Source organism: Nocardiopsis lambiniae (genome assembly GCF_031845465.1).
GTDB classification, from domain to species: Bacteria; Actinomycetota; Actinomycetes; order Streptosporangiales; family Streptosporangiaceae; genus Nocardiopsis; species Nocardiopsis lambiniae.
On sequence record NZ_JAVREP010000021.1, the window covers coordinates 1 to 57,671 of the forward strand.

At 70.1% G+C, this 57,671-nt stretch carries 51 protein-coding genes (1 of these 51 running past the window's edge); 23 read left to right on the forward strand and 28 right to left on the reverse strand.

Features of this window, described 5'->3' with window-relative positions; translation table 11 throughout:
* Nucleotides 1-126: 126 nt before the first annotated feature.
* The 10 genes from RM479_RS22835 to RM479_RS22880 all read right to left on the reverse strand — a co-directional run bounded on the left by RM479_RS22835 (nt 127) and on the right by RM479_RS22880 (nt 13,475).
* Nucleotides 127-330 (reverse strand): cold-shock protein, encoded by a 204-nt coding sequence (locus tag RM479_RS22835; RefSeq protein ID WP_274808520.1) that lies wholly within the window; start codon nt 328-330, stop codon nt 127-129.
* A gap of 298 nt (nt 331-628) precedes the next feature.
* Nucleotides 629-1,537: an ATP-binding cassette domain-containing protein gene (locus RM479_RS22840; protein ID WP_311513803.1), complete on the reverse strand. Its 909-nt coding sequence runs from the start codon at nt 1,535-1,537 to the stop codon at nt 629-631.
* A 7-nt stretch (nt 1,538-1,544) separates the two neighbouring features.
* Nucleotides 1,545-2,495 carry an ABC transporter ATP-binding protein gene (locus tag RM479_RS22845; protein WP_274808522.1) on the reverse strand — a complete coding sequence of 317 codons (951 nt, stop codon included), beginning with the start codon at nt 2,493-2,495 and terminating at the stop codon, nt 1,545-1,547.
* Entirely contained in the window at nt 2,495-3,406 is a 912-nt protein-coding gene (locus tag RM479_RS22850) for an ABC transporter permease (protein ID WP_274808523.1), read from the reverse strand. Before RM479_RS22850 ends, RM479_RS22845 begins: the two co-directional genes overlap by 1 nt.
* Entirely contained in the window at nt 3,403-4,398 is a 996-nt protein-coding gene (locus tag RM479_RS22855) for an ABC transporter permease (RefSeq protein ID WP_311513804.1), read from the reverse strand. Before RM479_RS22855 ends, RM479_RS22850 begins: the two co-directional genes overlap by 4 nt.
* Before the next feature lie 224 nt (nt 4,399-4,622).
* Complete coding sequence (locus RM479_RS22860) at nt 4,623-6,335, reverse strand: ABC transporter substrate-binding protein (protein WP_311513805.1); 1,713 nt, start codon at nt 6,333-6,335, stop codon at nt 4,623-4,625.
* 405 nt (nt 6,336-6,740) lie between these two features.
* Nucleotides 6,741-7,760, reverse strand: a complete 1,020-nt coding sequence (locus RM479_RS22865; protein WP_311513806.1) for a LacI family DNA-binding transcriptional regulator — start codon at nt 7,758-7,760, stop codon at nt 6,741-6,743.
* 83 nt (nt 7,761-7,843) lie between these two features.
* A complete protein-coding gene (locus RM479_RS22870; RefSeq protein ID WP_311513807.1) occupies nt 7,844-8,749 on the reverse strand; it encodes an Fpg/Nei family DNA glycosylase in 906 nt (301 codons plus the stop codon).
* 138 nt (nt 8,750-8,887) lie between these two features.
* A complete protein-coding gene (locus RM479_RS22875; protein ID WP_397222929.1) occupies nt 8,888-11,917 on the reverse strand; it encodes a DNA helicase in 3,030 nt (1,009 codons plus the stop codon).
* 112 nt (nt 11,918-12,029) lie between these two features.
* On the reverse strand, nt 12,030-13,475 hold the full coding sequence (locus RM479_RS22880) for a PucR family transcriptional regulator (RefSeq protein WP_311513808.1): 1,446 nt from the start codon (nt 13,473-13,475) through the stop codon (nt 12,030-12,032).
* Between the two features lie 175 nt (nt 13,476-13,650).
* Here RM479_RS22880 and gabT point away from each other — a divergent pair, with 175 nt between their 5' ends.
* Complete coding sequence (gabT, locus tag RM479_RS22885) at nt 13,651-14,985, forward strand: 4-aminobutyrate--2-oxoglutarate transaminase (RefSeq protein WP_311513809.1); 1,335 nt, start codon at nt 13,651-13,653, stop codon at nt 14,983-14,985.
* Nucleotides 14,986-15,058: 73 nt separating this feature from the next.
* Here the strand turns inward: gabT and RM479_RS22890 are convergent, their stop codons facing one another.
* Nucleotides 15,059-15,547, reverse strand: a complete 489-nt coding sequence (locus RM479_RS22890; protein ID WP_274808530.1) for an Lrp/AsnC family transcriptional regulator — start codon at nt 15,545-15,547, stop codon at nt 15,059-15,061.
* A 124-nt stretch (nt 15,548-15,671) separates the two neighbouring features.
* Nucleotides 15,672-17,279 carry a PucR family transcriptional regulator gene (locus tag RM479_RS22895; protein ID WP_311513810.1) on the reverse strand — a complete coding sequence of 536 codons (1,608 nt, stop codon included), beginning with the start codon at nt 17,277-17,279 and terminating at the stop codon, nt 15,672-15,674.
* Between the two features lie 193 nt (nt 17,280-17,472).
* Between RM479_RS22895 and RM479_RS22900 the strand changes: the two genes are divergently transcribed.
* On the forward strand, nt 17,473-18,759 hold the full coding sequence (locus RM479_RS22900; protein WP_311513811.1) for an aspartate aminotransferase family protein: 1,287 nt from the start codon (nt 17,473-17,475) through the stop codon (nt 18,757-18,759).
* Between the two features lie 22 nt (nt 18,760-18,781).
* Nucleotides 18,782-20,290: a CoA-acylating methylmalonate-semialdehyde dehydrogenase gene (locus RM479_RS22905; RefSeq protein WP_311513812.1), complete on the forward strand. Its 1,509-nt coding sequence runs from the start codon at nt 18,782-18,784 to the stop codon at nt 20,288-20,290.
* 257 nt (nt 20,291-20,547) lie between these two features.
* Here the strand turns inward: RM479_RS22905 and RM479_RS22910 are convergent, their stop codons facing one another.
* Together RM479_RS22910 and RM479_RS22915 are read right to left on the reverse strand one after the other, a co-directional pair.
* Entirely contained in the window at nt 20,548-20,793 is a 246-nt protein-coding gene (locus RM479_RS22910; protein WP_274808534.1) for a hypothetical protein, read from the reverse strand.
* A 238-nt stretch (nt 20,794-21,031) separates the two neighbouring features.
* On the reverse strand, nt 21,032-21,844 hold the full coding sequence (locus tag RM479_RS22915) for a carbon-nitrogen hydrolase family protein (RefSeq protein WP_311513813.1): 813 nt from the start codon (nt 21,842-21,844) through the stop codon (nt 21,032-21,034).
* Nucleotides 21,845-21,945: 101 nt separating this feature from the next.
* On the opposite strand from RM479_RS22915, the gene RM479_RS22920 reads away from it, so the two are divergent.
* From RM479_RS22920 to RM479_RS22930, 3 genes are read left to right on the forward strand one after another with little or no spacing between them, the layout of a single operon-like run.
* On the forward strand, nt 21,946-22,599 hold the full coding sequence (locus RM479_RS22920) for a TetR/AcrR family transcriptional regulator (protein WP_311513814.1): 654 nt from the start codon (nt 21,946-21,948) through the stop codon (nt 22,597-22,599).
* A gap of 52 nt (nt 22,600-22,651) precedes the next feature.
* Nucleotides 22,652-23,575, forward strand: a complete 924-nt coding sequence (locus RM479_RS22925; RefSeq protein ID WP_311513815.1) for an ABC transporter ATP-binding protein — start codon at nt 22,652-22,654, stop codon at nt 23,573-23,575.
* Nucleotides 23,572-25,170 carry an ABC transporter permease gene (locus RM479_RS22930; RefSeq protein ID WP_311513816.1) on the forward strand — a complete coding sequence of 533 codons (1,599 nt, stop codon included), beginning with the start codon at nt 23,572-23,574 and terminating at the stop codon, nt 25,168-25,170. The genes RM479_RS22925 and RM479_RS22930 overlap by 4 nt, the downstream gene beginning before the upstream one ends.
* A 42-nt stretch (nt 25,171-25,212) precedes the next feature.
* Here RM479_RS22930 and RM479_RS22935 read toward each other — a convergent pair whose 3' ends face one another.
* Together RM479_RS22935 and rlmN are read right to left on the reverse strand one after the other, a co-directional pair.
* Nucleotides 25,213-25,683, reverse strand: coding sequence for a hypothetical protein (locus RM479_RS22935; protein ID WP_311513817.1), 471 nt, complete (start codon nt 25,681-25,683; stop codon nt 25,213-25,215).
* Nucleotides 25,684-25,699: 16 nt separating this feature from the next.
* Complete coding sequence (rlmN, locus tag RM479_RS22940) at nt 25,700-26,797, reverse strand: 23S rRNA (adenine(2503)-C(2))-methyltransferase RlmN (protein WP_311513818.1); 1,098 nt, start codon at nt 26,795-26,797, stop codon at nt 25,700-25,702.
* A 186-nt stretch (nt 26,798-26,983) separates the two neighbouring features.
* On the opposite strand from rlmN, the gene RM479_RS22945 reads away from it, so the two are divergent.
* Together RM479_RS22945 and RM479_RS22950 are read left to right on the forward strand one after the other, a co-directional pair.
* Nucleotides 26,984-28,069, forward strand: coding sequence for a suppressor of fused domain protein (locus RM479_RS22945; RefSeq protein WP_274808541.1), 1,086 nt, complete (start codon nt 26,984-26,986; stop codon nt 28,067-28,069).
* A gap of 67 nt (nt 28,070-28,136) precedes the next feature.
* Nucleotides 28,137-29,372 (forward strand): MFS transporter, encoded by a 1,236-nt coding sequence (locus RM479_RS22950; RefSeq protein WP_311513819.1) that lies wholly within the window; start codon nt 28,137-28,139, stop codon nt 29,370-29,372.
* A 15-nt stretch (nt 29,373-29,387) separates the two neighbouring features.
* On the opposite strand, the gene RM479_RS22955 is transcribed toward RM479_RS22950, so the two are convergent.
* Complete coding sequence (locus RM479_RS22955; RefSeq protein WP_274808543.1) at nt 29,388-29,762, reverse strand: BlaI/MecI/CopY family transcriptional regulator; 375 nt, start codon at nt 29,760-29,762, stop codon at nt 29,388-29,390.
* A 667-nt stretch (nt 29,763-30,429) separates the two neighbouring features.
* On the opposite strand from RM479_RS22955, the gene RM479_RS22960 reads away from it, so the two are divergent.
* From RM479_RS22960 to RM479_RS22975, 4 genes are all read left to right on the forward strand, one after another.
* A complete protein-coding gene (locus RM479_RS22960; protein WP_311513820.1) occupies nt 30,430-34,080 on the forward strand; it encodes a multifunctional oxoglutarate decarboxylase/oxoglutarate dehydrogenase thiamine pyrophosphate-binding subunit/dihydrolipoyllysine-residue succinyltransferase subunit in 3,651 nt (1,216 codons plus the stop codon).
* Nucleotides 34,081-34,089: 9 nt separating this feature from the next.
* Nucleotides 34,090-34,269 carry a DUF6104 family protein gene (locus RM479_RS22965; protein ID WP_274808545.1) on the forward strand — a complete coding sequence of 60 codons (180 nt, stop codon included), beginning with the start codon at nt 34,090-34,092 and terminating at the stop codon, nt 34,267-34,269.
* 173 nt (nt 34,270-34,442) lie between these two features.
* Complete coding sequence (locus RM479_RS22970) at nt 34,443-35,294, forward strand: DUF4097 family beta strand repeat-containing protein (protein WP_311513821.1); 852 nt, start codon at nt 34,443-34,445, stop codon at nt 35,292-35,294.
* Nucleotides 35,295-36,362 carry a PadR family transcriptional regulator gene (locus RM479_RS22975; protein ID WP_311513822.1) on the forward strand — a complete coding sequence of 356 codons (1,068 nt, stop codon included), beginning with the start codon at nt 35,295-35,297 and terminating at the stop codon, nt 36,360-36,362.
* Between the two features lie 178 nt (nt 36,363-36,540).
* Here RM479_RS22975 and RM479_RS22980 read toward each other — a convergent pair whose 3' ends face one another.
* Nucleotides 36,541-37,734, reverse strand: a complete 1,194-nt coding sequence (locus RM479_RS22980; RefSeq protein ID WP_311513823.1) for an NAD(P)-dependent malic enzyme — start codon at nt 37,732-37,734, stop codon at nt 36,541-36,543.
* 382 nt (nt 37,735-38,116) lie between these two features.
* Here RM479_RS22980 and RM479_RS22985 point away from each other — a divergent pair, with 382 nt between their 5' ends.
* The 7 genes from RM479_RS22985 to RM479_RS23015 all read left to right on the forward strand — a co-directional run bounded on the left by RM479_RS22985 (nt 38,117) and on the right by RM479_RS23015 (nt 43,514).
* Nucleotides 38,117-39,040: an ABC transporter substrate-binding protein gene (locus RM479_RS22985; RefSeq protein ID WP_311513824.1), complete on the forward strand. Its 924-nt coding sequence runs from the start codon at nt 38,117-38,119 to the stop codon at nt 39,038-39,040.
* A gap of 42 nt (nt 39,041-39,082) precedes the next feature.
* Entirely contained in the window at nt 39,083-40,045 is a 963-nt protein-coding gene (locus tag RM479_RS22990; RefSeq protein ID WP_311513825.1) for an amino acid ABC transporter permease, read from the forward strand.
* Nucleotides 40,045-40,860, forward strand: coding sequence for an amino acid ABC transporter ATP-binding protein (locus RM479_RS22995; RefSeq protein WP_311513826.1), 816 nt, complete (start codon nt 40,045-40,047; stop codon nt 40,858-40,860). Before RM479_RS22990 ends, RM479_RS22995 begins: the two co-directional genes overlap by 1 nt.
* A gap of 147 nt (nt 40,861-41,007) precedes the next feature.
* Nucleotides 41,008-41,574 (forward strand): class I SAM-dependent methyltransferase, encoded by a 567-nt coding sequence (locus tag RM479_RS23000; protein WP_311513856.1) that lies wholly within the window; start codon nt 41,008-41,010, stop codon nt 41,572-41,574.
* 98 nt (nt 41,575-41,672) lie between these two features.
* Nucleotides 41,673-42,164 (forward strand): GNAT family N-acetyltransferase, encoded by a 492-nt coding sequence (locus RM479_RS23005; RefSeq protein ID WP_311513827.1) that lies wholly within the window; start codon nt 41,673-41,675, stop codon nt 42,162-42,164.
* A 124-nt stretch (nt 42,165-42,288) separates the two neighbouring features.
* Nucleotides 42,289-42,714, forward strand: a complete 426-nt coding sequence (locus RM479_RS23010; RefSeq protein WP_311513828.1) for an ATP-binding protein — start codon at nt 42,289-42,291, stop codon at nt 42,712-42,714.
* Between the two features lie 41 nt (nt 42,715-42,755).
* Nucleotides 42,756-43,514 carry an RNA polymerase sigma factor SigF gene (locus RM479_RS23015; RefSeq protein ID WP_274808784.1) on the forward strand — a complete coding sequence of 253 codons (759 nt, stop codon included), beginning with the start codon at nt 42,756-42,758 and terminating at the stop codon, nt 43,512-43,514.
* A gap of 21 nt (nt 43,515-43,535) precedes the next feature.
* Here RM479_RS23015 and RM479_RS23020 read toward each other — a convergent pair whose 3' ends face one another.
* Nucleotides 43,536-43,946: a hypothetical protein gene (locus RM479_RS23020; protein WP_311513829.1), complete on the reverse strand. Its 411-nt coding sequence runs from the start codon at nt 43,944-43,946 to the stop codon at nt 43,536-43,538.
* Nucleotides 43,947-44,035: 89 nt separating this feature from the next.
* On the opposite strand from RM479_RS23020, the gene RM479_RS23025 reads away from it, so the two are divergent.
* Both RM479_RS23025 and RM479_RS23030 read left to right on the forward strand, forming a co-directional pair.
* Nucleotides 44,036-44,968, forward strand: coding sequence for a diacylglycerol/lipid kinase family protein (locus RM479_RS23025; RefSeq protein WP_311513830.1), 933 nt, complete (start codon nt 44,036-44,038; stop codon nt 44,966-44,968).
* A 275-nt stretch (nt 44,969-45,243) separates the two neighbouring features.
* Nucleotides 45,244-45,501: a WhiB family transcriptional regulator gene (locus RM479_RS23030; protein ID WP_311513831.1), complete on the forward strand. Its 258-nt coding sequence runs from the start codon at nt 45,244-45,246 to the stop codon at nt 45,499-45,501.
* A 181-nt stretch (nt 45,502-45,682) separates the two neighbouring features.
* Here RM479_RS23030 and RM479_RS23035 read toward each other — a convergent pair whose 3' ends face one another.
* On the reverse strand, nt 45,683-47,233 hold the full coding sequence (locus RM479_RS23035; protein WP_274808558.1) for a sensor histidine kinase: 1,551 nt from the start codon (nt 47,231-47,233) through the stop codon (nt 45,683-45,685).
* Between the two features lie 99 nt (nt 47,234-47,332).
* On the opposite strand from RM479_RS23035, the gene RM479_RS23040 reads away from it, so the two are divergent.
* Nucleotides 47,333-48,073 carry a GntR family transcriptional regulator gene (locus RM479_RS23040; RefSeq protein WP_311513832.1) on the forward strand — a complete coding sequence of 247 codons (741 nt, stop codon included), beginning with the start codon at nt 47,333-47,335 and terminating at the stop codon, nt 48,071-48,073.
* Between the two features lie 59 nt (nt 48,074-48,132).
* Here RM479_RS23040 and RM479_RS23045 read toward each other — a convergent pair whose 3' ends face one another.
* From RM479_RS23045 to RM479_RS23060, 4 genes are all read right to left on the reverse strand, one after another.
* The gene (locus tag RM479_RS23045; protein WP_311513833.1) at nt 48,133-49,467 is read right to left on the reverse strand and encodes an HD-GYP domain-containing protein; all 1,335 of its coding nucleotides are present in this window, start codon (nt 49,465-49,467) and stop codon (nt 48,133-48,135) included.
* Nucleotides 49,467-50,831, reverse strand: a complete 1,365-nt coding sequence (locus RM479_RS23050; RefSeq protein WP_311513857.1) for an HD-GYP domain-containing protein — start codon at nt 50,829-50,831, stop codon at nt 49,467-49,469. The genes RM479_RS23045 and RM479_RS23050 overlap by 1 nt, the downstream gene beginning before the upstream one ends.
* Before the next feature lie 851 nt (nt 50,832-51,682).
* A complete protein-coding gene (gene rsrA, locus RM479_RS23055) occupies nt 51,683-51,988 on the reverse strand; it encodes a mycothiol system anti-sigma-R factor (protein WP_274808562.1) in 306 nt (101 codons plus the stop codon).
* Nucleotides 51,985-52,650: a sigma-70 family RNA polymerase sigma factor gene (locus RM479_RS23060; protein ID WP_274808563.1), complete on the reverse strand. Its 666-nt coding sequence runs from the start codon at nt 52,648-52,650 to the stop codon at nt 51,985-51,987. Before RM479_RS23060 ends, rsrA begins: the two co-directional genes overlap by 4 nt.
* 354 nt (nt 52,651-53,004) lie before the next feature.
* On the opposite strand from RM479_RS23060, the gene RM479_RS23065 reads away from it, so the two are divergent.
* Nucleotides 53,005-53,826, forward strand: coding sequence for a class I SAM-dependent methyltransferase (locus RM479_RS23065; protein ID WP_311513834.1), 822 nt, complete (start codon nt 53,005-53,007; stop codon nt 53,824-53,826).
* Nucleotides 53,827-53,844: 18 nt separating this feature from the next.
* On the opposite strand, the gene RM479_RS23070 is transcribed toward RM479_RS23065, so the two are convergent.
* The 4 genes from RM479_RS23070 to RM479_RS23085 form a co-directional block, all read right to left on the reverse strand.
* Nucleotides 53,845-54,384 carry a hypothetical protein gene (locus RM479_RS23070; protein ID WP_311513835.1) on the reverse strand — a complete coding sequence of 180 codons (540 nt, stop codon included), beginning with the start codon at nt 54,382-54,384 and terminating at the stop codon, nt 53,845-53,847.
* 234 nt (nt 54,385-54,618) lie between these two features.
* Nucleotides 54,619-56,301: a phosphomethylpyrimidine synthase ThiC gene (thiC, locus tag RM479_RS23075; RefSeq protein WP_311513836.1), complete on the reverse strand. Its 1,683-nt coding sequence runs from the start codon at nt 56,299-56,301 to the stop codon at nt 54,619-54,621.
* A 211-nt stretch (nt 56,302-56,512) separates the two neighbouring features.
* On the reverse strand, nt 56,513-57,367 hold the full coding sequence (locus RM479_RS23080) for an SOS response-associated peptidase (protein WP_311513837.1): 855 nt from the start codon (nt 57,365-57,367) through the stop codon (nt 56,513-56,515).
* A 10-nt stretch (nt 57,368-57,377) separates the two neighbouring features.
* Nucleotides 57,378-57,671: the end of a DUF3068 domain-containing protein gene (locus tag RM479_RS23085; protein WP_311513838.1), read on the reverse strand. 738 nt of this gene lie beyond the right edge of the window; the window shows 294 of its 1,032 coding nt (coding positions 739-1,032); its start codon lies off the right edge, out of view; its stop codon occupies nt 57,378-57,380.

The window sequence follows — 57,671 nt, forward strand, 5'->3', positions numbered from 1 at the left end:
GGATGGGCCCCGGCGCCCCCCCCCCCCCCGGGTCCGGTCCCGGACACGGAAAAGCCCCCGGAAGGCGTACCTTCCGGGGGCTCCGCGGTATGTGGTCCCACTCCGAGGAGCGGGAGGTCATACTACTTAGATCGCGACGACGTTCTCGGCCTGCGGGCCGCGGGTGCCGGTGACGATGTCGAACTCCACGCGCTGGTTCTCTTCCAGGTTACGGAAGCCGGAACCCTGGATCGCGCTGTAGTGAACGAAAGCGTCGGGGCCGCCGTCGTCGGGGGAGATGAAGCCGAAGCCCTTCTCGCCGTTGAACCACTTCACAGTTCCCTGAGCCATATTGTCTCCTTCAGCTCGGTGTACAACGGGCGCAGACTCACGCCCGAGAATTGCCGCGAGCCGACTTCCCAGGGAAACCGCCCGCCGGTCACAAACTCCGCGGGCAAGACACCAACTGCGAAATTCAACGACTAACAATCACCTCGAACGTACCACAGCCCCCTGGGATCGCGAGGGTTTTCGGTGTGGCAACACGCACGAACCTCGGGGGAATATCCGAGGTACGCCAGGGGAAGAAGCGCGACATCGCCCGTGGGCACGGGGATGCCGCGTCCCTCCCCCGGGACGGTCCTCGATCTCAGCCCTGGTCGATCCCGACGAAGTGACCCCGCTCCGCCTCCACCAGGGGCGCCGACTCGTCGTCGGGGGCCACCGGAAGCTCGAAGTGGTCCGGCGGGTTCGCCGCCAGCTCGGCGTCCACCTCCGCCCAGGTGCGGTGCAGCTGGGGCACGCACGAGAGCAGGTGGCGGCTGTAGGGGTGGAGCGGGTTCTCGAACACCCTGGCCGTGGGCCCCATCTCGGCGATGGCGCCCTTGCGCAGGATCACCGACCGGTCGCTGACGTAGTTGCCCAGCGACAGGTCGTGGGTGACGAACAGGATGCCCAGGCCCCGCTCCTTCAGGTCGGCGAGCAGGTTGAGCACGTCGATGCGGGTGGAGGCGTCCAGCATGCTGATCACCTCGTCGGCGACCAGCAGGTCCACGTCCAGCAGCAGCGCCCGCGCGATGAGCAGACGCTGCATCTGGCCGCCGCTGAGCTGGTGCGGGTACTTGCCCAGGACGTTGTCCGGGTCCAGACGCACCGTGCCGATCGCCTTGAGCACCCGCTCCCGCCAGTCGGCGTCCGAGACGCCGGGGAAGTAGGAGCTCCGGATCATGTCGAACACCCGGTCGGCCTTGAAGATCGGGTTGAAGGAGCTGAACGGGTCCTGGAAGACCCCCTGCACCCGCCGGTAGTAGGCCTTGCGGGCGGTGTGGCCCCGGATCGTGGTGATGTCGGTGCCGTCGAAGGTGATGCTCCCGGAGCTGGGCTTGAACAGCCCCAGCACCATCTTGCCGATGGTGCTCTTGCCGCTGCCGCTCTCCCCGATGAGGGAGACGACCTCGCCGGGCTCCACCTTCAGGCTGACATCCCGGACGGCGCGCAGTCGGCCGCCGCCGAACGCGCCCACCCGGTACACCTTGTGCACGTGGCTGAGTTCCAGCACGTCCGTCTCACCCCGTCTTCCAGCAGGCGGCCCAGTGGCCGGGTTCGATCTCGACCAGCGGAGGCCGCTCCGAGCACTTCGAGAACGCCAACGGGCAACGGTCCTTGAACCGGCACCCGGTCGGCGGGTTCAACAACCCGGGCGGTGTACCGGGGATGCCCTCCAACCGACCCTGGTCGGTGGTGGTCCCCACCTCGGGCAGGGCCGAGATGAGCATCTGCGTGTACGGGTGCCGGGGCGCGTTGACGATGGTGGACGCGGACGCCTTCTCCACGATGTGCCCCGCGTACATCACCATGATCGTGTCGGCCATCTGGTACACGAGCGAGATGTCGTGGGTCACGAACACCATGCTCTTGACGTACTCGCGGTCGCGGAACTCCACCAGGGACTCGGCGACCGCGCGCTGGGTGGACACGTCCAGGGCGGAGGTGACCTCGTCGGCGATGAGCAGCGACGGGTTGAGCAGGGTGGACATCACCATGACGACGCGCTGCTTCATGCCGCCCGACAGCTCGATCGGGAAGCGGTTCAGCACGTCGGGGTCCAGGCCCACCAGTTCGAGCCGGCGCCGGAGTTCGTCGGCGATGTCGACCGGGCGCACTCCCCGCGCCCGCAGCAGCTCGTTGATCATCCGCCCGATCTTGCGGGTCGGGTTGAGGGCGCTCATCGCGTACTGGGGGATGAGCGAGATCTCGTGGTACCGCAGGGGGACCATCGCCTTGTCGTCGGCGATGGGCACGTCCTTGCCGTCCAGCTCGATCGTGCCGCCGACGTGGCGCATGCGCGTGTCGAGGCGGATCAGGCTCTTGCCCAGGGTGGTCTTACCGCAGCCGGATTCGCCGGCCAGACCCATGATCTCGCCGTCGGCCAGGTCGAAGGTCACACCGTCGAGGGCGTGGACGTCCCCGCGCAGGGTCTGGTAGTAGACCTTGAGGTCATTGACTCGCAGAGTCATCACAGCTCCCGCAGCTTGGGGTTGAACACCTCGTCCAGCCCGACGTTCAGGATGTACAGCGAGCCCACGATCGTCGTGATGCCGAGGCCCGGCGGGATGAACCACCACCACATGCCCAGGTACAGGGAGCTCCACTTCATGGCGCTCTCCAGCATGAGACCGAGCGAGACGCCGTTGGAGGGCCCCAGGCCGATGAAGTCCAGGCCGGCGGCGATGAGGATGGAGCCGCCGAACAGCAGGATGAACGACATCACCAGGTAGGAGCTCATGTTGGGCGCGATCTCGGTGGTGATGATCCGCCAGGTACGGCGTCCGCTGAGCCGTGCCAGGTCGACGTAGTCGCGGGTGGACAGCGACAGCGCCTGGGAACGGACCGCGCGCGCGGCCCACGGCCAGGAGGTCAGGCCGATGAACACACCCTGGACGAAGATGCCGCGCACGTCCAGGTAGGCGGTGGCGACGATGAGGACGACCAGGGCGGGCAGCACCAGCACGACGTTGGTGAGCATGTTGAGGATCTCGTCGATGATCCCGCCCTTGTACCCGGCGACGAACCCGACCGTGGTACCGATGACGAACGCGACACCGCCGCCGAACGCGCCGATGAGGAAGGTCGAGCGCAGCCCGTAGACGAACTGGGCCCAGATGTCCTGTCCGAACGAGGTGGTGCCCAACCAGTACTCGCCGTTGGGCGGCTGGCTCTGGGGGCCGACGTACTCGTTGGGATCGTGGTCGATGAAGAACGGCCCGATGATCCCCGTCAGCAACAGGGTGAGCACGATGCCCAGGCCGATGAGCAGCTTGGGGTTGCGCACGGCGAAGTGCAGGACCTCGGAGGTCTTGCGCTCGGCCGTGGGTTCGGGCGCGTCCGCGGCGTCCGCGGTGCCCGGGGCTCCGGCGATCTCGCTCACGCCGCGCCTCCCGTCATCTGGACCCGGGTACGCGGGTCGACCAGCACGTAGACGATGTCGATGATGAAGTTGGCGATGAGCACGCCGACGACCACGAACAGGAAGGTCCCCTGCAACACGAAGAAGTCGCGGTTGTTGAGGGCCTGAAGGATCAGGGTGCCCAGGCCGGGGTAGTTGAACACGATCTCGGTGAGCAGCGCGCCGGAGAGCACGGTGCCGAGCTGCACGGCCAGGCCGGTGATCTGCGGCAGCATCGCGTTGCGGAACGCGTAGCGGCGGATCAGCCGGGTCGGGGCGCCCAGGGCCTGGAGGTAGTTGGAGTAGTCCGCCTCCAGCTCGTAGATGATCATGTTCCGCATGCCGATCGCCCAGCCGCCCAGCGCCACGATGAACATGGACAGGAAGGGCAGGATCCAGTGGGTGATCAGGCTGGAGATGAACAGCCAGCTGAACTCGGGCCGCAGCGTCGGCGAGTAGCCGCCCGAGGTCGGGAGGACTCCCGCGACGATGCCCAGGCTCCACGCCAGCAGCAGGGCGAGCCACATGTACGGCATGGCGGTGAGGATGTACCCGACCGGCAGGACCGTGTTGTCGAGCAGCTTCTTGCGGGCCGCGAAGGCGCCGATCCGGTTGCCGACGATCCAGCTCAGGATGATGGCGGGGAGGAGCAGTGCCAGCGTGTAGGGCACCGACCTCAGGATGATGTCCAGCACGGGCTGGGGGTACAGCATGACGCTGACGCCCAGGTCCCCGCGGAGCAGGCCGCCCCAGAAGGCGAGGTACTGCTCGTGCAGGGGGGTGTCGAACCCGAACACCCCGGTGTAGTAGTCGTTCATGCGCTGTAGGGCCTCGGGGTTGCCGACCGAGGCGCGGGAGAGCATGCTCCGGACGGGGTCGCCCGGCATGAAGCGCGGGATCATCCAGTTGATGGTGACCGCGATGACGAACGTAAGCAGGTAGACGAAGAGCTTACGGCCGATGTAGCGCCACACACGTTCCTCCAGGTGATGGTGGCGGACGGACGACGAGCCCCGACGGAGGGCGGGACCCGGCCCGGTCGTCCCGGATGTTCCGGGGTCCTCGGGTGTTCCGGTGTCCCGCCCGGCAAGGCGTCGGGGGCACCCCGGGCGGGCTTTCGCGCCGTGCCCGCCCGGGGTGGGGTCGGTGGGACTCGGGTGGGAGGGGAATGGCCCGTGCCCGCCGACCGGGGATGCGGCTACTCGCCGGCCGGCTCGATGGTGGCCAGAGTGTTGATCGCCCCGAGCTGCCACATGCCGTTCCAGAGGGTGGCGTAGCTCTTCGGAGCGCCTTCCGCGTCACTCGGCCAGTTCGTCCAGTACGTGTTGTTGGCCTGCGACCACATGCCGTTGTACCAGAGCGGGATGGCCGGGAGCTCCTCCAGCTGGATCTCCTGGATCTGCGAGGTGATCGCGGCGGCGGCCTCGACGTCGTCCGCGGGGACGGCCGCGAGCTGCTCGACGAGGTCCCACACCTCCTCGTTCTCGTAACGGTGGAAGTTCACCGTGGTCTGCTGGTCGTTGACCGGCAGCTGAAAGAGGTAGTCGTAGTACGTCCAGGGGGTGTTGCTGGCCCCGCGCTCGTTGTTGATGAGCAGGTCGAACTCACCGGAGTTGCGGTTGTCCACCAGCAGGTCGAACTCGGGGGTCTGCGCCTCGACGTTGATGCCGACGGCCTGGGCGTTGGCCGCGATGACGTTGGCGGACTCCATCCAGTCGGTCCAGCCGGCGGGGACCTCCAGGGTGAGGGTGATGGGCTCACCGTCGGGGGTCTCGACGAAGCCGTCGCCGTCCTCGTCCTGGTAGCCGGCCTCCTCCAGGAGACCCACCGCCTCGTCGGCGTTGTAGGAGAAGCCCTTCTCCTCGACCAGTTCCTGGTCGATGTAGTCGTCCCAGATCGGGAGCAGACCGGTGGGGCTGGCCGGCTCGACCAGGTTGGCGTAGGGGCCGGTGACGATCTGTTCCATGTTGATCGAGTGGGCCAGCGCCCGGCGGAACTCGGGGTCGTCCAGCGGGGCCTTGGTGGTGTTGGGCACCAGCCAGGCGGTGTTGGCGGCCTGCATGTAGGGCGGGCCGTCGTAGTAGCTGGTGATCGCCTCGTTGCCGTTGATGACCTGGTCGATGCCGGGCAGGAAGTTGTTCGACAGGTCGACCTGTCCCTGCTGGAGCATGCCCAGGGTGATGTCGTTGGAGGCGTTGACGAGGTCGACGATGTAGCGGGGCTTCATCTCCAGGTCGAGGAGACCGGTGCCCCACCAGTCGTCGTTGCGCTCCCAGACAAGACGGTCGTCGGTGTGCGACTCGTAGGAGTAAGGACCGGTGCCGACCGGATTCTCGTTGACATCGCTCATGACCTCTTCTTCGGTCTTACCGGACCAGATGTGCTCCGGGGCGATGGGGTGCGAGTAGACCCAGTTCATCCACTCCTGCGGGCGGCTCTCACCGAACGTGACGCGGACGGTCTGCCCGTCGACGGCCTCGACGCTCTCGATGAAGTTCCACAGGTTGCTGAAGGGCACCGAGCCGAACTGGCCGATCTCCAGTGTGGAGACCACGTCGGCGGAGTCGAAGGCCTCGCCGTCGGTCCAGGTGATGCCCTCGCGCAGAACGATCTCGTGGACGTTCTCCTCGGGCCAACTGTCGCTCTCGGCCAGCCAGGGAACGTACTCGTTCGTGTTCGGGTCGAAGAGGAAGAGCGGCTCGTAAGCCAACCCCACCGTGCCGACCGCGTACTGCCCCTGCATGTAGGGGTTCCAGTTCGCGGGCGGCCCCCAGGCCGTACCGGTGGTGTACAGGGTCTCGTTCCGGGGGTACTCCCCGGAACCTCCTTCGTTGCCGCCGCCGTCACCCGAGCACGCCGTGACCGCGAGGGCCAGTGCTGCGAGTGCCGCCGGAAGTCGAAGAGATCTCATGTCGACTCCTCCTTCTTCCACCCGGTCGGCCGCTCGTTGGGGGGGAGCCACCCCTCCGGGGATCGGAGAGGTGGGAGCGCTCCCAATCGGGGGCGCTGAAACGGCCGTTGCTGAACCGGGTAAGTGACGTTAACAACAACACGCCGACAGGAAGGGCGTCAATGGGCGTCACTCCGCTGTTATTCGCTTGTAACAGCACAGATGTGGGAAAGCCGCTTGCGCGGGTGTCGCTGAACCGGTTCCGCACGGGTCGTCGACTCCCCTCCGACGGGACGGTGAAGGGCACGTCGTGCGCGGTGGTCCTCCACGGCGCACGGCGTTTCGGTGGCGCTCTCACGGTAGCCCCGGCGGACGGGCGGAGCCCGCGTTCACATGGGGCGTGTCGGTGATCGGGAACGGGCGGGGCTACCCCGCCAGGGGCCCCGTGCTGCCGCGCGGCTGGAGCTCTCCCCGGGCCGTCTCGCGGCTGCGCACCGCCCGGCCGCCGATGGCCTCGGCGAGCATGCGCGCGGCCTCTCGACCACAGGCGGCGACGTCACGGGCGACCGCGGTCAACGGAGGGTGCACCAACCGGCACAGTGTCGAATCGTCCCAGGCCACGATGGACAACTGGCCGGGAACGTCCACGCCCATCTCGCGGGCCACGCCCAGCCCGGCCACCGCCATGACGTCGTTGTCGTAGACCAGGGCGGTGGGTCGTTCGGTGCGGGCCAACAGGCGGCGGGTGGCGCGGGCGCCCGCCTCCCCCGTGTAGTCGGCGTGGACGGTGACGGCGTCGGCCAGGCCCACCTCGGCGGAGGCCGCCTCGAAGGCCCGGGTCCGATCACGGGTGTGCACGAACCCGTCCGGGCCGGCGACCCGGACGATGCGCTGGTGACCCAGGGCGGCGAGGTAGTGCACGACCTCCCTGATGGAGGCGGCGTCATCGGTGTAGAGGCACGGCAGGGGGCCCGCGCCGTGCGGGCCGCCGAGGACCACGGCGGGCAGGGGCAGGGCCTCGGCCAAGGCGATCCGGGGGTCGTCGACCCGCAGGTCGACCATGATCACCCCGTCCACCCGACGTTCGGCGAACCAGCGCCGATAAGCCCCGATCTCCGCCTGGTGATCCTCCGTGACATGCAACAACAGGTCGCTTCCGGTGATCGCCAGCTCCATCTCGATCCCCGACACCAACTGCATGAAGAACGGTTCGACGCCCAGGGAGTGGGCGGGCCGATCGATGATCAGACCGATGGCGCCGACCCGGCCGCCGGGTGAGAGGGCGCGGGCCGTACTGCTGGGCGCCCACCCCAGATCACGGGCGATCCCCAGGATGCGCTTACGCGTCTCCTCCGAGACCCCGGGCCGACCGTTGAGGGCATAGGACACCGCCCCCTTGGACACCCCCGCGGCCTTGGCGATGTCCATGATGGTCGGGCGTCGCATCAAACCCCCCATTCGTCCCCCTGGCCTCAGTTGCTGAACCGGTTAAGCGGCGATGTGGGATTGTACTGTACGACGTTGGGCCGTCACCCTCCCGGACGGGTGGGGGCTCGACCGGACTGGCAGCCCGGGCAGTGGTAGAGGGTGCGTCCCGCCAGTTCGCCGGCGACGATCGGGGAGCCGCACACACGGCAGGGCTCACCGGTCCGGTAGCACACGTAGAGCGTGTCCGGCCGGGGCACCGGGCGGGCCTCGGGGTCGGGCCGGTGCTCGGGGCGGGTGGTGATGATGTACCCGTCGCGGACACCGTCCCGGAGCAGCCCGGTCAGGTCCGCCCAGAGGGCGTCCCACCGTTCCCGGGTGAGGTCGCGGCCGGGGGTCATGGGGTCCAGGCCCGCGCGGAACAGGGACTCGGCACGGTAGATGTTGCCGATCCCGGCGATGACCTCCTGCCGCATGAGCAGGGCGGCGATGCTCGTGCGGGAGCGCGAGACGACCCGCCAGGCGCGTTCGGGGTCGGCGTCGGAACGCAGCGGGTCCGGCCCCAGGCGCCCCTGGACCGCGAGTTTCTCCTCCTCGGTGATCACCTCGCAGGCGGAGGGGCCGCGCAGGTCGGCCCAGCCCGACGTGGTGATCAGGCGGACGCGCACGGCCCCCACCGGCGCGGGCGGCACGACGAACCCGTCCCCGTCGTGGGTCAGGGCGGTCCGGACGGCCCCCTCGGCCCGGGGCGCGCCCAGATGGCGTTCGCCGTCTGCGTCGCCGAAGCTCCAGGCGCCGTACAGGCCCAGGTGCACCCGCAGCCATTCCCCCGAGTCGAATCCGAGGAACAGGTGCTTGCCGTGCGCCTCGCCGGTGGTCAGGACGCGGCCGTCGATGCGGGCGGCGCCCTCGGCGAACCGTCCCTGCGGGCTGGAGGCCCGCACGGCACCGCCGCCGAAGGTCTTGTCGAAGTGCGCCGCCAACCGGTGCAGAGTGTGACCCTCGGGCACCCGTTCCCCCTCGTCTGAGCCGATACGCGCCGTTGCCGCACTCAGATTAGGGCCTGTCGCCGAACACTCCTCCGCGCCCTCGCACGGACCGGTGCGGCTCCGCCGTCGGCCGGTCCCGACCGGGACCGGCCGACGGGTTCAGTGGGCCGCGAGGATCTCCCGGACCAGCCGTTCCGGATCGGCCAGACAGCGCCAGGCCGGAACGACCACGACGGGGTCCCCGGTGAGTCGGTTGAGGGCGTCGCCGCGGGCCATCAGGCGGCGCAGCCGGCGCCCGTCCGGTTCCCGGTCCAAGAGGATGAGCAGGCGCCGGGCGCCGAAGCGGACCACCATGTCGGCGGTCCAGCCCTCCACCGCCTCCTGGAGCACGACCCGGGTGCCCGCCGCCCGCAGTCGGTCGACCAGGGCCCGGCAGGCCCGGCCCGGGTCGTTCTCGGGGGCCGCGAGCAACGCGGAGAGCGGACCGTCACCGGCCTCCCAGTGGGCCCGGTCGCCCACCACCACGAGACGCTGTCCGGTCCGGGTGAGCACCGATGACCACAGGTGGCCCATGCGACGGATCCGACGCTCCACGATGGCGGGGGCGCCCCGGGTGAGCAGGGGGGACAGCACGGTGATGTCGACGCGGCCGGGTGCGTCGAACAGTTCGGGGCCGCCGACCAGGACCCGGTGACGGAAGGTCCGCGATCCGAGCAGCCGACGCAGCAGGGCCACCTGTGGCCGGGTCGGGGCGACCACCGCGATGACGCGTCCGCGCGGCAGGTGCTCGTCGATCTCGTCGACGACCACCGCCACGCGGTAGGCCTCCTCCCGGTTGATGTAGGACATGCCGGGGGCGGCCTCGCAGACCCCGACGACGTCGCGCCACTCGAAGGCCGGTCCGCCGCCGGGGTCGGGGGCCGTGCGCACCGACACGCGTCCCTCGTAGCAGTGACGCGAGGCGGTCTCGGCGAGCAGGGGCGGCGCCCCGAGGTGCTCGTTCAGCCACAGTGTCCGCTCGGCCGCCCGTCGGGCGGCGTGCAGGGCCGATCCCGACCCGTGGCGCAGGCCCCGTTCGTCCAGGCGGTCCGCGGCGAGCCCGGCGAAGGCCAGCGCGCGGCGCTCCTCGTCGGTTTCGAGGACGCTCGCCGGGCCGGGGTACGCCGGGTCGCCGAGCACCAGGGCCCGTTCGGCGCGGTGAAGGGCGGGGAGCAGTTCGGCCACCCGGGTGCGTTCGGCGCCGATCACGATGACGAGGTCGAACAGGCCCGCCTGCGGCGGCAGGGCGCGGACCTGGTCGGTCCGGCAGGCCCAGGTGGGCAGCACCTCGATGAGGCCGGTCATGCCCGGCCAGCCGCCGCCGTGGTGCCAGTTGAGGGTCTCCAGCCGGTTCTCCAGGGCGGGCCGGCCGCGCCGCAGACGGGACTCGACGGCCGCGCCGAGGCGCTCGGCGCCGATCCGGCGGTGACCCTCCACGGCCTCGTCGAGGCGGGCGACCAGTGCGTCCAGGGGATCGTGCCGGACGCGGCGGTCCAGGGCAGCACGCCACCGGCTCTCCAGGCGGGCGACCGCGCACAGCCGGGCCAGGGTCTCGGGGTCGGTCTCCAGACCCAGTTCGCGGCGGATCGCGCCGCGGTGCTGGAAGGCGCCCAGCCCTCCGGCGAAGGCGCGCTCGGCCCGGGGCAGCCAGTACTCGGGGCCGCCCCGTTCGGGGCTGAACAGCCGGTCCGGGTCCCAGCCCGCCTTGATACCGCGCTCGCGTTCCTCGGCCAGGTGGGCGAGTTCGTGGCCGCCGGCGGCCATGGCGTCCATGTCCGCCCACGCGGTGAGGACCCGGGACCAGTGGTGGGACGGTTCCGCCCCTGATGAGGGGGTCGCCTCCTCGACGGGCGGGGGTCCGGAGCGCTCGGCGAGCAGTCGGCCGATGAGCCCGATCTCGTCGACGCGGTGTTCCCTGCCGCCGACCCGCACCACCGGGTGGGCCGGGCCCGCCTCGGACCGCCGGACGACCTCCCGCACGTCGTGCTCGGTGCGACCGCACACCAGGACCCGCAAACCCTCGCCGACCGCCGTGCGCACCACGGCGTCGACGAGGTCGTGCACACCGGTCCCCGAGGGGGTCGCCACGGTGGTGAGCCGCTCGGTCAGGGCCGCGCACAGGGCCTCGTACTGGGACTGGTCGAGAGGGGTCGCGCACAGGGGGACGGGGGCCTCGACGGGGGCGTCGGCGGTGTCCTCCCCCACCCGGGACCGACGGGCCCTGCGACCGCGCGGTTCCTCCGGTTCGACGGTCCGCTCGGGCGGGCCGAGCAGTGCCTCCAAGGCGGTGCCACCGAGGGCGGTCGGGTCGATGCCGTCGTGTTCGGTGGGGTCGAGGTCGGCCAGGATCGCCTCCACGGTGCCCGGTTCGGGTTCGCCGTCGGGGTGGCCGCCCGGCCCCGCGCGGAACAGGACCGCGACGTTGTGGGCGCCGTCGACGAACGCGCGGGGGGTGCTCCGGGTGGACATCGGGTCGATGTCGTCGACGCGTTCGATCTCCAGCCGGGTGAGCAGGGTGCGCACCTTGACGGCCAGGTCGGCGACGGCGGCGGGGCGCCCGATCGGGTCGGGGGCGCCGGCGCGCAGCCGGGTCCGCAGTTCGAAGAGGTCATCGGGGTCGGTCGTGTCCAGGTGGCGCAGGAGCGCGGCGTTGACGTCGGGCGGACCGATCGCGCGGATCCGGGGGATCTCGGGGGTGTCGGGGTCGTCGACGACCTGAACGTCCACGGTGAGCAGGGGCAGGGCCACCGGGTCGTCGTCCTCTCCGAGCAGGACGAGCGGGTAGCCGTAGCGCAGCGCCTGCCCGTGTCGTGCGGCCAGGCGCACGACACGGGCCGCGTCGGGGCTCAGGGGTATCCGGTCGCCCGCCCCGGTGAACAGTGTCTCGAAGCCGCCGGGCAGGCAGGCGCAGGTGTCGCCGCCGAGCCGGTCCGGCCGGATCGTGTGGGTGTGCACGGCCTCGCGCCGCAGACAGGCCCGCAGGTAGGCCAACAGGGCGCGGGGGTCGGTCCGGTCGTCGGGTGGCCTCCACCGCAGAGAGACGCCCTCCGCCCCCACCCGGGTGATCCGGATGGTCGGCGGCGCCGTGCCCGCCGTCCGCGCCCCGTGCCCCTCCTCGATCCCCTGCTCGTCGTCCTGTAGTGATCTCACGTCCGCCCCCGGCGTCGATCGGGTGATCATTCGATCACCCAGCGCTGTCAGCGACCATTGTCGTGGATGACGCGAGCCGGCATCCCCCGAACGCGGGAACCGGTACCGACTTTCACCCGTGGGCGGCGTGCAGCCGCAGGGCGATCCACAGTTCGGCGCGCGCGTCCGGGTCGTCGAGGTCGACCGGGAGCAGGTCGCGGATGCGGCGCATGCGGTAGCGCAGGGTGTGGCGGTGCACGCCCAGGGCGTCGGCGGCGGCGTCCCAGCGGCCGGACGCCGCCAGATAGGCGCGCAGCGAGGCGATCAGTTCCCCGTGGGAGCGTTCGGCCAGCAACGGCGCCAGCAGATCCTCGGCCAGTCCGACCCCGGCCGGGGTGTCGGTCAGACCGAGCAGGCCGCCGGGCAGCTCGGCGGCCCGCACCGTGCCGCCCCCCTGGGCACGTGCCGCCTCCCGGGCCCGTTCGGCCTGGGCCAGGGCGACCGGGAGTCCGGTGTGGTCGACCGGGTCGCTCACCCCGATGGGACCGTCGAGCAGATCGGCGATGGTCGGCACGGCGGTGTCCGCGCCGGCGAGCAACAAGGCGCGGCCCTCGTGCCCGGCCGTGAGGATCCCGTGCGGCGGGTGGGGCGCGCCCACCTCGTCGGCGACGGCGACCACGACCGGGGCGGGTGGCAGCGCCGCGGCGAGGCGTTCGGCGCCGGGCCGGGTCGGGTCCAGGGCCCCGGTGAGGAGCGCGACGAGCACCCCCTCGCCCAGACGCGCGACGTCCCCGTGGGCGTCGCGCTCCAGTTCCAGGGACAGCAGGGACACGGCGGCGTTGACGAGGGTGCGCTGCTCGGGACCCAGCCGGCCGCCGGCGCCCACGACCAGGAACCCCCGCACCCGACGGCCCGTCGCCAGGGGCTGGGCCCAGACGTGCTCGTCCCCCACGGTGATCGCCATGCTGGCGCGCGGGCCCGCGGTCTTGAGCCGGTCGAGCCCCTCGGTCAGATCGGTGGGGTGCCGGTCCGCCCCGGTGGGGGCGGCGTGAGCGAGGGAACCGTCGGCGGACAGGAGGAGCACCCGGGCGCCCAGGTCGCGGGCCAGCCGATCGACGATGGCCCCGGCCCCCGACAGGGCGGCGCGGGTGAGGTCGCGTTGGGCCGTGAAGGCCCGGCTGAGCCCTTCGTACTCCTCCTTGGCCAACAGCCGAGAGACCTCCTTGCCGACCGCGATGAAGGGGGTCGCCCGCTCCACCTCCAGCAGCACGACACCGAATTCGGCGGCGGCCTCCCGCAGTTCGTCGGGGGTCCGTTCCAGGGCCACGCCCACGCCGAACCCCAGACCGGCGATGTCGCGCCGGGCCAGCCTGCGCACGTACGCGCGCAGGTCCGGCGGGGAGTCGACCCAGCGCACCCCGGTGGTGAGCAGCAGTTCGCCGCCCGCCAGGTAGGGGGTGGGGTCGGTGAGTTCGCTGACCGCGACCCACTCCACCCGGCGGTCGAGTCCCTCTCCGCCGGTGAGCGGGCGCAGCCCCAGGGAGGGCGTCCGCACCAGTCCGCCCAGGGTCGGTGGCATCGGTCCTCCACTCGTCGCGGTCGATGACCCTGCCGCATTGGCGCAGGGACCTGCGTCGATTATCCACCGTGTCCATGTCCGCCGGCTCCGGCTCACCCTAATGTCGTCCGGGTCGGGGCCGTTCGGGTCCCGGACCCGTTCCGCACCCCCGTATCGCACTGAAGGAGGCAGACGCATGGCAGTGACCGAGGTCGCCCAGTCCCGCCGGGTCGTCACCGAGATCCCCGGCCCCAAGTCCCGCGAGCTCCAGGAGCGCCGCGTCGCCGCCGTCGCCAAGGGTGTCGGCAGCGTGCTGCCCGTCTACGTGACCCGGGCCGGTGGCGGGATCATCGAGGACGTCGACGGCAACGCCCTGATCGACTTCGGGTCGGGCATCGCGGTGACCAACGTGGGCAACGCCGACCCGCGCGTGGTGGAGCGTTCGGCCGAGCAGCTGGGCCGCTTCACCCACACCTGTTTCATGGTCAACCCGTACGAGGCGTACGTGGAGGTCTGTGAGGCCCTGAACCGGATCACCCCGGGCGACCACGAGAAGCGTTCGATCCTGCTCAACTCCGGTGCCGAGGCCGTCGAGAACGCGGTGAAGATCGCCCGCAGCGCCACCGGCCGCCAGGCCGTCGTGGTCTTCGACCACGCCTACCACGGTCGCACCAACCTCACCATGGCGCTGACCGCCAAGAACATGCCCTACAAGCAGGGCTTCGGGCCGTTCGCGGGCGAGGTCCACCGCATGCCCATGGCCTACCCCTACCGCTGGCCCACGGGCCCGGAGAACTGCGGCCCGGAGGCCGCGGCCATGGTCATCGACCAGATCACCAAGCAGATCGGCGCGGACAACGTCGCCGCCGTGGTGATCGAGCCCATCCAGGGCGAGGGCGGCTTCATCGAGCCGGCCCCGGGCTTCCTGCCCGCGATCGTGGAGTTCTGCCGCGCCAACGGGATCGTGTTCGTCGCCGACGAGGTGCAGACCGGTTTCGCCCGCACCGGGGACATGTTCGCCTGTGACCACGAGGGCGTCGTCCCCGACCTGATCACCACCGCCAAGGGCATCGCCGGCGGACTGCCGCTGGCCGCGGTGACCGGTCGCGCCGAGCTGATGGACGCCGTGCACGGCGGCGGTCTGGGCGGCACCTACGGCGGCAACCCCACCGCGTGCGCGGCGGCGTCGGCCTCGTTGGAGGCCATCGAGTCCGACGACCTGGTCGGGCGCGCCCGGGAGATCGGCGACCTGATGCTGGGACGGCTGCGCAAGCTGGCCGAGGAGCACCCGGTCATCGGCGACGTGCGCGGGCGCGGCGCGATGATCGCGATCGAGCTGGTCGAGGAGGACGGGACCCCGGCCCCGAAGGTGCTGGCCGAGGTGCTGTCGTACTGCCACTCCCAGGGTCTGGTCCTGCTAAGCGCCGGCACCTACGGCAACGTGATCCGCATGCTGCCGCCGCTGGTCATCGGCGACGACCTGCTCAACGAGGGCCTGGACATCCTCGCCGACGCCTTCGCCCGCCTGTAGGCGGCTCCTCCCGAACCTCCGCTCCGTCCCGGTCCGCGCGAGGGCGCCCGGGGGATCCGGTGGGCATCGCCCCCTATCGGGTCCCCCAGGCGTAGGTCTGCTTGCGCAGCTTGAGGTAGAGGAACGTCTCGGTGCTGAGCACCGTGTCGATGGCGCGCATGGCCGCCAGGATCTCCAGGAGGCGGGCGTCGTTCTCGGCGACGACCTCGACCAGGAGGTCGAAGGAGCCCGCGGTGATGACCACGTACTCCACTCCGGGGACCTCCGAGACGGCGTCGGCCGCGGTGTTGAGGTCGCCGTCGGTGCGCACGCCGATCATGGCCTGGCGGTGGAAGCCGAGCATCATGGGGTCGGTGACGCCGACGACCTGGACCACACCGGACTCCAGGAGGCGCTGGACGCGCTGGCGCACGGCCGCCTCCGAGAGGCCGACCGCCTTGCCGATGGCGGCGTAGGAGCGGCGACCGTCCTCTTGGAGCACCTCGATGATGCGTTTGGCGGTCTCGTCGAGGACGATGCCGTTGCCCCTGCGCTGAGGGGTGGGGTCCGACTGGCCGCTCACATGGCCCTCCGTGAATCCGATGTATTTTGCGCGGATGAACAGCGGATTTCATCAGTCACCACTGCCATCACAACGGATTCCAAGGCTACTGGACAGTCGGCCCCGAGGTGAAGACCGGACGTGGTCAGCGTTGCTCGTCGCGCACCGAGTCCAGTGACAGCAGCGCCACGTGCAACGACAGACAGGTCTCGACGGAGTCCAGGTCGGCGTCGAGGACGTTGCCGATCCTGCGCAGCCGATCGTAGAACGCCGGCCGGGACAGGTGCGCGTTGGTGGCCGCCAGCGCCTTGTTGCGGCCGGCCGCCAGGTAGTGCCGCAGCATGGCGGTGAGATCGGACCCGTGCCGGGCGTCGTGGTCGAGCAGCGGCCCGAGTTCGCGTTCCACGTAGGTCTGGAGCCGCTCGTCGTCGCGGAACAGGTGCAGCAGGCCGCGCAGGTGCAGGTCGGGCAGCCGGTAGAAGGGGCGGCGGTCGCTCTGGCGGACCGCCACGTCCCCCACCTGGCGCGCTTCCAGGAAGGAACGCCGCACGTCGCGGATGTCGTCGGTGGACGAACCGACCGCCAGCACCGCGGCGTCGCCGACGGAGCCGGCCAACCGGTCGGCGAGCATGTGCAGGGTGGCGTCGACCCGTCGTCGGGGCGGCAGCGCCAGCAGCACCCCCACCCGCAGGTCGTCGAGCGATCCCACCAGCGCGGGCAGACGCAGGTCGCGGCAGGCCCGGGCGGCGCCCTCGGCGGTGTCGGACAGGCGGGCCTGGGCGGCCAGCCCGGTCCCGTTCTCGCGCAGGCGCAGCACCAGTCCCACCAGTTCGCGGTTGTTGAGCGGCACGCCCACCGCCCGGGCCCGGACCAGTGCCTCCTCCGGGTCGGAGTAGGCGCGGTCGATGATGCCGGCGATGATCGTGCGGTGGGTCTGGCGTTCCAGGCTCTCCTGGTGGCGTTCGAGCAGGCGGCCCAGGGCCAGCGTGGTGGCGGCGCGTTCGATGAGCATGCTCTGGCGCGGGGTGGGTTTGGCCCCGGCGATGAGGATCAGCCGCCCCCAGTCCTGCCCGCGGGCGCCGACCGTGGTGACCAGCCAGCCGGTGGCCGGGGCGTGGACGGTGCGGGTGCCCGAGCGCACGGCGCGCGATCGGTTCTCCCACGAGGTGAGGAGGGTGCCGGGGTCCTCACCGTTGAGATCGCAGGCCAGGACCTGGTGGGAGAGGTTCTCCAGGACCACCGGGCAACCGGACAACTGGGCGACCTCGTGGAGGATGCGGTCGGTGTCGGCGCCCTCCACCGAGAGCCGGGTGAAGACCGAGTGGAGTTTCTCGGACTCGCGCAGCTCCTCCAGCTGTTCGTTGACCACCCGGATGTGCACGGCCTCGGTGATCTCCACGAACCGCGCCTCCCGGTCCAGGAGGATCACCGGGACGCGGGCCTCGCGTGCGGCGTCGAGGAAGGCCTTGGGGAGTTCGGCGTGGTACTTGCGGCCGAGTTCGACGGCGATACCGCTGACCCCGACGGCCGCCAGGTCGTCGATGTAGCGCTTGAGGGCCTCGGGATCGTCGGGCATGGCGATGCCGGTGCTGAGCACCAGTTCGCCTCCGCGCAGCAGGTGGGCCAGATCGGTGACCTCGGCGATGTGGACCCAGCGCACGGCCACGTCCAGGTGTTCGGAACCGACCACGACGCGGGGTCGGGCCCGTTGGAGCGCGGGAAGGCGGAGGACCTCGGCGAGGGTGGGAAGCACGTTCGCATTCTAGGACACAGTGTCAGACGGGATCCGGCCACCCTTGACACTCTGCACGGACGTTCGTCCGCACTCCGCGCCGATCCCCTGGTGGGAGGGCCTTCCCTGGGCTCTTACAGATCGTAAGTTCGACCTGCACGTTGTCAACATGGTGGTTCTGGTCAAGGGCGCGGCCCCCGGAGAGACTGGGTCCATGTCGGAACTTCTCTCGCGCCACCGCGCGGTCATGCCCTCCTGGTTGCCCCTGTACTACGAGTCCCCGCTGGAGATCGTCTCCGGGAGCGGCTCCCGCGTCACCGACGCGGACGGCCGCACCTACCTGGACTTCTTCACCGGCATCGTGACCAACATGCTCGGCTACGACGTGGCCGAGGTCCGCGAGGCCGTGGAACGGCAGATCGCCAAGGGGGTCGTGCACACCTCCACGCTGTACCTGATCCGCTCCCAGGTCGAACTGGCCGAGAAGATCGCCCGGCTCTCGGGCATCCCGGACGCCAAGGTGTTCTTCACCAACTCCGGCACCGAGGCCAACGAGACCGCCCTGCTGCTCGCCACCTGCGCGCGCGGCAGCGACGAGGTGCTGGCCATGCGCGGCAGCTACCACGGCCGTTCGTACGGCACCATCGCGGTGACCGGCAACCGGGGCTGGAAGAACTCCTCCCTGTCCCCGCTCAACGTGCACTACCTGCACGGCACCGACCACGCCTCGCCGGTCTTCCGGGGCATGTCGGAGAAGGAGTACGTCGAGGCCTGCGTCGCCGACCTGCGCGACGTCCTGGACACCGCCTCCCCCAACGTCGCCTGCCTCATCGCCGAGCCGATCCAGGGCGTGGGCGGGTTCGCCATGCCGCCGGACGGCCTGTACGCCGCCTACAAGGAGGTGCTGGACGAGCACGGCATCCTGTTCGTCTCCGACGAGGTGCAGACGGGCTGGGGGCGCACCGGCACGAGCTTCTTCGGCATCGGCGCCCACGGCGTGACGCCGGACGCGATGACCTTCGCCAAGGGTCTGGGCAACGGCTTCGCGGTCGGCGGCGTCGTGGCGCGCGGCGACCTCATGGACGGGCTGTCCGCACTGGGCGTGGCGACGTTCGGCGGCAACCCGGTGTCGATGGCGGCGGCCGGCGCCACCCTCGACCACGTCCTGGAGCACGACCTCCAGGGGAACGCGCTGCGCCAGGGCTCGCTCATCATCGAGGGTCTGCGCCCGCTGACCGAGCTGCCGTCGGTGTCCGACGTGCGCGGCAAGGGCCTGATGTTCGCCGTGGAGATGGTCGACCCGCGCACCGGCGCCCCCTCCTCCCCGCTGGCCGGGAAGGTGCTGGAGGCCGCCCGTGAGCGCGGCCTGCTGGTCGGCAAGGGCGGCGTGCACGGCAACGTGCTGCGGATGGCCCCGCCGCTGACCCTGTCCGCCGAGGACGCGGCCGAGGGCCGCGACCTGCTGATCGACGCCGTGCGCGCGGTCGACGCCGAAGCCTAGAGGACCGAAGGAGACGACGAAGATGGGCAAGCACGTCACCCACTGGATCGGCGGGCGCCGGTACGAGGGCCCGGCCGAGCGCCAAGGGGACATCCACAACCCGGCCTCGGGTCTGGTCACCGGCACCGTCGACCTCGCGGGACCGAAGGAGGTCGACGCGGCGGTGGCCGCGGCCCGCGCCGCCTTCCCGGCCTGGCGCGACACGTCGCTGTCGCGACGGGTGCAGATCCTGTTCCGGTTCCGGGAACTGCTCAACGCCGAGCGCGACCGCCTGGCCGAGGCGATCAGCGCCGAGCACGGCAAGGTGTTCTCCGACGCCCAGGGCGAGGTGGCGCGCGGACTGGAGGTCGTGGACTTCGCCTGTGGCATCCCGCACCTGCTCAAGGGCGGCTACTCCGAGAACGTGTCCACGGGTGTGGACTCCTACTCCATTCTGCAACCGCTGGGCGTGGTCGTCGGCATCACACCGTTCAACTTCCCGGCGATGGTGCCGATGTGGATGTTCCCGGTGGCGATCGCCTGCGGCAACGCGTTCGTGCTCAAGCCGAGCGAGAAGGACCCGTCGGCGTCGTTGCTGATCGCCGAGCTGTGGGAGCGGGCGGGACTGCCCGAGGGCGTGTTCAGCGTGGTCCAGGGCGACAAGGAGGCCGTGGACGCGCTGCTGGAGCACCCGGACGTCGCGGCGGTCAGCTTCGTGGGTTCGACCCCGATCGCCCGTTACATCTACCGGACGGCGGCCGAGCACGGTAAGCGGGTGCAGGCGCTGGGCGGGGCCAAGAACCACATGGTGGTGCTGCCCGACGCCGACCTGGACCTGGCCGCCGACCAGGCGGTGTCGGCCGGTTTCGGTTCGGCGGGCGAGCGTTGCATGGCCATCTCCGCCGTGGTCGCGGTGGACTCGGTCGCCGACGAACTCGTGGCGAAGATCAAGGAGCGGGTGTCCCGGCTGCTGGTGGGCCCCGGCGACGACGACCGCAGTGAGATGGGCCCGCTGGTCACGCGCGAGCACCGGGACAAGGTGGCCTCCTACCTGGAGTCGGGGGTGCGCGAGGGGGCGACGTTGGCCGTGGACGGCCGGGTGCACCCGATCCTGGGCGGTGGCGGCGACGGGTTCTGGTTGGGCCCGACGGTGCTCGACCACGTGGGCCCGGAGATGTCCTGCTACCGGGACGAGATCTTCGGTCCGGTGCTGAGCGTGCTGCGGGTGGACGACTACGACGCCGCGGTGAAGCTGATCAACGACAACCCGTACGGCAACGGGACGGCGATCTTCACCAACGACGGTGGCGCGGCCCGACGGTTCCAGAACGAGGTCGAGGTGGGGATGGTCGGGATCAACGTGCCGATCCCGGTGCCGATGGCCTACTACTCGTTCGGCGGTTGGAAGCAGTCGCTGTTCGGCGACTCGCACGCGCACGGGACCGAGGGTGTGCACTTCTACACCCGGACCAAGGCGGTCACCGCCCGGTGGATCGACCCGGGGACGCGTCCGGCCGGGGGCGTGGACCTGGGTTTCCCCACCAACGGATAACGGACATTCAGGACTGTTCGTAGTTCAAGGAAATACCGGACGGATGCGTCTCACCGACGGCCGGCGACGGACGACACGGAGTATCGTGGATGTCGTCCGCCCCTCACGGGGCGTGACCGGCGGCGCGATCGTCGGTTCGGGACCATTCCGGGAAAGGCGCGCTCAATTCCCCTCCTCCCCATGGAAGCGGGTGCGCCGACGGGAGCGCTCCGGGTCCGTCTCTCCCCCTTGGACCCGGAGCGCGACCATGCTCTTTCTCAGCGGGCGGCGAAGACCCGGCTGTCGGCGGCGACCAACGGGCCGGCACCGATGAGCGCCGCGCAGTCACCACAGCCGAACACCGGCGCCCCGTCCGGCAGAAGGCCGAGGGCGATCCTCGGTCGAGGCCATCGCGTGTGGCAGGCGACGCAGGCATCCCCCGTGCACTGCTCCGCGCTCAGCGATTCCGGGTCGTACACGTACCCGTCGGACGCGGCGTCGGACACCGCTTCCGATGCGCACATCGTGCTCGTTCCGCGCAATGTCCTTGCTCCCCCCGTGGTTTAGGACAGTCTGGCGGGCCGATAGTTACCGGCTCTTTATTCAATCAGAGGCGCTGGGCACCTGGAAGGGTCCGGACCAATCTAAATCACTCCGTGCAGGGAGATCATAACCCTAAGTAACTAAGCCTGGGAAGACCCCTTCTTCGTTCGGTATCTTCACCCACTTTGTCCGGCATACGGGAGGGATCTCCCGAGAGCCCTACAGGGACCGGTCGCGCGCGATCACCGAGAAACGGCGCATCTCCAGTGCCGGATTGACCATCCGCACCTCCTCCACCCGCACGGCCGAAACCTCGGCTACGGCGACCTCGAAGGTCTGCTCCCCCAAGGCCGCGATCGGCGTTCCCATGGGGTCGACGATCATGCTGTTGCCCGCGCCCGTGGGCGCCGACTGGCCGGCCGCGGCGACGTAGACGGTGTTCTCCACCGCCCGAGCGCGCGCCAGGGTCCGCCAGTGCTCCTCCTTGAGCGGACCGGGCACCCACTGGGCGGCCAGCAGCACCACGTGCGCCCCGGCATCGGCGATCCGTCGGGTGATCTCGGGGAAGCGCAGGTCGTAACAGGTCTGAAGGCCGAACGTCACGTCGTCGACGGTGAAGGTCTCCGGCTTCTCCACGGGTCCGGCGGCGACCACGTCCGACTCCCTGACACCGAACGCGTCGTACAGGTGGATCTTGCGGTAGAGCGCGACCCTCTCCCCGACCGGGGAGAGCGCGACGAGCGTGTTGGCGAAGTGCGTTCCGTCCCCGGTGCGTTCGTTGACGCCCAGCACCAGGTGGACGCCCTCGCGGCGGGCGGTGTCGGCGGCGGCCGAGACGAACGCCCCGTCCAGGGGCTCGGCCGCCTCGACGTAGCGGTGGTCGGTACGGGACGCGGTGAACATCGTGTACTCGGGCAGCAGTACCACCCGGGCCCCGAGCGCCGCGCCCCGCGCGGCCAGCCGCGCCACCGAGCGCAGATTCTCGGCCTTGTCCTGACCGGGGGCGAACTGGGCGACCGCGACCTGCACCATCGGACCTCTCCTCGTCGACACGGGGCGCCCGGAGGCGCCGTGCCACGAGTGTACGACGACCCCCTTGCCATCCGGCTGAACATCTGTTTAATCTATTGAACATGGGTTCAACCGATTCGACCGACCTCACCGCGCGCGCCCGGATCCGCGACGCCGCGGTCGTGTGCTTCGGCGATCACGGGTTCAAGGTGACCGTGCGGACCATCGCGGAGAAGGCGGAGGTGTCCCCCGGCCTGGTCATCCACCACTTCGGTTCCAAGGCGGGTTTGCGCAAGGCCTGCGACGATCACGTCTTCGCGATCATCCACGAGGCCAAAATGGAATCGGTGACCTCCCCCGATCCCATGCGCTCCTTCCGCCACCTGTCCCATCTGGAGGATTTCGCCCCTCTGATGGCCTACATCATCCGTTCCCTCCAGGAGGGCGGCCCCCTCGGCCTGTCCCTGCACGAACGGATGGTCCGGGACGTCGAGGAGTACCTCGCCGCCGGGGAGGAGGCCGGGAACATCCGCCCCAGCCGGGACCCGCGCAAACGGGCCCGGTTCCTGGCGAACATGATCAGCGGATCGCTCCTGATGGCCCTCGCCGAGCGGCCGGGGGAGGAACGGGTCGACTTCTCGCGCTTCCTCCAGGAGTGGACGGAGGAGTACATGCTTCCCGCGCTGGAGCTCTACTGCGAAGGCCTCTTCACCGACCGGAAGATGCTCGACGCCTACCTGATGTACGTCAGCGACCCGCCCGAGGGGTCCCGCTGACCCACCAGGCCCTCGGGCGTCCCCCCACCGGAAGAGAGAAGAGATCCCCACCATGGCATCACCCGCCATCGACGCGCGCGGCGTCGACAAGTACTTCGGCCGGTTCCAGGCCCTGGACGGGCTGGACCTGACCGTCGAGACCGGCAGGATCGCCGGTTTCCTCGGCCCCAACGGCTCCGGCAAGTCCACCGCCATCCGTGTCCTGCTCGGCCTGCTCAAGGCGGACGGGGGAACCGTTCGCCTGCTCGACGGAGACCCCTGGAAGGACGCCGTCACCCTGCACCGGCGGCTGGCCTACGTCCCCGGCGACGTCGCCCTGTGGCCCAACCTGACCGGTGGCCAGGCCATCGACCTGCTCGGGCGGCTGCGCGGCGGGCTCGACAAGGCCCGCAAGGAGGACCTGCTGGCCCGCTTCGAGCTGGATCCCACCAAGAAGGCGCGCACCTACTCCAAGGGCAACCGGCAGAAGGTAGCGCTGGTCGCGGCGCTGGCCTCCGACGCCGAGCTGCTCATCCTCGACGAACCCACCTCCGGCCTGGACCCGCTCATGGAGGCCGTGTTCACGCGGTGCGTCCTGGAACTCAAGGAACAGGGGCGGACCGTGCTGCTGTCCAGCCACATCCTGTCCGAGGTCGAGAAGCTCTGCGACACCGTCACGATCATCCGCCAGGGCCGGACCGTGGAGTCGGGGACCCTGGAGGACCTGCGACACCTCACCCGGTCCTCGGTCCGGGCCACGGTCATCGGCGACCCCCGCGCCCTGGGGGCGCTCACCGGCGTGCACGGTCTCGCCGCCGACGGCGACCGGGTCTCCTTCGACGTGGACAACGAGCACGTCGACACCGTCATGCGCGCGCTCACCGCGCTGGGCGTGCGCTCCCTGGTGAGCAATCCGCCCTCGCTCGAAGAGCTGTTCATGCGCCACTACGGCGACGGGACGGCCGTCCTCGACGGTGACGGGGGAAGCGCGAAATGAGCGCCCTCACCGGCACCGGGACGCTCACCCGGTTCATCCTGCGTCGCGACCGCGTCCGCCTGTCGGTATGGACGCTCTCCCTGGTCGGCGTCACCGCCATGACCGTCCCCACCCTCGACGAGACGTTCTCGACCCCCGCCCAGCGCCAGGCGCGGGCGGCTCTCATGGAGACGCCCACCGGTGTCGTCTTCGGCGGTCCGGGTTACGGGCTGGACGACTACACGCTCGGTCCGATGATGGTCAACGAGATGACCATGAGCCTGCTCATCGCCCTGGCCGTGATGAGCATCCTGCACGTGATCCGCCACACCCGGGCGGAGGAGGAGAGCGGACGGGCCGAGCTGCTGCGGGCCGGGGTCCTGGGCTCCGGCGCCCAGATGACGGCGGCGCTGGTCACCATCGCCTCGATCAACCTGCTCATCGGCGGACTGACCGGTGCCGTCATGGCCGGCTACGGCCTGGAGACCGTCGACTCGCTGGTCTACGGCCTGGGCCTGGGGCTGGCCGGACTCACGTTCGGGGCGATCACCGCGGTGTGCGCCCAGCTCACCGAACACGGAAGGGCCGCCTCCGGACTGGCGTTCCTGGCCGTCGGCGTCCTGTTCATGGCCCGGGTGGTCGGCGACCTGGCGGAGGAGGGCGGCAACGCCCTGTCCTGGGCGTCCCCGTTCGCCTGGGTACAGCAGACCCGGATCTTCGACGACCCGCGCTGGTGGCCCATGGCCCTGTACCCGCTGGCCATCGTCCTCCTGTTCGGTGTCGCCTACGCGCTGGCCGGACGCCGGGACCTGGGCGCCGGACTGATCCCGGGACGCCCGGGGCCGGCCGCGGCAGGACCCCTGCTGAACGGGGTCCTCGCGCTCCACCTGCGTCAGCAGCGCGGGGCGATCATCGCCTGGAGCGTGGCGGTCTTCCTGTTCGCCGTCTCCTTCGGCACGCTCGCCACCGAGGTCGAGGGGATGCTCGAACAGAACCCCGACATCGTCGCGCTCCTGGGTGACGCCTCCGCCGACGCCACCGCGGGCTTCCTGAGCGTCATGTCGGGCTACGTGATCATGGCGGCGGGGGCCTACGCGGCGCTGTCGGTCCTGCGCGCCCGGTCCGAGGAGACGGCCGGGCGGGCCGAGGTGGTGCTGGCCACCGCGGTCGGCCGGATCCGTTGGTACGGCGCCGCGCTCGCGGTGAGCGTGCTGTCGGCGACCCTCATCGTGGTCCTGGGCGGCCTGGGCATCGGCGTCGGCGCGTTCGCCGTCACCGACGACTCCTCGTGGATCGGCACCATGCTGGAGGCGGTGCTGTCGCAGTTGCCGATGGCCCTGGCGTTCGGCGCGCTGGCCGCCCTGGTCGTGGGGGTGGCGCCGCGGTTGACCTCGCTGGTGTGGGTGTGGCTGGGTTACAGCGTCTTCGCCACCATGCTCGGCGCGCTCCTGGGCATGCCGGACTGGGCGCTGGAGCTGAGCGCGTTCGGGATCCTGCCTCGACCGCCGCTGGACGACTTCGACGTCGTCCCGGTGGCGATCGCGTCGGCCGCGGTCGTCGCAGCCTTCGCGGGCGCGCTGGCGGGCTTCCGCCGCCGTGACCTGACCACCGCCTGATCCGCGCCGTCCCCGGGCCCCGTCCCGGGGACGGCGCGCGGTTCAGGGGAGGAAGGACAGCCCCCAGGCGGGGGCGAGGACGATGATGAGGAAACGGGCGGTGCGGGTGGCGAGGGTGACCACCGAGAACAGGACGACGTTCATCCGCACCACACCCGCCAGCACGGAGACCACCATGAACGGCGGGATGCTGGCGAAGGAGCTGAGGGCCAGCAGGCCCACCCCCCACAGCGGGCGCTCCTCGGCGCGACGGCGCCATCGGGCGGCCCGCTCGGTCCACTTGCCCGGGGTCTCGGTCCTGCGCCGCAGCCACGGCGCCGAGAGGGTCCCCCGGCCCGCGTAGTAGTAGGGCAGCTTGCCCAGGGTCTGCCCCAGCCCGGCGGCGACCGCCATGGCGACCAGGGCCCCGTCGTCGGTCAGGGCGACGGCGCCCAGCAGGTAGACCTCGATGTTGAGGACCGGGACCAGCCCGGCCGCGAGGGCGACGACGAAGGCCAGCCCGGTCTCGACCACCGTGGGCCCGGCCGGGTCAGCTCTCGGTGGCCGCGAGCTGGCCGCAGGCCCCGTCGATCTCCTGGCCGCGCGTGTCGCGCACGGTCACCGAAACGCCGTGCGCCTGGAGGCGACGGACGAACTCGCGCTCGTCCTCCGGCCGGGACGCCGTCCACTTCGACCCCGGCGTGGGGTTGAGCGGGATGAGGTTGACGTGCACCAGGTGACCCTTGAGCAGCTTCCCGAGCAGGTCGGCCCGCCACGCCTGGTCGTTGATGTCCTTGATGAGCGCGTACTCGATGGACACCCGGCGGCCGGTCGTGCCGGCGTAGCGCCAGGCGGAGTCGAGCACCTCGGCGACCTTCCAGCGGGTGTTGATCGGCACCAGCTCGTCGCGCAGCTCGTCGTCGGGGGCGTGCAGCGAGATCGCCAGGCGCACCTGCATCCTCTCGGCGATGAGCTTGTCGATCGCCGGGACCAGACCGACCGTGGACACGGTGACGCCGCGCTGGGAGATGCCCAGCCCGTTGGGGACCGGGTCGGTGATGCGGCGCACCGTCTCCAGGACCCGCTTGTAGTTGGCCATGGGCTCGCCCATGCCCATGAACACGATGTTGCTGATCCGTCCCGGACCGCCGGCGACCTCGCCGCGGGCCAGGTCGCGGGCGCTGGCGACGACCTGCTCCACGATCTCGCCGGTGGACAGGTTGCGGGTGAGCCCCGCCTGTCCGGTGGCGCAGAAGGGGCAGTTCATGCCGCAGCCCGCCTGTGAGGAGATGCACAGGGTGACGCGGTCCGGGTAGCGCATCAGCACCGACTCGAACAGCACCCCGTCGAACGCCTTCCACAGGGTCTTGCGGGTCATCCCCTTGTCACAGGTGATGTGCTTGACCGGCGTGAGGAGTCGGGGCAGCAGGGCCTCGCCCAGCTTCTCGCGGGACTCGGCCGGCAGGTCGGTCATGGCCGAGGTGTCCGACTCCAGTCCGCCGAAGTAGTGCTTGGCGATCTGCTTGGCCCGGAAGGGCTTCTCCCCCAGTTCCGCGACGACACGCGCCCGCTCTTCGGGGCTGAGGTCCGCCAGGTGCCGTGGCGGTTTGGCACGGCGGGGGGCGACAAAGGTGAGCTCGGCGGGCATAGAGAGTCCGTAAGGGATGGAGTCGATGGTCTCGGCCCGGTGCGGAAGGCGGCGGCTCGGGTCGTTATACGACCTATACGCGGCTGCGGTGCGGCTCCGCCTGTCAGGGCACTACCGTCGATTCTACGCACTGTGCGGACGGGTCGGTTCGGGCCCGACGGCGTCGATCGGCACGCGGGAGGGCCGGTGACCGGGATCGAGGTCCTGCTCGACGAGATCAGCCCCTACCAGAGCCGCCGGGTCGTCGTCGAATGCGACTCTCGGACCACGGCCGCCTACCTGTTGGACGCCCGTGGGCGCATCCGCGTCCCGGTATGGCTGGCCAACCACGAGATCGCCCCGCGCACGAGTGAGGGCGGCGGCCTGTTCGAGGGCCGGGCACCGCTCATGCCCGAGGGGCACACCAAGCATCCGCAGGGACGCCCGCGGTTCGACCCCTCGTGCCTGCGCGCCGTGTGGTTCGAGGAGGGCGACGGGGTCGCCCTGGTCGACGAGGAGGGTCTGCTCGCGGTCATCCCCGGGTGGGCCGAGGCGGACAGCGGGCTGCCCGGCTACGCGCGCGAGGCGATCGGGCGCAGCGCCTACGCCTGGGAGCTGGACCCGTTCAAGGGCCAGTTGTGGCCGCGTGTGGTGCACGCCGAGGCCTACTGGGACTGGCGTCGGGCCTCGGGGGCGTGGCGCAGCGTGCAGCGCACCGTGCTGGGTCATCTCAACCGGACCGTGGGCGAGGCGGGCCACTACTGGGACGTGTCCGACGGCCACCCGCCCCTGTTGCGGGTCTCGGAACGCCCGCCCACCGAGCACCGGCCGTTCACGATCCTGTCGACCGTGGGCATGTGCGGGCAGAGGATGCCCACCCTGGACCGGTACATGGCCGACACCTCCCGCTACGCGCGGGTGGAACTGGCCCTGGCCACGACCATGCCCGCGCATCACGCCGCGCGGATCTTCCGCTGGATCGGGGCCTTTCCCTGGCGGGCGGTGACCTGGTTCGGCACCGGGCACACGGTGAAGTGGCTGGACAACCCCGAGGACCGGGCGATGCGTCGGGGCGCGGGCGCCGTGTTGTTGTTGGAGGACCCCTCCTCCCTGGTCACCCGCGCCGACCACGTGCCGCCCGACACGTCGGGGCTGTCCTTCCAGGGCGACCCGGTGCGGTGGCTGTGGATCGTGCCGATCACCCGGCCCGAGCACCTGTTCGCCAAGGAGCACGACAGCGCGACCCTGGTGGAGAAGCTCGCCGCGGAGGGCCGCAGCTGGGTGCTGTCGTGAAGGCTTCGACGCCCGCTCCGTGACCCGGGATGATCGCCCGGGAGCGGATCACGGGCACGGGGCGGGCATGACGGGCATCGAGGAGACCGGGCGCACGACCGGGATGGGTGCGCCGCTGCGCTACGGCCCCTTCCGGGCCCTGGCCACGGGTCGACTGCTGATGTCCCTGGGCAACGGGCTGGCCAACGTCGCGCTGGCGTTCGCCGTACTGGACGTGACCGGTTCCCTGCTCCACGTCGGTCTGGTGGTCGGCGCGCGTTCGATCGCGAACATCGTCCTGCTGCTGGTGGGCGGGATCATCGCGGACCGGCTCCCCCGTTCCCTGGTGTTGCGCGGCGGGTGCGCGCTGGCCGCCCTCTCCCAGGGGGTCCTGGGCGCCGCCCTGCTGACGGGGGCGGCGTCGCTGCCGCTCATGGTGGTCCTGAGCCTGGCGAACGGGGCCGCGGCGGCGGTGAACCTGCCCGCGGCAGCCGCGCTGACCTCGCAGACGGTGCCCCGTTCCCTGCTCCAACAGGCCAACGCGGTCATCCGGCTGGCGGGCAACGGCGGGACGGTCATGGGGTTGTCCCTGGGCGGAGCGGCGGTGGCGTTCGTCGGCCCGGGATGGTCGATCACCTTCGACGCCGTCCTGTACGCGCTGGCCGGAGCGGCGTTCCTGACGCTGCGGATCCCTGCGGGCGAACGCGGCGCGGAACGCGCGAACGTGCTGCGCGACCTGGTGGAGGGCTGGCGCGAGTTCACCGCCCGGTCCTGGGTGTGGATCGTCGTCGCGCAGTTCACGGTGACCAACGCGGCCTGGTCGGCGTCGGTGGCGGTGCTGGGGCCGGCGATCGCCGACGAGACCTTCGGCCGGGCCACGTGGGGGCTGATCCTGGCCGCGCAGAGCGCCGGGATGCTGGCGGGCGGTTTCCTGGCGGCCCGGTGGCTGCCGCGCCGCGCCCTCGTGTTCGGGGTGTCGCTGGTCGCGGTCCAGGCCGTGCCGCTGTACGCCCTGTCCCTGCCGGCCTCGCCGCTGCCGCTGCTCGCGGCCATGTTCGTCTCGGGGATGGCCATGGAGCAGTTCGAGGTGGCCTGGAACGTCTCGGTGCAGGAGAACGTGCCGGCGGACCGGCTGTCCCGGGTGTACTCCTACGACGCCCTGGGATCGTTCGCGGCGCTGCCGATCGGGCAGATCGCGATCGGCCCGGTGGCGGCCTCGGTGGGAGCGGGCCCGGCGCTGAAGCTGACGGCCGCGCTGACCGTGGCGGCCACCCTGATGGCGCTGGCCGTTCCGGGCGTGCGCCGCCTGCGCCGACTCCCGTGACCCGGCCCGGGTTTCCTAGCTGGCGACGCCCCGGTTGAGGCGGACCTGGCTGAGCACCCGGTGGAAGTGGGCCATCTCCTCGTCGCTGAAGCGTTCGACGAAGCTGCGCAGGGTCGCCTCGGGCCCGGGACCGGTGTCGAGGATCTCGTCCATGACCCGCGCGGTGTACTCGGCGTGGGACTCGCGCGGCCAGTACACCCAGGCCCGGCCGCGCTTCTCCCGGTCCAGCAGGCCCTTGTTGAAGAGGATCCCGGCGACCGTCATGACCGTCGTGTAGGCGATCTCGCGGTCGTAGACCATCGTCTCGTGGATGAGCCGCACCGGCAGCGGTTCGTCGGAGCGCCACAGCGCGTCCATGATGGCGGCTTCCAGTTCTCCCAGGCCCTTCATGGGCTTCTCCCACCCCTGCCGTGATCCTCTGTGCGCGTATCGCGATCTTGGCACGGGAGGCGCTCCGGCGTGGGAGAACTCCGAAGAGCGCACAGATCCGCACATCCTCGGCGCGGTTCACCGGCGTTTCACGAGCGCGGCCGACCGTCACAGGAGGGAAAGGTGGTGGGGACGGTGGAAGAGTGCGACGACCGGGCCCGGGTCCCACCGCTCCCGCTGGGAACGTCGGCGATGGGACCCGGCCGTCCTGCCCGGTCGCGTGCACCCACTCCGACGGGGCGACGCGGGATCGGGTTCCCGGGGAATCTCGATATCGAGAGTGGTACAGAACACATCGAGGCCGGCCGATGGCGGACAACGGGTTCACACTTTAGAAAGCCCACAAACACTCACAAACCAGACATCCTGAGCACGTTACGCATAGTTACCGACACGTAGTGGCAAGGGGATTGTGAAAAAATGTTAGCTATCTCCTAGTTTCAACAAGGCTCGTGTTCCCCGAGAGGATGCCGGTACAAGTAGCCTGGTACCCGACGAGTGCCGGCCTGGTCAGACTGGCCTTCCGCCATGCGGAGAGCCCCTTGTTCGTTCGTTGAGCCCGCCAGCCGGCAGCCACCCGTCTTCCTACACATTGACAAGCGAGCTGCGGAAGTGGGCGATCTCCGCCGTGTCGTCTGAGGCGTCTCAACCCCTGACAGACTTCGGTCCCAACGAGTGGTTGGTCGAGGAGCTTTATCAGAAGTACTTGAACGACCCGAACGCGGTCGACAAGGCCTGGTGGAACTTCTTCGCCGACTACAAGACCGCGGAGGCGGCCGGTGCGAAGGGCGGGGGTGCCACCGCCAAGGCGCAGAGTGGCACGACCCCCGCCGCCACCACCGCCACCGCCGCACCCGAGAAGAAGAAGCCCGCCGCGCCGGCCCCCGCCAAGGTGGCCGAGAACGCGGACGAGGCCCTCCGGGTCGACGAGGAGCGACTGCGCGGAGCAACCGCGCGCACCGCGACCAACATGGAGTCGAGCCTGACCATGCCCACCGCGACGAGTGTGCGCGCGGTGCCGGTCAAGCTCCTCTTCGACAACCGGATCGTCATCAACAACCATCTCCGGCGCGGCCGTGGTGGGAAGGTCTCCTTCACCCACCTCATCGGCTACGCCATGGTCAAGGCCCTGGAGGCCATGCCCGAGATGAACCACTCCTACACGGAGATCGATGGCAAGCCCGGTGTCGCCAAGCCCAAGCACGTGAACTTCGGCCTGGCGATCGACCTCCAGAAGCCGGACGGTTCCCGTCAGCTGGTCGTGCCCTCCATCAAGAAGTCCGACGAGATGGACTTCATGGAGTTCTGGAGCGGCTACGAGGACCTGGTCCGCAAGGCCCGCACCAACAAGCTGGGCGTGCCCGACTTCCAGGGCACCACCATCAGCCTCACCAACCCCGGCGGCATCGGCACCGTGCACTCGGTCCCGCGCCTCATGCCGGGCCAGGGCACCATCCTGGGCGTCGGCGCGATGGAGTACCCGGCCGAGTTCCAGGGCGCGTCCGCCGACACGCTGGCCGAGCTGGGCATCAGCAAGGTCATGACGCTGACCTCCACCTACGACCACCGCATCATCCAGGGTGCGCAGTCGGGTGAGTTCCTGCGCCGCATCCACCAGCTGCTGCTGGGCGAGAACGGTTTCTACGACGAGATCTTCAACTCGCTGCGGATCCCCTACGAGCCGGTCCGCTGGGTGCAGGACATCCACGTCAACACGGCCACCCAGCTCGACAAGACCACCCGGGTCCAGGAGCTGATCCACGCCTACCGCGTGCGCGGCCACCTCATGGCCGACACCAACCCGCTCGACCACGAGCAGCGCAAGCACCCGGACCTGGACGTGCTCCAGCACGGCCTGACCCTGTGGGACCTGGACCGCGAGTTCCCGACCGGGGGCTTCGGCGGCAAGCAGGTCATGAAGCTGCGCGACATCCTGGGCGTGCTGCGCGACACCTACTGCCGCACGGTGGGTATCGAGTACATGCACATCCAGAGCCCGGAGGAGCGGGAGTGGATCCAGGCGCACGTCGAGCGCGAGCACGAGAAGCTCGAACGTGACGAGCAGCTCCACATCCTGCACCGGCTCAACAGCGCCGAGGCGTTCGAGACCTTCCTACAGACCAAGTACGTGGGTCAGAAGCGCTTCTCCCTGGAGGGCGGCGAGTCCCTCATCCCGCTGCTCGACGGTGTGATCTCCAAGGCCGCCAAGAGCGGGCTGGACGAGGCCATGATCGGTATGGCCCACCGCGGTCGCCTCAACGTGCTGGCCAACATCTGCGACAAGTCCTACGGGCAGATCTTCGGTGAGTTCGAGGGCAACCTCGACCCGCGCAGCGCGCACGGCTCCGGTGACGTCAAGTACCACCTGGGCACCGAGGGCGTCTTCCAGACCCGCGAGGGCGAGAAGATCCAGATCTCCCTGGCCGCGAACCCGTCCCACCTGGAGACCGTCGACCCGGTCCTGGAGGGCATCGTCCGCGCCAAGCAGGACCTGCTCGACAAGGGCCCGCACGGCTTCACGGTGCTGCCGATCCTCATCCACGGTGACGCGGCGTTCGCCGGGCAGGGCGTGGTCGCCGAGACCCTCAACCTGTCCCAGCTGCGGGGTTACCGCACGGGCGGCACGGTCCACATCATCGTGAACAACCAGGTCGGCTTCACCACCTCGCCGTCCGACAGCCGTTCCAGCGTCTACGCCACCGACGTGGCGCGGATGGTGCAGGCGCCGATCTTCCACGTCAACGGGGACGACCCCGAGGCCGTGGTCCGGGTCGCGCACCTGGCCTTCTCCTACCGCCAGGCGTTCAACAAGGACGTCGTCATCGACCTCGTCTGCTACCGGCGCCGCGGCCACAACGAGGGGGACAACCCCGAGTTCACCCAGCCGCTGATGTACAACGTCATCGACGCCAAGCGCTCCACCCGCAAGCTGTACACCGAGGCCCTCATCGGCCGCGGCGACATCACGGTGGAGGAGGCCGAGTCGGCGCTGCGCGACTACCAGACCGAACTGGAGCGCGCCTTCACGGAGACCCGTGAGGCCGACAGGAAGCCGATCGAGCCGGGTGCCGTGGTCAAGCCCGAGGTGTTCACCGAGGGCCGCCTGGACCACTCCTCCGTGGAGACCGCCATCAGCGCGGAGGCGGTCAAGCGGATCATCGACACCCAGGTGAACATGCCCGAGGGCTTCACCCCGCACCCGCGGTTGGCCCCGCAGCTGACCCGCCGGGCGACGATGGTCGAGAACGACGCGGTGGACTGGGCGACCGGCGAGCTGCTGGCCTTCGGCGGACTGCTGATGGACGAGCACCCGATCCGCCTGATCGGCCAGGACAGCCGTCGCGGTACCTTCGGTCAGCGACACGCCGCCCTGGTGGACCGCGAGACCGGCGAGCCCTACACGCCGCTCAAGCAGTTCGACAACGGCACCGTGAAGTTCCACGTCCACGACTCGCTGCTGAGCGAGTACGCGGCGCTGGGCTTCGAGTACGGCTACTCGCTCACCCGCCCCGAGGCGCTGGTGATGTGGGAGGCGCAGTTCGGCGACTTCGTCAACGGCGCCCAGACCATCATCGACGAGTACATCAGCTCCGGCGAGCAGAAGTGGGGCCAGCGCTCCAGCGTCACCCTGCTGCTGCCGCACGGCTACGAGGGCCAGGGCCCGGACCACTCCTCGGCCCGGATCGAGCGGTTCCTCCAGCAGTGCGCGCAGGAGAACATGACCGTCGCGATGCCGAGCACCCCGGCGAGCTACTTCCACCTGCTGCGCTGGCAGGCGAAGTCGCCGTTCGAGCGCCCGCTGGTCATCTTCACGCCCAAGTCGCTGCTGCGCCTGAAGGCCGCGACCTCGGCGACCGAGGAGTTCACCTCGGGGCACTTCCGGCCGCTCATCACGGACGACTCGATCACCCCGGAGAAGGTCCGCCGCGTGGTGCTGTGCTCGGGCAAGATCTACTACGACCTGGACGCCGCGCGTCGCAAGAGCGGTGACAAGCACACCGCGATCATCCGCACGGAGCGGCTCTACCCGCTGCCGATCGAGGAGATCCGCGAGCAGCTCAGGGCCTACCCGGACGCCGGCGAGGTCCTGTGGGTCCAGGAGGAGCCGGCGAACATGGGCCCGTGGCCGTTCGTCGCCCTGGTCTTCTCCGAGCAGCTCGACCGCCCGTTCACCCGGATCTCGCGTCCGGCCTCCTCCTCCCCCGCGGCCGGTTCGGCCAAGCGGCACGAGGCGGAGCAGCGCGCCCTGGTGGACACGGTCTTCCCGCCCGCGGACTAGGGACGCCTCGTGTACTACACGGATCGCGGAATCGAGGAGTTGGAACGGCGCCGCGGCGAGGAGGAGGTCAGCTTCGCCTGGCTCGCCGAGCAGCTGCGGACGTTCACCGACGTGAACCCCGAGTTCGAGACCCCGATCGACCGGTTGGCCACCTGGTTGGCCCGGCTGGACGACGAGGACGAGGAGTAGGGACCGCCTTCGAAGGGGCCCGGGAGCAGTTCAGCTCCCGGGCCCCTTCGGCGTTCCCGGGTCCGGTCTCGGGGAGAACCCGGACGCATCCCCGAGAATCCGCGACATATCTTGAGTTCGCCGGACTCGCGACATATCGTGAAGACAACAGAGCGAGCGAAGGGGTGCACACGATGGCACGTTGGACCATCGACAGGCCGACGACCCAGACCATCGACGGGATCGTGGCCCTGCGGGTCCGGATCCTCGGCGGTCAGGTCAACATCATCCCCACCGACGATCCGGTCACCTTCGAGGTCACCGACATCGTCGGCGAACCCCTCCTGGCGATCCAGGAGGCGGGGATCCTCACCATCCACTACGAGGACCTGACCGGATCGGGACTGCTGGAACGGCTGCGCCCGGTCCAACTGGGCGGATACAAGCAGATGCGGCGGCGCAGCGCCACCGTGAACCTGCGCGTCCCCCGGGACTGCCCGGTCGAGGTGGCCACCATGAGCGCACCGATCGTCGTGGCCGGCGTGGGCTCTCGAACCCGCCTCAAGACCGCCTCGGGCGAGATCACCCTGGACGGGACGGGCGGCGAGACCGACGTCAACACCGTCTCGGGCAACGCCTCCCTGCGGGGGGTCGAGGGCGGGCTGACCTTCAACAGCGTCAGCGGACAACTGGCCGTGGCGGGCGGACGCGTCGCCTCGCTGAGCGCCAAGACCGTGTCCGGTTCCGTGCTGGCCGACACCGACGTGGCCCCGGCCGGTCGGGTCCGGCTCAACACGGTCTCCGGCGAGATCGCGCTGCGGGTGCCCGCGGACACCTCCGCCTCGGTGGAGATCCGCACCGCCACCGCCACCGTGGACTCCGACTTCGGTCTGGAGCGGAGCGGTGGGCGCGCCCGCACCGTCCTGAGCGGACGCATCGGCGGCGGCGTCGATCCCGCGACCATCACCATCAACTCCGCCTCAGGCCGGACCGCGCTGCTGCGCCGCGCGCCCGAGACCCCGGCCGCGATCCCCGAGGGGGCATGAATGAGCACCTTCTTCGGCCACGGCAGGCTGCGGCTCTACCTGCTCAAGCTGCTGGACGAGAGTCCTCGGCACGGCTACGAGATCATCAGCCTGCTCCGGGACCGGTTCCTGGGCGTGTACTCGCCCTCCCCCGGCACCATCTACCCGCGGCTGGCCCGCCTGGAGGAGGAGGGCCTGGTCACCCACACCGAGGAGGGGGGCCGCAAGGTCTACAGCCTCACCGACAAGGGGCGTGAGGAGTTGCGGGCGCGCGAAGGGGATCTGCACGACCTGGAGCGGGAGATCACCGACTCGGTGCGCGACATCGCGCGGGCGGTCAAAAAGGACGTGCGCGAGACCATCGGCTCGCTGCGCGAGGAGTTGAAGTTCGCGGCGGGCGGCGCTCGGCGCGCCGACTCCGAACGCGCGTCCTCCGAGCGGACGGCGCCGAAGACCCCCGACGAGGAGACCCCGACCGCCGAACGGGAGGAGTCCCCCGGAGGGGAGAAGGCCCGGTCCGGTGAGGAGACCCGGGACGAGCGCGAGCGGGACCGCTCCTGTGACGACGGCACCCGCTGGTCGCGCGAGTGGGAACGGTTCGCCCAGGGTTTCGGCGCCTTCGGTGCCGTCTGGGGCCGAGGCGGCGCCGAGCGCTCCTCGGAGTTCGAGCAGGCCCTGCACGACTTCAGCGACCGGGTGCGCGACGTGGCCCGGGAGGCCGGCACGGTCGGCGAGGCCGCGGTGCACGACCTGCGCCGCATCCTGGACGACACCGTCGAGGTGATCCGCCGGGACGTGCGCCACTGGGGCCCGCCCCACGAGGAGGACACCGAGGGGTCGGGGGCCGGGGGCGACGGGCCCGACGCCCCGGAGCCCGGGTCCACCGGGACGAAGGCCCCGGAACCGGGATCCGGGACCGGGAAGTCGGAGCCGAAGGCCGCCGGGCCCGAGGCGCCCGCCGCCGAGAAGCCCGAGGCGGAGGAATCCGAGGCGGAGGAGCCCAGGGCCGCCCGACCCATGCCGCAGGCCGGCGGTGACCCCTGGAGCCAGGTGGTCGACGACCCCGCCGACAGGTCCGACGAGAAGTAGCCGCAGGACGACGAAGGGTCCGGAGGGGCGCCGCGGGGGCGCGCTCCCCGGGCCCTTCTCCCGCCGGTGACGCTTCCCGCCGGGGCCGTGGCGTCGGCGGCGGGGGGACAGCCCCGCCCCGAGGACGAACGGCGGGGCCGGTGTGGGAACACCGGCCCCGCCCTGCGCGGAACACGTCCTAGCGGCGGGCGACGCCGTCCTCGCGGGCCTGGGCGGCGACCGCGGCGGCGACCGCCGGGACCACCCGCTCGTCGAAGGGGCTCGGGATGACGTAGTCCGCGGACAGGTCGTCACCGACGAGGGCGGCCAGCGCCGTGGCGGCGGCCAGCTTCATGTTCTCGGTGATGGCGGTGGCCCGGGCGTCGAAGGCGCCTCGGAACACACCCGGGAAGGCCAGCACGTTGTTGATCTGGTTGGGGAAGTCGCTGCGCCCGGTGGCGACGACGCTCGCGTACCTGCGGGCGACGTCCGGGTGGATCTCCGGGTTGGGGTTGGCCATGGCGAAGACGATCGAGTTCTCGGCCATGGTGGCGACGACGTTCTCCGGGACCTCGCCGGCGGACAGGCCGATGAACACGTCGGCGCCGGCCAGGGCGCTCTCGATGGAGCCGCGCAGGCCCGCCTTGTTGCTGACGGCGGCCAGTTCCCGCTTGACCGGGGTCAGGCCCTCGCGGCCGTCGTAGATCATGCCCTTGGAGTCGGCGACGGCGATGTCGCCGATGCCGCCGTCGATGAGCATCTTGGTGACGGCGATCCCGGCCGCGCCCGCGCCCGAGACCACGGCGCGCAGGTCGCCGAGGGTGCGCCCGGTGAAGCGGGCGGCGTTGTGCAGGGCGGCCACGGTGACGATGGCGGTGCCGTGCTGGTCGTCGTGGAAGACGGGGATGTCCAACCGCTCGCGCAGGCGCTTCTCGATCTCGAAGCAGCGCGGAGCGGAGATGTCCTCCAGGTTGATGCCGCCGAAGGACGGGGACATCCGCACGACCGTCTCGACGATCTCGTCGACGTCGGTGCAGGCCAGCGCGATCGGCACGGAGTCGACGTCGCCGAACTGCTTGAACAGCAGCGACTTGCCCTCCATGACCGGCAGGGAGGCCTCGGGGCCGATGTCGCCCAGGCCGAGGACCGCGGTGCCGTCGGTGACGACGGCGACCAGGTTGCTCCGCCAGGTGTAGTCCTCCACCAGCTCGGGCGTGTCGGCGATCCCGTCGCAGACGCGGGCGACGCCGGGGGTGTAGGCGAGGGACAGGCCCTCCTGGTCGTGGACGTCGACGGTGGAGGTCACCTGGAGCTTGCCGCCGCGGTGCAGGGCGAAAGCGGGATCGTCGTCGAGATGCTGATTCCGGGTACGCGAAGAGGACTCGCTGGTCATCGAAAACCCTTCAAGGTCTTTCGGTACGCCGCCGTCGGCCATGACGGGGCGAATGGGTGGGTGCGTACCGCGCGCGAAGCCGGATCTGTGCTAGGGGTGACCTCCACGACGCCGGTCGGCCATGACCGGTGATGTCGCCGGGGAGGATCGTGCTTCGCCTGACTCTTATGCGAGTTCTGCGCGGACGCCTCTCTCACGGGGATGACCCGTTACGCAATCCTCTCACAACGGTGACCACAGGAAAATCGCGGGTCGGCAACATAGGACGGCACCGGCATATCAACATTCGTCACACATCGCACCGTATGTCGCTCTGGTTCGGGGAATGGGGCCACGAACCCGACTCCGACCAGGCACTTCGTGCTCCAGAAGGAGATCCACGATGGACCTGCACAAGCCCCTGTCCACGCCCTTCTCCGTCGGCGCCCTCGCCCTGGCCGGCGTCCTCGCACTGAGCGCCTGCGGTGGTTCCGACGAACCCGGTGAGGACACCGCGGCGCCCGAGAAGCCCGCCGTCGAGGTGGACGAGGAACTGGCGGCCCTGGTGCCCGCCGACATCGCCGAGGCGGGCACGGTCGCGATCGGCGTGGAGGCCTCCTACCCGCCCGGTGAGTACCTGGACCCCGACGGCGAGACCGTCCTCGGCTTCAACGTCGACCTGCTCGAAGCCGCCCTCGGCAAACTGGACCTCGAAGCCGACTGGCAGCCCACCACGTTCGACTCCATCATCATCGGCGTCGACACCGGCACCTACGACCTGGGCTCCTCCTCCTTCACCATCACCGAGGAGCGCATGGAGCAGGTCAACATGATCTCCTACTTCTCCTCCGGCACCCAGTGGTTCGCCCAGGACGGCAACCCGCAGAGCGTCGACCCCGACAACGCCTGCGGCATGCGCGTCGCGGTCCAGTCCGACACCACGCACGACGAGGACATCGAGGCCCGCAGCCAGGCCTGCGTCGACGCCGGCGAGGACCCGATCACCATCCAGAAGTTCGAGAGCCAGCCGCTGGCCACCGAGACCGTCGTGTCCGGTGTCAACGACGCCTCCCTCGCCGACATGCCCACCTCGGCCTACGCCCTGGAGCAGACCGGCGAAGGCGTGCTGGAGTTCATCGGTGAGCAGTACGACGCCGCTCCCTACGGCATCCTCACCCACAAGGAGGGCACCGAACTGGCCGACGCCATCGCCGCCGCCTTCAACGCCATGATCGAGGACGGCACCTACGAGCAGGTGCTCGGCGAATGGGGTGTCGAGGCCGGCGGTCTGGAGTCCGCCGAGGTGAACCCGACCACCGAGGGATAAGGGAAGACCTCCCCCGTCCATCACCGAGCGAAAGTCCGACCTGTGTCCTCACCGACCGCACCGGTGGACGGCCCGGAGCCCGAGAAGAGGGCTCCGGGCCGATCGGCCGAACCCATCACCGCCGTCCCCGTTCGCTACCCCGAACGGTGGGTGGCCGCCGGCCTCGTCCTGCTCCTCGCGGCGATGTTCGTGCACATGCTCTTCACGAACGACGCCTTCAACTGGCCGTTCATGATGGAGCACATGTTCTCGGACCCCGTCGTCCGAGGCGTGTGGATCACGATCAGCGCCACCGTGCTGTCCATGATCATCGGCATCGTGCTGGGCATCCTCCTGGCCGTGATGCGCCTGTCCGGCAACCCCGTCCTGAGCACCGTCTCCTGGCTCTACACCTGGTTCTTCCGGGGTGTGCCCCGCCTGGTCCTGGCCGTGCTCTTCGGTAACCTGGCGATCCTCTACCAGACCATCGAACTGGGCCTGCCCTTCGACAACTACTGGATGGCCTGGCTGGGGATGGAGGGTGACGCGCGGTTCTTCGAGATCGACACCCGCACCCTGCTGAGCGGCTACGTCGCCGGACTCATGGCGCTGTCGCTGTCCGAGGGCGCCTACATGGCCGAGATCATCCGGGCCGGCCTGCAATCGGTCGACAAGGGCCAGACCGAGGCCGGCCAGGCCCTGGGCATGAGCCGCGCCAGGGTGCTGCGCCGCATCACCCTGCCGCAGGCGATGCGGGTGGTGATCCCGCCGACCGGCAACGAGACCATCGCCATGCTCAAGGACACCGCCCTGCTCGCCTACGTCCCGGTGACCATCGAGTTGTTCTACCAACTCCAGGCGATCGGCTCCCGGACCTACCAGATCTTCCCGATGCTGGTGGCGGCGTGCCTGTGGTACCTGGCCATCACCAGCGTGCTGATGGTGGGCCAGTACTTCATCGAGCGCCGTTTCGACCCGGGCCGGTACGGCGGCATACGCAACCGCATCGTCGGAGGGGCGCACTGATGAGCGAGCAGGACACAACGGTCATCGAGACCGCCGAAGGCGCCGAACTGCCCTCCGACGCCCTCGTGGTCGCCGAGAACGTCCACAAGAGCTTCGGGCGGCTGGAGGTGCTCAAGGGCATCGACCTCCAGGTCAAGCGCGGCGAGGTCATGTGCATCATCGGCCCCTCCGGGTCGGGCAAGTCGACCTTCCTGCGGTGCGTCAACCACCTGGAGAAGCTCAGCGCCGGGCGGCTGTGGGTCAACGGCGAACTCATGGGGTACAGGCAGAAGCGCGGCAAACTGTACGAACTGCGCGAGGCCGAGATCGCGGCCCAGCGCAGCGACATCGGCATGGTGTTCCAGCGCTTCAACCTGTTCCCCCACCTGAGCGTGGTGGGCAACATCATCGAGGCTCCGGTCCAGGTCAAACGCGTTCCCAAGGCCCAGGCCACGGCCAAGGCCCTGGAACTGCTGGAGCGCGTGGGCCTGCCCGACAAGGCCGACGCCTACCCGGAACAGCTCTCCGGCGGCCAGCAGCAGCGCGTGGCCATCGCCCGCGCGCTGGCGATGGAACCGTCCCTGATGCTGTTCGACGAACCCACCAGCGCCCTGGACCCGGAGCTGGTCGGCGAGGTGCTCGACGTCATGCGCGACCTGGCCGAGAACGGCATGACCATGATGGTCGTCACGCACGAGATGGGGTTCGCCCGCGAGGTCGGCGACTCCCTGGTGTTCATGGACGACGGCGTGGTCGTGGAGGCCGGTGAACCCGCCGCGGTGCTGGGGAACCCGCAGCACGAGCGGACCCGGGCGTTCCTGTCCAAGGTGCTCTGACCCGGGGCCCTTCGGGCGGCCCGCGTCCCTTCCGGGGACGCGGGCCGCCCGCTTTTCGCGGGCTCTCGCGGAGAAACGCGCCTCCGCCCCTTGACCGGGGACCGATCGGGACCCAGAGTCGGTTCGGTGAGCACAGCGGGCGAGAACATGAACGCGTACACGGAGAGCGTCCGGACGGGCCGGGGGCGCGGGGAACTCTGGGACGGTGTCGCGCTGCGACGCACCCGGGAGATCCTGTGCGCGGGCGCGCGCGAGCGCACCCTGGAGGTGGGCGTGGGGACCGGCGCCAACCTGCGCCATTACCCTCCCCAGGTGCGGTTGACCGCGATCGACCGGGACCCGGAGATGGTCTCCCTGGCCCGTGAGCGCGCCGAGGAGCTGCGCGTCCCCGGCCGTTTCCTGGAAGGGGACGCCGCGGCCCTGGACTTCCCCGACGAGAGCTTCGAGACCGTGGTGTGCATCATGACCCTGGGTGTGATCGACGACCAGGAGGCGGCGCTGCGGGAGATGCACCGGGTCCTGGTCCCGGGCGGCCGGCTGCTCACCGCGGACCGCATCGATCACACCCGTTTCCCCGCGCGGTTGTGGGAACGGCGCAGGGAGCACCCGCGACGGTTGCCGCGGGACGTGGCCGTCGAGGCGGGTTTCCAGGTGGGCCACCACGATCGGCTCTTCTTCGGCCTGATCGAGCGCATGGTCGCCCATCGTCCCTGAGAGGACCGCCACGTCCCCGTTCAGCGGCCCTGACGTCCGCCGTCGTGCGCATAGGCTGGAACGAGGCCCGTCCTGCCCGCACACGACCGAGGTGATCCATGATCCGTCCCGCCGAGCCCGCCGACCTTCCGGAGATCCACCGGATGATCCGGGAGCTCGCCGAGTACGAGAAGGAGCCGGAGTCGGCGGTCGCCACCGAGGAGGATCTTCGCGCGGCGCTCTTCGGCCCCGACCCCCGGGTCTTCTCGCACATCGCCGAGGAGCCCGGACCGGAGGGGGAACCCGTTCCCGTCGGTTTCTCGGTGTGGTTCCTCAACTTCTCCACGTGGACCGGAAAGCACGGCGTGTACCTGGAGGACCTCTACGTGCGCCCGCGGGCGCGCGGCGGCGGCCACGGGTTCGCACTCCTGCGGGCCCTGGCCGGGATCTGCGCGGAGCGCGGATACACCCGGCTGGAGTGGTCGGTGCTGGACTGGAACGAACCGGCCATCCGCTTCTACGAGGCGCTGGGATCGCGTCCCATGAGCGACTGGACGGTCCGCCGATTGGACGGGGAGGCGCTGGCCGTACTGGGCTCCCGGACCCCCTGACCACGACCGTTCGTCTCGCGTTCGATCCGATCGCGCGGACACGATCCATTCTCCCTGCGCCGGTGGCAGGGTGAAACGAGATACATTGCATTCAAGCGGCAACCTCGCCCCCCGAAGGAGGGACGTGACCGAAGAAACCGCTGTACCCATGGCCGACGCCACCGGTGTACGCGACGCCGTCACCGTCAACATGCCCGCGGACAGCGCTTATCTGTCCGTCCTGCGCACGGCGACGGCCGGCCTGGCAGCCAGGCTCGACTTCACCCTCGACGAGATCGAGGACCTGAGGATCGGGGTCGACGAGGCCTGCGCGATGCTCCTCTCCCAGGCACTGCCCGGCACGGAGCTGACCACCGAATTCGCACTCACTCCGGACGGAATGCGCATCTCCGTCTCGGTGATCACCGCCGACGGCCGACTGCCGGCCCGCGACACCTTCGCCTGGACGGTGCTGTCCGCCCTGGCCGGAGAGGTCGACGCCGAGGTCGGACCCGACGACCGTGTCTCCATCGTCCTGTACAAACGCCGTGGCGCCTTGGAGCCGGCGTGAGCGAAAGGGGGCCCGCTCTGACCGCGAAGACCGAGCACGCGGTGCCCGACCGGGCGCGCGCGAGAGCGCTGTTCGAACGCCTCAACGAACTCGAAGCCGATTCCGAGGAACGGCGCAGGATCCGTGACGAGCTCGTGGAACTCCACCTGCCCTTGGTGGAGTACCTGGCCCGTCGGTTCCGCAACAGAGGGGAATGGCTCGACGACCTCACCCAGGTCGCCACGATCGGGCTGATCAAGTCCATCGACCGGTTCGATCTGGAACGCGGGGTGGAGTTCTCGACCTACGCCACACCGACGATCGTCGGTGAGATCAAGCGTCACTTCCGGGACAAGGGGTGGGCCGTCCGAGTCCCCCGGCGTCTCCAGGAACTGAAGCTCTCGCTGACCAAGGCGGTCAGTGACCTGTCGCAGCGCGAGGGTCGCTCGCCGACGGTCGCCGAACTGGCCACCTATCTCCAGATGACCGAGGAGGAGGTGCTGGAGGGCCTGGAGTCCGCCAACGCCTACTCGACGGTGTCGCTGGACGCGCCCGACAGCGGGGACGAGGACGCCCCCGCGGTGGCCGACTCCCTGGGGATCGTGGACGAGTCCCTGGAGGGTGTGGAGTACCGGGAGTCCCTCAAGCCGCTCTTGGAGCAGTTGCCGCCTCGCGAGAAGCGGATCCTGCTCCTGAGGTTCTTCGGGAACATGACCCAGTCACAGATCGCCCAGGAACTCGGCATCTCCCAGATGCACGTGTCCCGTCTGCTGGCGCGGACCCTGGCACAACTGCGTCAGGCCCTGACCACCGACGATTGACGCCCCGCCGACGACCGCGGACTAACGGTTCCGCTCACCCCACTCACCCGGGAAGAGCGCCGCGGTCGTCGGCGGCGAGAGCACCGCCGCCGAGGCGGCCACGGCCACGGCGGCGAGCCCGGCACCGATGACGGGCTGGCCGCTGGTGAACATGTAGTACGCCACCACGCCGAGGAAGATCTGCGTCACGAAGACCGGTGTGCGCGCCCAGTCGTTCAGCCGCCACAGGCCGCGGGCGACGAAGATCAGCAGCGCGCCCACGCCCAGACCGATCGCGGTGAGGGGGATCGCGCTGCTCAGCTCGCCGGTGCGGCCGGTGATCGCGATGAACATGCTGTAGCCGCCGCCGACGGCCGCGGCCACCCCGATCAGCGCCTCCAGCGCTGCGGCGATGACGACGGTGTACGGGCGGGAAGAGACCTCGGAAGACACCTCACGAGGTTATCCCCGCACCGACTCCCCCGTGTCCCGCCCCTCCCACTCACGGCGCCGAGCCGGATCCTTACCCCTAGACTGACCGTGTGCGCGCCCTTTTCATCGTGAACCCCCAGGCGACCACGACCACGTCGCGTACCCGCGAGGTGATCCTGGGCGCCCTGTCCTCGGAGCTGGACGTCACCGTCGCCGAGACCGAGTACCGCGAACACGCGAGTGAGCTGGCCCGCGCGTCCGCGGCGGACGGATACGAGCTGGTGGTGAGTCTGGGCGGTGACGGCACCGTCAACGAGGTCGTCAACGGCCTCCTCGCGACCCCCCCGGAGCTGAAACGACCGCGCTACGCGGTGATCCCCGGCGGCAGCGCCAACGTCTTCATCCGCGCCCTGGGGGTGTCGGGCGACCCGGTGGAGGCCACCGGGACCATCATGGAGGCGCTACGGGCGGGCCGAGAGCGCGAGATCAACCTGGGTCGGATCACCAGTGACAGGGACGACCGCCACTTCACCTTCTGCGCCGGCTTCGGCTGGGACGCGGACGTGGTCCAGCGGGTGGAGCACGAACGCGCGAACGGGCGGAAGGCGACGCCTGCGCTGTACGCGGAGGTCGCCTTCAAGCTGTTCTTCGGCGGCGATATCCGTGATCCGTCACTGAGCGTACGGACCCGCGGGGGCGCCGTTCGCGATGTGTATTTCGCTCTCGTCACCAACGCCACACCGTGGACTTACGCGGGAGCCCTCCCGATCCAGCCGACCCCGGCGTCGCGTTTCGAGCTGGGCTTGGACGCTTTCGCGCTCACCCAGGCCTCACACCCGCTGACCGGCTGGATCCTTTCGCAGATGTGCTTCCCCAAAGGGCTCCCGGCACGCGGCGACGGGTACCTGACCTGGCACGACCAGGAGTCACTACGGATCACGTCACCTCATCCGCGGGCGTTCCAAATCGATGGGGAGTACCTCGGGGAGCGCGAAGAGGTCAACTTCCATTCCGTACCGAAGGCATTACGAATCGTCTGTTAATTGTCGGGTAAGGCGCCATTCAACGGCACTGTGACGCATGCGACACGGCTTACAGGACCTTTGACCCCGAGCCCCCTTGCACGGCAGGTTCAAGCCTGCCACGCTCGACATATCGCCGCGAGTTACGGGCGAGTTAATTCGGGCGTTTCCCATGTGGCCGCGGGGTGAACCCGTGACCAGGACCCCTCCGGTGGGACCCATCCACCGGGCGCCCGCCGCGCACTGTTCGTGAAAATCTTCACAAGCCCCGGACCTCGACATGAGGAGTGGACCGCATGGACTGGCGCCATGACGCAGCCTGCCGTGACGAAGACCCCGAACTCTTCTTTCCCATCGGCAACTTCGGCCCCGCCGTGTTGCAGATCGAAGAGGCCAAGGCCGTGTGCCGCCGCTGCCCCGTCAGCTCCGCCTGTCTGACCTGGGCGTTGGAGAGCGGCCAGGACGGTGGCGTCTGGGGAGGCACCAGCGAGGACGAACGCCGACTGCTCAAGAAGCGGCGCGGGATCCCTCATCGTTCGATGGTACGCAGCTGATCCGACGTTCCCGCACCGCCCCCCTGTCAACGACGGGGTGCGGCCACGAGGGTCCCCGCCCGGCGCAGCGGGGACGCCCCTCGTACCCGATCCCGGGACGGCCGCCAGGCCGTATCCCGTGGACGCCCTCGCTCCCCTCGACGGCATCCGGGCCCTTCGGCCCGAACCCGAAGAGCACACCCTAGGGCAGCGACGCCTCCTCGCGGTCCAGCGGCAGGGTGATCGCCACCTCGGTCCCACCGCTCTCCTTGGGCTTGATCGCCAGGGTCCCGCCGAGTTCTCCCACGATCAGGGTCCGCACGATCTGCAACCCCAGGCTCGTGGTCCCCTCCAGGTCGAAGTCCTCCGGCAGCCCGCCGCCGTCGTCGGACACCGCCAGTTCCAGGCTCCCCGCGCCCACGTATCCCGGGACGCCCTCGAATCGGCGGACCCGCACCTCGATCGATCCCGGTCCCTGACCCAGTCCGTGCTCCACCGCGTTCTGCACCAGCTCCGCCAGCACCATCGACAACGGTGTCGCCACCAGGGCGTTGAGCCGACCGAACCCACCCACCCGGCGCGGGATCACGGTGCTGCCCGATGACGTGGAGGAGACCTCCGCCGCCATCTGGATGACCCGGTCGGCGATGTCGTCGAAATCGACGACCTCGTCGGGGGTGTGGGACAGCATCTCGTGGACGATCGCGATGGAGCCGACCCGGCCCACCGCCTCGTCCAAGGCCGCCCGCGCCTCGGGCACGTCCAGCCGCCGCGCCTGCAACCGCAGCAGGGCCGCCACGGTCTGGAGGTTGTTCTTCACCCGGTGGTGGATCTCCCGGATGGTGGCGTCCTTGGTCATCAGCTCGCGTTCACGCCGCCGCAGTTCGGTGACGTCCCGGACCATCACCAGCGCGCCGATGCGCACCTCGTCGATAATGAGCGGGATCGCGCGCAACTGCACGGTGACGCCGCGGGCGTCCACCTCCGCCTCCTGCGGCGCCCGGCCGCCGGCGGTGTAGGTCAGGTTCTCGTCGCGGGCCTCACCCTGCACCGCCAACTCCAGGGTGATGCGGTCCAGCCGGGCCCCCACCAGGTCGGCGGTCAGGCCCAGACGCCGGTAGGCGGACAGGGCGTTGGGGCTGGCGTAGACCACCTCGCCGTTCTGGTCCAGGCGCAGCAGGCCGTCCCCCACCCGGGGAGAGCGCACCATGAGCGGCCCCTGGTCGATGAAGGGGAACACGCCCTCGGCGATCATCTGCGCCAGGTCGCCGGCGCTCTGGAGATAGGTCAGCTCCAACCGGCTGGGCGTGCGCGCCGAACTCAGATTGGTACTGCGCTGGATCACCGCGATGAGGTTGCCCTCGCGGCGCACCGGAATGGTCTCCTCCCGCACCGGCACGCCGCCCGACCAGTCCGGGTCCCCGTCCCGACAGATGCGCCCCTCGCGCCAGGCGCGGTCGATGAGCGCCCTGCGGCCCACCACCCGGGGGGCCGAACGGGAGGTGACATCCGTCATGTCGTCGTAGAGGACGGCCTCGACCAGGTCGTCCTGGAACGCCGTGGGCCCGGTCGTGGGGCGCATCTGGGCGATGGACACCCAGCCGTCGTCCTCGCGCAGCCGCACCCACAGGACCAGATCCGCGAAGGAGAGGTCCGCCAGCAGCTGCCAGTCGGAGACCAGGGCGTGGATCCACTCCAGATCCGCCTGTTCGAGGGACGTGTGACGCCTGATGAGATCACTGAGGTGAGGCACTCACAAATCATCCCATGAAGGCGTGCATACTCAAGAGGTACGCGCTCGACCAGTGGTCCACACCAATTCTCAGGGCGCGCTCGAACGCGGAGGAGACCGATGACCGGGCAGGGCACACTGGACGGCAACCCCCGGGTGCCGAAGTACTACCAGGTGAAGAAGCAGCTCTTGGAACTCATCGAGGCGATGCCCGCGGGCAATCCGGTGCCTCCGGAGCGGGCTCTGGCCACCCAGTTCGGGACCTCGCGCACCACCGTGCGCCAAGCCCTCACGGAGATGGTCGTGGAGGGGCGCCTGCTGCGCATCCAGGGCAAGGGGACGTTCGTCGCCAAGCCCAAGGTCGCCCAGGTGCTCCAGCTCACCAGTTACACCCAGGAGATGCGCTCACACGGCCTGCACCCCGCCACGCGCATCCTCGATGTGAGCTACATCAACGCCGACGACCAGCTCGCCGAGCTCCTGGCGATCCGCTCGGGCGGGCGGGTGCTGCGCATCGAACGGCTGCGGCTGGCCAACGGGGAGCCGATGGCGGTGGAGACCGCGCATCTGGCGGCTCGGCGCTTCCCGGGGCTACGACGGCAGCTGGACCGCTACGCCTCGCTCTACGAGGCGCTGGCGAGTGCCTACGACGTCTCCCTCTCCGAGGCGGAGGCGTCCATCGAGACGGTCCTGGCGACCCCCAACGAGGCCCGGCTGCTCGGGGTGGACGTGGGACTGCCGCTGGTGCTGCACTGCCAGCACAGCTTCGACCGGGAGGGGCACCCGGTCGAATGGGTGCGTTCGCTGTACCGGGGCGACCGCTACAAGTTCGTCACCCGGCTGCGGCCGCCGACCGACTGACCGGGGCACCGCGCGGCGCGCGCGGTGCCCCGGCCCCGCCGACCCCGGCGAGAGGGACCTCACTCGCGTTCGAGCACGGCGGCCAGGGCGTCCACCACCCCGGGGTCGTACTCGCTGCCCGCGTCCATGCGCAGCCGTTCCAGTACCGCCGACCGGCGCTCGGCGTCGCCGTTCTCGCCGACCAGGTCGTCGAAGGCGTTGGCCACCTTGATGATCCGGCTGCCCAGCGGTGGGACGCCCTCGTCGCCGTCGCCCGCGACCGGCTCGCACTGACGGCGCACCACCTCGGCGACGCTGTCCAGCACCCCGGTCTCGCGGATGATCCCGGCGCCCAGCTCGGCGATGCGCCGCTGTTCCCGGGGCGAGGCCAGCACCGTCGCCCCGCCCGCGATGGGCTCGCGCAGGGACAGCTGTCCGATGTCGTGCATCAGTGCCGCGTACTCCAGCTCCAGCAGGTCGGCCTCGGCCAGCCCCAGCTCGCACGCGATCAGGTGGGACAGCCGGCTGACCCGGCGCGAGTGCCCGTTCTCCACGTACCCGCCGACCTCGGTGACCCGGGACAGGGCGCGCACGGTCTCCAGGTAGGTGCGCCGCACCTCGGCGTGGCGGCGGAAGGCCACCTGGGCGACCAGCAGCGGGGCGCTGAACACCAGCAGCCCGGCCAGGCCCGTGACCGTACAGGACAGGGCGATGAGCACACCACTGGAACCGATGGCCACGCCCGAGGCGAACTGGGCGCGCATCTCGTCGCGGACGGCCACCCACAGCCGGGTGCGCAACCTTTCGGCGCGCAGCAGCGCGGCCAACAGCCCGTCGATCCCCCACACCGCCAGCACCAGCGCGAACATGAGCAGCGTCGCCGTCACCGACGGGCCCGAGAAGTCCAGTCGTTCGGCCAGGGGGCGGAACCCGATGGCCAACAGGCCGGCGGAGAGCACCCGCCGGGCGACGTCCTCCACCCGGGGGGCGCGGCCCACGGCGATGTGCGGCAGTTCGCCCACCGCCACACCGCAGGCGACCACCGCCACCACCTGCCAGGGCGAGTGGAGTGAGGGCCCCTCCCCCAGGCTCAGCAGGAAGGCGTATCCGACCGCTCCGGCCGAAGCGATCGGCGCGACCTCCCGGTGCCCGGGCAGGGTGATCCTGACCAGCTCGCCGACCGCGATGACCAGGCAGAAGGACAGCGCCACGTAGGGTTCGACGAACCCGATGGCCGACGTCCACACCAGGGCGGCCAGGGAGATGGCACCCACGGCCGCGACCAGGATCGCGCGCACCGGCCGTGAGGTCCGCCAGATCGGGCCGCGGGGGCGCTGGTGGCTGAGCGCGCCGCCCTCGGGGCCGATCGGTCGTCCGTCGGAGGGGCGGGGCCCCTCCGTCTGCCTCTGCGTCATCACCGTTCCCGACCGCCCGCCGCGGTCCCGCCGGACAGCGCCGTGGTCGAGTCGGTCTCGGCGGGCACGGCCACCGTCTCCTCGTCGTCCTCGTCCGTGCCCTCGGATACGTTCGCCTCCTCGGCCGCCTCGTCGGCCGCGGCCGATCCGTAGCAGCCACCGGGCGGCTCGGCGATGTCGGGGGTCTCCCAGCCTTCGCGCTCGACCGCCCTGACCAGGGCCTCCACCATGCGCGGATCGAACTGCGTGCCGGCGCAGGCGCGCAGTTCGGCGATGGCCTCCTCCACCGACCACGCCTTGCGGTAGGAGCGGGTGGAGGTGAGGCAGTCGAAGACGTCGGCGACGCTGATGACGCGGGCGGACTCGGGGATCTCCATCCCCACCAGCCCCATCGGGTAACCGCGACCGTCGAGGCGTTCGTGGTGGTGCCGGATCCCGGCCAGGGCCTCGTCCAGGAAACCGATCTCCCGGACGATCTCGTACCCCCTGGTGGGGTGCAGCTTGATGGCGGCGTACTCCTCGTCGGTGAGCTTGCCGGTCTTCTGCAAGACCTTGGTGGGCACCCCGAGCTTGCCGATGTCGTGGAGCATGCCCGCGTAGCGGATCTTCTGCACCCGCTCGGCGGTCATGCCCAGTTCGCGGGCGATCATGGCGGCGCCCTCGGCGACGCGCATGCAGTGCCCGCGCGTGTAGTAGTCCTTGGTCTCCACCGCCTGGCAGAGCGTGGCCAGGGTGGCCTCGTGCGCGCGTTCCTCGTCGGCCTGTTGGGCGAACGCCCACCGGGCGATGAAGAGCGGCAGCAGGACCAGGAGCGGCGCGATGACCCCGACGCCGCCCCAGACCGCCGCGATCGCCAGCCCGAGCATCTGGTAGCCCATCGAGGACAACTCGACGGCCACCAGGGGGCGCCAGTTGAACCTGCCGCGCCCGCGGGGGCGCACCTGACCGAGCGTCCACAGCAGGACGGCGATCAGGAGGGAGTTGACCGCGGAGTGGGTCAGGACCGCGATGACGTAGGGCAGGACCACGGCCGGGAAGTCCTCCCGGCCGAGTTCCCCGACCACGCCGCCGCACAGAAGGTAGACGTGTCCCGCGGCGTACGCCGCCAGTGCGAACTGCGCCCCGTTGAAGGCCCGTTTGACCAGGTTCTGCCTGCGCACGGCGAAGCAGGAGGCGAAACCGACCACCGCGGCCCCGACCGGACCGACCAGGACGACCGCGGCCAGGGAGACGGCCGAACTCGGCGAGATCCCCGCCTTGCCGCCCGACGGGACGCTCGTGCTGATCGACTCCGCGACCACGAACAGGAGCGCCACCAGGACCAGCGTCCGCAGATCGATACCCGCATAGGGCCCCATGAGCACGATGGTGACAGCACTGACAACGATGATCCCGACGTAGACACGCGCGCCCCCGGGAAGAGCCCGCACCCTCGTTCACCCCCCACCGACGACGACCGGACTGTCATGGTTTCACCGGTTCTGTTTTACCACCAGGACCATCCCGTGAAGGAGGAAGCCGCCAAGATCGACGCGGCAGCGACGTGAAGCAATGCCATGAACATCATTGTCCCCTCTCACTTGAGCGGCATGCCGCCTTTTCCCCGGGCACGCCGCGTAAATTACCCCATTCGTTGGATATGACGTCCAGTTTAACGGGCCCGGAAGGCACCCGGATTCCCCACAACCCGAACCACCGCCACCTCGGACTCCGAACATGATACGAAGTTCCGAAGTATGGAATTACTAATTCAATTAGCAATCCCGAGAGACTACCCTGAGTGACCGGTGCCGCGAGGGGCGTGATCGCGGAAGTCCGATGCTCAGGCGACCTCTCCTCCACCTGGTGAACCGAGCCCACCAGGTTCGACTACCCAAAGTAACCAGACATGGGCGCGCCGCAGGGCCGCCGGAAAAATCATTCCGAGTCGATCACGGCCGTGCCGACCCAAGGGCTTCGGGCGTGTCGCAGGAGTGGACGAAGACGGCACCCGAGTGGCCGGATGACCAAAACCCCGACGGAGAAAGGGAATCGCCCTCCGCGCGCACACAAATAACCCCAAAACCACCTGAACGCCACATAAGATGACAAGAATAAAAGAAGCCGGCCCAATATGACAAAAAGGCGGAAGCTGGAATTCCAGCTTCCGCCTTGAGAGACGTCGACCCCGGAAAAAGAACCGGGTCCGCGTGGGGACCGCGTCCGCGGCCCCCGATCAGGTGAACGTTCCGGGCGCCCGCTCCACCGCCTCGCGGACGGACTGTTCGGTCCTGGCCAGGGCCAACCGACCCAACACCTTGTCCCGCAGGTCCAAGGGGACCGGATCGCAACCGCAGTGCTTGGCGACGAGCTTCTTCACCGCCTCGTCCAGGCCGTACTCCTCCAGGCAGGGCTCGCACTCGTCCAGATGTCGCCTGATCAGCTCGCAGTTGTTCTCTTCGAGCTCACCGTCGATATAGGTGTAGAGCTTGTCGAGTACCTCACTGCACGGGGTGTCCCCGTGTCGGTCATGGCCGCTCATCGTCGATCTCCTCGATCCGACCCGTCCTGACCCCGCCCGCCCGCGGACGTCCCCGAGGCCGCCGCACCCGCCGTGGCGCGCGTGGCGGCGAGGAAACCGCGATCCACCGCGTACTCCTCCAACAGGGACCGGAGTTGACGGCGCCCCCGGTGCAGTCGGGACATGACCGTCCCGATCGGCGTCCCCATGATCTCGGCGACCTCCTTGTACGCGAAGCCCTCGACGTCGGCGAGGTAGACCGCGATCCGGAAGTCCTCGGGCAGTTCCTGGAGCGCCCGCTTGACGTCACTGTCGGGGAGGTGCTCCAAGGCCTCGGCCTCGGCGGACTTCAGGCCCGCCGCGGTGTGCGAGGCGGCCTGAGCCAACTGCCAGTCCTCGACGTCCTCGGTCCCGGCCTGTTTCGGCTCGCGCTGCTTCTTGCGGTAGGAGTTGATGAAGGTGTTGGTGAGGATGCGGTACAGCCACGCCTTGAGGTTCGTTCCCTCCTTGAACTGATGGAACGAACCGAACGCCTTGGCGAAGGTCTCCTGAACGAGATCCTCCGCGTCGGCGGGGTTGCGGGTCATGCGCAGCGCCGCGGAGTAGAGCTGGTCGAGAAAGGGGAGCACGTCCCTCTCGAAGCGCTCTTCCCGCTCCTCGGCTGTCTCCTGGCCCTGATCCAAGCCCGTCGGCCTCCTCGCACTGGTTCCGGCTGGGAAATCCGTATCCCCACGATACGGTTCCACGGCACGGAGCCGGGCATCGGCACCACGTGGCGTCGTCGACGCCTCTTCGCGTTCGAGGCACGCACCGGCGGTCGGCATGGTCTGGTGACCCTCCTCGGGGACTCCCTGGTGGCCGCGGTACCGGGGATCCCCCCGGTCGCGGTGTCGGTGACAACAACCGCCTCGACGCCCTGATTCCGCGCCGACATGGGCCGAAGGTCCCTTCCACCCCCGAACTTCACCGATCGGGCACGTCATGGGAGGTGAGGCATGACAGAGTGCGGGTAAGACCTTTTGAAGGATGGGAGAGGAGTGCACGTGCGACCGTCCTCGACTCCGGCCTCCGACCGCCCTCGGTCACCGGCGGCACAGTTCGCCACCCCCGATCGGCTGTCCGACTATTGGCGGTTCTACTGGGCCGTCGCCGAGGCGCAGATCGCCCGGTGGCTCCCGGAGACCCCCTCCCGGCTGCTGGATCTGTCCAGCCCGGACTATCCGGGTACCCCTCGCGCCGTGGCCGCCGGACACGACGTGGTCACCCTGTTGCCCTCGCCGGACATGGCGGTGCGCCGCCCCCTGCGCCTGATCAACGGACGCGCCATGGTGCCCGCCCCGGCCCGGCGCGGACGGCTGCGCCAGATCGTCGGGGACGCGGCGTTCCCGCGTTTCCTGGCGGCGGAGAGTTTCGACGGGGTCATCGCCGACGACCGGGTCCTGTCCCGCCAGTTGGCCACCGAGGAGTCCATCGCGGAGATCGCCCGGGTGCTGCGCCCGGGCGGCCGGGTCCTGCTGTGCGTGGACTCCGTGGTCCTGGGCATGGCCCTGCTCGCCGAACAGGACCGCTGGCCGGAGCTGAGCCACGCGCCCAGCGCCGACGTGCTCCTGGTGCCCTGGCCGGACGGATCCATCACCCGCTGTTTCACCGCCGAACAGCTCACCGACACCATCACCGAGGCGGGACTGGAGCTGGAGTGGATCAAGCCGCGCACGGTGCTGTCCGCCTCCACGGTGGAGATGATGCTGGCCCGCGACCCCCGGTCGATGGCACGGTTGGTCGAGATGGAGCTGCACGCCACCGAGTCCGACGACTACGTGGGGGTGCACCTGATCGCGGGTGCCCGCAAACCGGGATAGCGGGGCCCGCCCGGCCCGTCAGCGGGCGAGGAGCGCGACCAGCATGCTCGACAGGGCGACCAGCAGCAGGGCCGGTCCGGCTCCGACGCCGGTCGTGAAGCCGTAGGCCAGGTCCCGCCGGTTCGCCCAGCGCACCGCGAGGAACGGCCACAGGGTCAGCCACACCGCGAGCGGGTACAGCAGCACGTTGTCCAGCACTGCGGCGAGCGGGACGAAGTGCACGCCCACCACCAGGCAGATCCACGGGGCGAAGTACTCGCGGCGGTCCATCGCCAACAGCACCAGGACGCCGAGCAGGGCCACCCCGAACTCGACGCCGAGGATGACCAGGTACAGGGTCATGGCGCGCTCGGCGGCCGGCACCGACCCGGAGTCCCAGTGCAGCCAGGAGAGCACGCCCCCGGCCACCGCCAGGAGAAGGCCGAGGACGGAGCCGCCGGCCAGCCACCACGTGGCGTTCCCGGCGGGAGGGCGTACCCGGGCCCATCCGAACCAGGCCGCGGCGAAGAATCCGAAGATCGCCATGGTCATGGTGGCGTCGCGGAAGAGGATGTCCATCGGACCTCATCGATCGGGGGATGCTACGGGGACAGACTTCCACATTCCGGCGTCGGCCCGTCATGCGAGGGCCCGACGGCGGAGCGCCGTTCCGATCGGCCGGTGAGGAGGCGGACGGCGGCACCGATCCGTTCGAGGTGGGTCGAACGGTTCCCACGCAACCCGGAAAGGGTGAACCGGCGGTGGCGATACCACCGGTCCACCCATGGTCGGCGGATGAACGTCCAGGTCGGGTCAGGGGCGTTCGGTGAGGGGCAGGTAGACCCGATTGCCGTGCGCCTCGAACTCGGCGGACTTGTCGGCCATACCGCGCTGGACGGCCTCGACCGTGTCCAGCCCGTTCTCCTCCGCGTAGCGGCGCACGTCCTGCGTGATCTTCATGGAACAGAACTTGGGTCCGCACATCGAGCAGAAGTGCGCGGTCTTGGCGGGTTCGGCGGGCAGCGTCTCATCGTGGAACGCCGTCGCGGTCTCGGGGTCCAGCGACAGGTGGAACTGGTCCCGCCAACGGAACTCGAACCGGGCCTTGGACAGGGCGTCGTCCCACTCCTGGGCCCGGGGGTGCCCCTTGGCCAGGTCGGCGGCGTGGGCGGCGAGCTTGTAGGTGATGACGCCGGTCTTGACGTCGTCCCTGTCGGGCAGCCCCAGATGCTCCTTGGGGGTGACGTAGCAGAGCATGGCCGTGCCGTACCACCCGATCTGGGCGGCGCCGATCGCCGAGGTGATGTGGTCGTACCCGGGGGCGATGTCGGTGGCCAGGGGGCCGAGCGTGTAGAACGGCGCCTCACCGCACAGCTCCTCCTCCAGTCGCACGTTCTCCGCGATCTTGTGCAGGGGCACGTGCCCCGGGCCCTCGATCATCACCTGCACGTCGTGGGCGCGGGCGATGTGGGTGAGCTCGCCGAGCGTGCGCAGCTCCGCGAACTGGGCGTCGTCGTTGGCGTCGGCGATGGAGCCGGGGCGCAGCCCGTCGCCGAGCGAGAACGTCACGTCGTACTCCCGGAGGATCTCGCACAGCTCCTCGAAGTGGGTGTACAGGAAGCTCTCCTTGTGGTGGGCCAGGCACCAGGCGGCCATGATGGAGCCGCCGCGCGAGACGATGCCGGTGACCCGGCGGGCGGTGAGCGGTACGTACCGCAGCAGGACGCCCGCGTGCACGGTCATGTAGTCCACGCCCTGCTCGCACTGCTCGATCACCGTGTCCCGGTAGATCTCCCAGGTGAGGGCGGCGGGGTCGCCGTCGACCTTCTCCAGCGCCTGGTAGATCGGCACCGTGCCGACCGGGACCGGGGAGTTGCGCAGGATGCGTTCGCGGGTCTCGTGGATGCGCTTGCCGGTGGACAGGTCCATGATCGTGTCGGCGCCCCAGCGGGTGGCCCACACCATCTTCTCGACCTCCTCCTCCACCGAGGAGGTGACGGCCGAGTTGCCGATGTTGGCGTTGATCTTGACCAGGAAGTTCTTGCCGATGATCATCGGCTCGGACTCGGGGTGGCGGCGGTTGGCGGGGATGACCGCCCGGCCGATGGCCACCTCCGCGCGGACGAACTCGGGGTCGAGGCCCTCGCGTTCGGCCACGAACCGCATCTCGGGGGTGATGGTGCCGGCCTTGGCGTGGGCGAGCTGGGTGTCGGCTCCGCCGATGGGGGACCGGGCGTCGATCCAGGGCAGGCGCACCCCGGGGAGCCCGGCGTGGACGTCGATGTGCGCGGTGTCGTCGGTGTAGGGGCCGGAGGTGTCGTACAGATCGAAATGGCCGCCGTCGGTGAGTCCCACCCGGCGTCGGGGGACCCGGAGGGTGAGGCCCTCGGGGGTCGAGATCTCCCGGTAGACCTTGGATGATCCCATGATGGGACCGGTGGTCACCCGGTGATCCCCGATGGTGGAACCGGTGTCACGGCTCGTCGAAGCCGTCATGGCATGCCTCCCTACGTCGGAATTACCCGAACAGGTTCTGCGGTCGGCGACACCGTTGAGTCGCCCTCTCAGCCCGCCATGGCGCGAGCTCCCGCGTTGCGTGATCCAGTTGTCGGACACGGTGGTGCCGTGTCCGGGCCCGCCCGCGACTCCGGGCGGCCCCGGACACTGTACACAGAGTCCCCCGGGCCGCGTCCAGGGGCCCGAACGGTCAGAAAAGGGTGTCCGATCCGCCCTCGTCCTCTGCCTCCAGGGGTTCGAGCAGGTCGGGACGGTTGTTCTTGATGCTGTTGACGTCGGTGGAGACCTCGTCCACCGCGAACCGGTCCACGGGGGTGTCGGCCATCAGGTGCGTCAGCTCCTCGGCGCCGGTGTCCGGGTCGAGCCAGGTGTCCCAGTCACCCCGGGGCACGATGACGGGCATGCGTTCGTGGATGTGGGCGAGCGCGGGGGCGGCCTCGGTGGTGATGACGGCACAGCTCCACACCCAGGCGGCCGGGTCGTCCTCGGCCACGTCGGGATCGCGCCAGCGTTCGAAGATCCCGGCCATCGCCAGCGGCTCGTCGTCGCGGTAGTGGATGGAGTAGGGCTTCTTGTCCGCCTTGGCCTTGCGCTTCTTGTGCTCGGGGTCGGTGGCGGGCGAGGTGCTGGCCCGCACCGTGCCGTCCTTGCCGATGAGCTGCCACTCGTAGTAGGCGTCGGCGGGGAGCAGGCAGCGGCGGCGGCGGAACGCCGTGCGGAAGGCCGGTTTGTCGGCCACCGTCTCGCTGCGGGCGTTGATCATCCGGTAGCCGATGTTGCGGTCCTTGGCCCAGGAGGGAATCAGTCCCCAGCGCAGGGTGTGCAGGGAGGACGGTCCCCGCGCGCTCCGCTCGGTCGCCTGCGGGGGCGGGCCGAGCACGGCGTAGACCGGGCGACCGGGAGAGATGTTGTAGTCGGGCTCCAGTTCCCCCAGAGGCGGCCAGGCGCGCGTGTCGACGTCGTCGCCGGGCAGGGCCGCTTCGGGGAGGTCGAAGTCGAGTCGGAGCTGCTGTACGTTCCTGGACTGGGCATAACGACCGCACATGCGTCCGATCCTACGCCGTCGGCACCCGCTCCCCACCCGTGAACGGCGGATCCGTGGGCACTTCCGGGTCGCCCGGCTCCGGCCCGTCGGGCTCCGACGGGTCCGCGCCGCGGGGCCGACCGATCCAGGCCAGGGCACCGCCCGCGACCAGCAGCAGCCCGCCCACCGGTCCCAGGGTCCAGGGCGCCCACACGTCCATGGCGCTCAGCGTGAGCGAGCGGACCCGGGCCTGCTCGGCGCGGGCGGCGATCTGGTTCTCCCGCAGGCCCAGCTCCGCGTGCAGCAGTCGGACCTCTCCCGGGGC

Coding starts and splice junctions, on each gene's coding strand:
- RM479_RS22985 (WP_311513824.1), top strand. CDS start 38,117: ATGGACCTGCACAAGCCCCTGTCCACGCCCTTCTCCGTCGGCGCCCTC.
- RM479_RS22970 (WP_311513821.1), top strand. CDS start 34,443: ATGGCACGTTGGACCATCGACAGGCCGACGACCCAGACCATCGACGGG.
- RM479_RS22860 (WP_311513805.1), bottom strand. CDS start 6,335: ATGAGATCTCTTCGACTTCCGGCGGCACTCGCAGCACTGGCCCTCGCG.
- RM479_RS22930 (WP_311513816.1), top strand. CDS start 23,572: ATGAGCGCCCTCACCGGCACCGGGACGCTCACCCGGTTCATCCTGCGT.
- RM479_RS23040 (WP_311513832.1), top strand. CDS start 47,333: ATGACCGGGCAGGGCACACTGGACGGCAACCCCCGGGTGCCGAAGTAC.
- RM479_RS23045 (WP_311513833.1), bottom strand. CDS start 49,467: ATGACGCAGAGGCAGACGGAGGGGCCCCGCCCCTCCGACGGACGACCG.
- RM479_RS22920 (WP_311513814.1), top strand. CDS start 21,946: ATGGGTTCAACCGATTCGACCGACCTCACCGCGCGCGCCCGGATCCGC.
- RM479_RS23000 (WP_311513856.1), top strand. CDS start 41,008: ATGAACGCGTACACGGAGAGCGTCCGGACGGGCCGGGGGCGCGGGGAA.
- RM479_RS22980 (WP_311513823.1), bottom strand. CDS start 37,734: ATGACCAGCGAGTCCTCTTCGCGTACCCGGAATCAGCATCTCGACGAC.
- RM479_RS22955 (WP_274808543.1), bottom strand. CDS start 29,762: ATGAAGGGCCTGGGAGAACTGGAAGCCGCCATCATGGACGCGCTGTGG.
- RM479_RS22910 (WP_274808534.1), bottom strand. CDS start 20,793: ATGTGCGCATCGGAAGCGGTGTCCGACGCCGCGTCCGACGGGTACGTG.
- thiC (WP_311513836.1), bottom strand. CDS start 56,301: ATGACGGCTTCGACGAGCCGTGACACCGGTTCCACCATCGGGGATCAC.
- RM479_RS22915 (WP_311513813.1), bottom strand. CDS start 21,844: ATGGTGCAGGTCGCGGTCGCCCAGTTCGCCCCCGGTCAGGACAAGGCC.
- RM479_RS22925 (WP_311513815.1), top strand. CDS start 22,652: ATGGCATCACCCGCCATCGACGCGCGCGGCGTCGACAAGTACTTCGGC.
- RM479_RS22975 (WP_311513822.1), top strand. CDS start 35,295: ATGAGCACCTTCTTCGGCCACGGCAGGCTGCGGCTCTACCTGCTCAAG.
- RM479_RS22835 (WP_274808520.1), bottom strand. CDS start 330: ATGGCTCAGGGAACTGTGAAGTGGTTCAACGGCGAGAAGGGCTTCGGC.
- RM479_RS22845 (WP_274808522.1), bottom strand. CDS start 2,495: ATGACTCTGCGAGTCAATGACCTCAAGGTCTACTACCAGACCCTGCGC.
- gabT (WP_311513809.1), top strand. CDS start 13,651: ATGGCAGTGACCGAGGTCGCCCAGTCCCGCCGGGTCGTCACCGAGATC.
- RM479_RS23080 (WP_311513837.1), bottom strand. CDS start 57,367: ATGTGCGGTCGTTATGCCCAGTCCAGGAACGTACAGCAGCTCCGACTC.
- RM479_RS22880 (WP_311513808.1), bottom strand. CDS start 13,475: ATGCCACCGACCCTGGGCGGACTGGTGCGGACGCCCTCCCTGGGGCTG.
- RM479_RS22995 (WP_311513826.1), top strand. CDS start 40,045: ATGAGCGAGCAGGACACAACGGTCATCGAGACCGCCGAAGGCGCCGAA.
- RM479_RS22905 (WP_311513812.1), top strand. CDS start 18,782: ATGGGCAAGCACGTCACCCACTGGATCGGCGGGCGCCGGTACGAGGGC.
- RM479_RS23030 (WP_311513831.1), top strand. CDS start 45,244: ATGGACTGGCGCCATGACGCAGCCTGCCGTGACGAAGACCCCGAACTC.
- RM479_RS23005 (WP_311513827.1), top strand. CDS start 41,673: ATGATCCGTCCCGCCGAGCCCGCCGACCTTCCGGAGATCCACCGGATG.
- rlmN (WP_311513818.1), bottom strand. CDS start 26,797: ATGCCCGCCGAGCTCACCTTTGTCGCCCCCCGCCGTGCCAAACCGCCA.
- RM479_RS22900 (WP_311513811.1), top strand. CDS start 17,473: ATGTCGGAACTTCTCTCGCGCCACCGCGCGGTCATGCCCTCCTGGTTG.
- RM479_RS23070 (WP_311513835.1), bottom strand. CDS start 54,384: ATGGACATCCTCTTCCGCGACGCCACCATGACCATGGCGATCTTCGGA.
- RM479_RS22865 (WP_311513806.1), bottom strand. CDS start 7,760: ATGCGACGCCCGACCATCATGGACATCGCCAAGGCCGCGGGGGTGTCC.
- rsrA (WP_274808562.1), bottom strand. CDS start 51,988: ATGAGCGGCCATGACCGACACGGGGACACCCCGTGCAGTGAGGTACTC.
- RM479_RS22950 (WP_311513819.1), top strand. CDS start 28,137: ATGACGGGCATCGAGGAGACCGGGCGCACGACCGGGATGGGTGCGCCG.